This is a genomic window from Pedobacter sp. MC2016-14, assembly GCF_020991475.1.
Lineage (GTDB): Bacteria > Bacteroidota > Bacteroidia > Sphingobacteriales > Sphingobacteriaceae > Pedobacter.
Genome location: NZ_JAJMPA010000001.1, coordinates 230,686 through 288,356, shown reverse-complemented (window position 1 = coordinate 288,356; position 57,671 = coordinate 230,686). Strand labels below are relative to the sequence as shown.

56 protein-coding genes (2 of these 56 only partly in view) are annotated in these 57,671 nt (G+C 41.1%); 17 read left to right on the top strand and 39 right to left on the bottom strand.

What is annotated here, in order from left to right:
• The 6 genes from gcvT to LPB86_RS01135 form a co-directional block, all read right to left on the bottom strand.
• Nucleotides 1-951, bottom strand: the 5' portion of a protein-coding gene (gene gcvT, locus LPB86_RS01160) for a glycine cleavage system aminomethyltransferase GcvT (RefSeq protein ID WP_230640630.1). Its footprint begins 129 nt before the window's first position; 951 of the gene's 1,080 nt are visible here — the first part of the coding sequence; it begins with the start codon at nt 949-951; the stop codon falls past the left edge of the window.
• Between the two features lie 65 nt (nt 952-1,016).
• Nucleotides 1,017-2,225 (bottom strand): glycosyltransferase family 4 protein, encoded by a 1,209-nt coding sequence (locus tag LPB86_RS01155; protein WP_230640629.1) that lies wholly within the window; start codon nt 2,223-2,225, stop codon nt 1,017-1,019.
• Between the two features lie 14 nt (nt 2,226-2,239).
• Nucleotides 2,240-2,863 (bottom strand): ribonuclease HII, encoded by a 624-nt coding sequence (locus LPB86_RS01150; RefSeq protein WP_230640628.1) that lies wholly within the window; start codon nt 2,861-2,863, stop codon nt 2,240-2,242.
• 52 nt (nt 2,864-2,915) lie between these two features.
• On the bottom strand, nt 2,916-4,010 hold the full coding sequence (locus tag LPB86_RS01145) for an ABC transporter permease (protein WP_230640627.1): 1,095 nt from the start codon (nt 4,008-4,010) through the stop codon (nt 2,916-2,918).
• Nucleotides 4,007-5,143 carry a glycosyltransferase gene (locus LPB86_RS01140; protein ID WP_230640626.1) on the bottom strand — a complete coding sequence of 379 codons (1,137 nt, stop codon included), beginning with the start codon at nt 5,141-5,143 and terminating at the stop codon, nt 4,007-4,009. The genes LPB86_RS01145 and LPB86_RS01140 overlap by 4 nt, the downstream gene beginning before the upstream one ends.
• Nucleotides 5,121-6,098, bottom strand: a complete 978-nt coding sequence (locus tag LPB86_RS01135; RefSeq protein ID WP_230640625.1) for a lysylphosphatidylglycerol synthase domain-containing protein — start codon at nt 6,096-6,098, stop codon at nt 5,121-5,123. The genes LPB86_RS01140 and LPB86_RS01135 overlap by 23 nt, the downstream gene beginning before the upstream one ends.
• Before the next feature lie 43 nt (nt 6,099-6,141).
• Between LPB86_RS01135 and ruvC the strand changes: the two genes are divergently transcribed.
• Nucleotides 6,142-6,705 (top strand): crossover junction endodeoxyribonuclease RuvC, encoded by a 564-nt coding sequence (gene ruvC / locus LPB86_RS01130; protein ID WP_230640624.1) that lies wholly within the window; start codon nt 6,142-6,144, stop codon nt 6,703-6,705.
• A 45-nt stretch (nt 6,706-6,750) separates the two neighbouring features.
• Here the strand turns inward: ruvC and LPB86_RS01125 are convergent, their stop codons facing one another.
• The 12 genes from LPB86_RS01125 to rsmI all read right to left on the bottom strand — a co-directional run bounded on the left by LPB86_RS01125 (nt 6,751) and on the right by rsmI (nt 15,954).
• Nucleotides 6,751-6,933 (bottom strand): hypothetical protein, encoded by a 183-nt coding sequence (locus tag LPB86_RS01125; protein ID WP_230640623.1) that lies wholly within the window; start codon nt 6,931-6,933, stop codon nt 6,751-6,753.
• A gap of 222 nt (nt 6,934-7,155) precedes the next feature.
• Nucleotides 7,156-8,040, bottom strand: a complete 885-nt coding sequence (gene atpG / locus LPB86_RS01120; RefSeq protein WP_230640622.1) for an ATP synthase F1 subunit gamma — start codon at nt 8,038-8,040, stop codon at nt 7,156-7,158.
• Between the two features lie 56 nt (nt 8,041-8,096).
• On the bottom strand, nt 8,097-9,668 hold the full coding sequence (atpA, locus tag LPB86_RS01115) for a F0F1 ATP synthase subunit alpha (protein ID WP_230640621.1): 1,572 nt from the start codon (nt 9,666-9,668) through the stop codon (nt 8,097-8,099).
• A gap of 48 nt (nt 9,669-9,716) precedes the next feature.
• Nucleotides 9,717-10,265, bottom strand: a complete 549-nt coding sequence (atpH, locus tag LPB86_RS01110) for an ATP synthase F1 subunit delta (RefSeq protein ID WP_230640620.1) — start codon at nt 10,263-10,265, stop codon at nt 9,717-9,719.
• A gap of 22 nt (nt 10,266-10,287) precedes the next feature.
• Nucleotides 10,288-10,782, bottom strand: a complete 495-nt coding sequence (gene atpF, locus LPB86_RS01105) for a F0F1 ATP synthase subunit B (protein WP_230640619.1) — start codon at nt 10,780-10,782, stop codon at nt 10,288-10,290.
• An 85-nt stretch (nt 10,783-10,867) separates the two neighbouring features.
• Nucleotides 10,868-11,068, bottom strand: coding sequence for an ATP synthase F0 subunit C (atpE, locus tag LPB86_RS01100; RefSeq protein WP_090555667.1), 201 nt, complete (start codon nt 11,066-11,068; stop codon nt 10,868-10,870).
• A 35-nt stretch (nt 11,069-11,103) separates the two neighbouring features.
• Nucleotides 11,104-12,234: a F0F1 ATP synthase subunit A gene (gene atpB, locus LPB86_RS01095; RefSeq protein ID WP_230640618.1), complete on the bottom strand. Its 1,131-nt coding sequence runs from the start codon at nt 12,232-12,234 to the stop codon at nt 11,104-11,106.
• 14 nt (nt 12,235-12,248) lie between these two features.
• Nucleotides 12,249-12,638, bottom strand: coding sequence for a hypothetical protein (locus LPB86_RS01090; RefSeq protein ID WP_230640617.1), 390 nt, complete (start codon nt 12,636-12,638; stop codon nt 12,249-12,251).
• Nucleotides 12,639-12,687: 49 nt separating this feature from the next.
• The gene (locus tag LPB86_RS01085) at nt 12,688-12,915 is read right to left on the bottom strand and encodes an AtpZ/AtpI family protein (RefSeq protein ID WP_230640616.1); all 228 of its coding nucleotides are present in this window, start codon (nt 12,913-12,915) and stop codon (nt 12,688-12,690) included.
• Between the two features lie 4 nt (nt 12,916-12,919).
• On the bottom strand, nt 12,920-14,566 hold the full coding sequence (gene lnt, locus LPB86_RS01080) for an apolipoprotein N-acyltransferase (RefSeq protein ID WP_230640615.1): 1,647 nt from the start codon (nt 14,564-14,566) through the stop codon (nt 12,920-12,922).
• 13 nt (nt 14,567-14,579) lie between these two features.
• Nucleotides 14,580-15,209 (bottom strand): PH domain-containing protein, encoded by a 630-nt coding sequence (locus LPB86_RS01075; protein WP_230640614.1) that lies wholly within the window; start codon nt 15,207-15,209, stop codon nt 14,580-14,582.
• A 22-nt stretch (nt 15,210-15,231) separates the two neighbouring features.
• Nucleotides 15,232-15,954, bottom strand: coding sequence for a 16S rRNA (cytidine(1402)-2'-O)-methyltransferase (rsmI, locus tag LPB86_RS01070; RefSeq protein ID WP_255695468.1), 723 nt, complete (start codon nt 15,952-15,954; stop codon nt 15,232-15,234).
• A 30-nt stretch (nt 15,955-15,984) separates the two neighbouring features.
• On the opposite strand from rsmI, the gene serS reads away from it, so the two are divergent.
• A complete protein-coding gene (serS, locus tag LPB86_RS01065; protein ID WP_230640613.1) occupies nt 15,985-17,256 on the top strand; it encodes a serine--tRNA ligase in 1,272 nt (423 codons plus the stop codon).
• Between the two features lie 76 nt (nt 17,257-17,332).
• Here serS and LPB86_RS01060 read toward each other — a convergent pair whose 3' ends face one another.
• From LPB86_RS01060 to LPB86_RS01015, 10 genes are all read right to left on the bottom strand, one after another.
• Nucleotides 17,333-17,644 carry a hypothetical protein gene (locus LPB86_RS01060; RefSeq protein ID WP_230640612.1) on the bottom strand — a complete coding sequence of 104 codons (312 nt, stop codon included), beginning with the start codon at nt 17,642-17,644 and terminating at the stop codon, nt 17,333-17,335.
• 135 nt (nt 17,645-17,779) lie between these two features.
• Nucleotides 17,780-18,493 carry an SIMPL domain-containing protein gene (locus tag LPB86_RS01055; protein ID WP_230640611.1) on the bottom strand — a complete coding sequence of 238 codons (714 nt, stop codon included), beginning with the start codon at nt 18,491-18,493 and terminating at the stop codon, nt 17,780-17,782.
• 76 nt (nt 18,494-18,569) lie between these two features.
• The gene (locus LPB86_RS01050) at nt 18,570-19,172 is read right to left on the bottom strand and encodes a lipoprotein signal peptidase (protein WP_230640610.1); all 603 of its coding nucleotides are present in this window, start codon (nt 19,170-19,172) and stop codon (nt 18,570-18,572) included.
• Nucleotides 19,172-19,555, bottom strand: coding sequence for a TraR/DksA C4-type zinc finger protein (locus tag LPB86_RS01045; RefSeq protein ID WP_230640609.1), 384 nt, complete (start codon nt 19,553-19,555; stop codon nt 19,172-19,174). The genes LPB86_RS01050 and LPB86_RS01045 overlap by 1 nt, the downstream gene beginning before the upstream one ends.
• Before the next feature lie 86 nt (nt 19,556-19,641).
• Nucleotides 19,642-23,049 (bottom strand): isoleucine--tRNA ligase, encoded by a 3,408-nt coding sequence (gene ileS / locus LPB86_RS01040; protein ID WP_230640608.1) that lies wholly within the window; start codon nt 23,047-23,049, stop codon nt 19,642-19,644.
• A gap of 130 nt (nt 23,050-23,179) precedes the next feature.
• Nucleotides 23,180-23,815 carry an alpha/beta hydrolase gene (locus LPB86_RS01035; protein ID WP_230640607.1) on the bottom strand — a complete coding sequence of 212 codons (636 nt, stop codon included), beginning with the start codon at nt 23,813-23,815 and terminating at the stop codon, nt 23,180-23,182.
• A gap of 2 nt (nt 23,816-23,817) precedes the next feature.
• Nucleotides 23,818-24,753, bottom strand: a complete 936-nt coding sequence (locus LPB86_RS01030) for a ring-cleaving dioxygenase (RefSeq protein ID WP_230640606.1) — start codon at nt 24,751-24,753, stop codon at nt 23,818-23,820.
• A gap of 305 nt (nt 24,754-25,058) precedes the next feature.
• Nucleotides 25,059-25,913 (bottom strand): hypothetical protein, encoded by an 855-nt coding sequence (locus tag LPB86_RS01025; RefSeq protein ID WP_230640605.1) that lies wholly within the window; start codon nt 25,911-25,913, stop codon nt 25,059-25,061.
• A gap of 345 nt (nt 25,914-26,258) precedes the next feature.
• On the bottom strand, nt 26,259-26,600 hold the full coding sequence (locus LPB86_RS01020; protein ID WP_230640604.1) for a sialate O-acetylesterase: 342 nt from the start codon (nt 26,598-26,600) through the stop codon (nt 26,259-26,261).
• A gap of 31 nt (nt 26,601-26,631) precedes the next feature.
• Nucleotides 26,632-27,057 (bottom strand): hypothetical protein, encoded by a 426-nt coding sequence (locus LPB86_RS01015; protein ID WP_230640603.1) that lies wholly within the window; start codon nt 27,055-27,057, stop codon nt 26,632-26,634.
• Nucleotides 27,058-27,240: 183 nt separating this feature from the next.
• Between LPB86_RS01015 and glmS the strand changes: the two genes are divergently transcribed.
• From glmS to LPB86_RS01000, 3 genes are all read left to right on the top strand, one after another.
• Nucleotides 27,241-29,079, top strand: a complete 1,839-nt coding sequence (glmS, locus tag LPB86_RS01010) for a glutamine--fructose-6-phosphate transaminase (isomerizing) (RefSeq protein WP_230640602.1) — start codon at nt 27,241-27,243, stop codon at nt 29,077-29,079.
• A gap of 86 nt (nt 29,080-29,165) precedes the next feature.
• Entirely contained in the window at nt 29,166-30,620 is a 1,455-nt protein-coding gene (locus LPB86_RS01005; protein WP_230640601.1) for a glycoside hydrolase family 30 beta sandwich domain-containing protein, read from the top strand.
• 61 nt (nt 30,621-30,681) lie between these two features.
• Nucleotides 30,682-33,210, top strand: coding sequence for a hybrid sensor histidine kinase/response regulator (locus LPB86_RS01000; RefSeq protein ID WP_230640600.1), 2,529 nt, complete (start codon nt 30,682-30,684; stop codon nt 33,208-33,210).
• Here the strand turns inward: LPB86_RS01000 and LPB86_RS00995 are convergent.
• The 3 genes from LPB86_RS00995 to dxs form a co-directional block, all read right to left on the bottom strand.
• Nucleotides 33,195-34,526, bottom strand: a complete 1,332-nt coding sequence (locus tag LPB86_RS00995) for a sigma-54 dependent transcriptional regulator (protein ID WP_230640599.1) — start codon at nt 34,524-34,526, stop codon at nt 33,195-33,197. The genes LPB86_RS01000 and LPB86_RS00995 overlap by 16 nt on opposite strands.
• An 89-nt stretch (nt 34,527-34,615) precedes the next feature.
• Nucleotides 34,616-34,924, bottom strand: a complete 309-nt coding sequence (locus tag LPB86_RS00990; protein ID WP_230640598.1) for a hypothetical protein — start codon at nt 34,922-34,924, stop codon at nt 34,616-34,618.
• 179 nt (nt 34,925-35,103) lie between these two features.
• A complete protein-coding gene (gene dxs / locus LPB86_RS00985) occupies nt 35,104-37,032 on the bottom strand; it encodes a 1-deoxy-D-xylulose-5-phosphate synthase (protein WP_230640597.1) in 1,929 nt (642 codons plus the stop codon).
• A gap of 157 nt (nt 37,033-37,189) precedes the next feature.
• Between dxs and glyA the strand changes: the two genes are divergently transcribed.
• Both glyA and LPB86_RS00975 read left to right on the top strand, forming a co-directional pair.
• The gene (gene glyA / locus LPB86_RS00980) at nt 37,190-38,461 is read left to right on the top strand and encodes a serine hydroxymethyltransferase (protein ID WP_230640596.1); all 1,272 of its coding nucleotides are present in this window, start codon (nt 37,190-37,192) and stop codon (nt 38,459-38,461) included.
• Between the two features lie 2 nt (nt 38,462-38,463).
• Nucleotides 38,464-40,893, top strand: coding sequence for a PAS domain-containing protein (locus LPB86_RS00975; protein ID WP_230640595.1), 2,430 nt, complete (start codon nt 38,464-38,466; stop codon nt 40,891-40,893).
• Nucleotides 40,894-41,056: 163 nt separating this feature from the next.
• Here LPB86_RS00975 and LPB86_RS00970 read toward each other — a convergent pair whose 3' ends face one another.
• The 3 genes from LPB86_RS00970 to rluF form a co-directional block, all read right to left on the bottom strand.
• Entirely contained in the window at nt 41,057-41,755 is a 699-nt protein-coding gene (locus LPB86_RS00970; protein ID WP_230640594.1) for a ComF family protein, read from the bottom strand.
• A gap of 40 nt (nt 41,756-41,795) precedes the next feature.
• A complete protein-coding gene (rlmN, locus tag LPB86_RS00965; RefSeq protein ID WP_230640593.1) occupies nt 41,796-42,842 on the bottom strand; it encodes a 23S rRNA (adenine(2503)-C(2))-methyltransferase RlmN in 1,047 nt (348 codons plus the stop codon).
• Between the two features lie 68 nt (nt 42,843-42,910).
• Nucleotides 42,911-43,951 (bottom strand): 23S rRNA pseudouridine(2604) synthase RluF, encoded by a 1,041-nt coding sequence (gene rluF / locus LPB86_RS00960; RefSeq protein ID WP_230640592.1) that lies wholly within the window; start codon nt 43,949-43,951, stop codon nt 42,911-42,913.
• A 142-nt stretch (nt 43,952-44,093) separates the two neighbouring features.
• Between rluF and LPB86_RS00955 the strand changes: the two genes are divergently transcribed.
• The 6 genes from LPB86_RS00955 to LPB86_RS00930 are packed head-to-tail and all read left to right on the top strand — an operon-like array spanning nt 44,094 to nt 48,506.
• Nucleotides 44,094-44,702, top strand: a complete 609-nt coding sequence (locus LPB86_RS00955) for a cupin domain-containing protein (protein WP_230640591.1) — start codon at nt 44,094-44,096, stop codon at nt 44,700-44,702.
• A 12-nt stretch (nt 44,703-44,714) separates the two neighbouring features.
• Entirely contained in the window at nt 44,715-45,890 is a 1,176-nt protein-coding gene (locus tag LPB86_RS00950; protein ID WP_230640590.1) for an amidohydrolase family protein, read from the top strand.
• Between the two features lie 12 nt (nt 45,891-45,902).
• Entirely contained in the window at nt 45,903-46,199 is a 297-nt protein-coding gene (locus tag LPB86_RS00945; protein ID WP_230640589.1) for an acylphosphatase, read from the top strand.
• Between the two features lies 1 nt (nt 46,200).
• Nucleotides 46,201-47,700 (top strand): polysaccharide biosynthesis C-terminal domain-containing protein, encoded by a 1,500-nt coding sequence (locus tag LPB86_RS00940; protein ID WP_230640588.1) that lies wholly within the window; start codon nt 46,201-46,203, stop codon nt 47,698-47,700.
• Nucleotides 47,697-48,128 (top strand): dUTP diphosphatase, encoded by a 432-nt coding sequence (gene dut, locus LPB86_RS00935; RefSeq protein WP_230640587.1) that lies wholly within the window; start codon nt 47,697-47,699, stop codon nt 48,126-48,128. The genes LPB86_RS00940 and dut overlap by 4 nt, the downstream gene beginning before the upstream one ends.
• 12 nt (nt 48,129-48,140) lie before the next feature.
• Nucleotides 48,141-48,506: a lipopolysaccharide assembly protein LapB gene (locus LPB86_RS00930; protein ID WP_230640586.1), complete on the top strand. Its 366-nt coding sequence runs from the start codon at nt 48,141-48,143 to the stop codon at nt 48,504-48,506.
• Here LPB86_RS00930 and LPB86_RS00925 read toward each other — a convergent pair.
• The gene (locus LPB86_RS00925; protein WP_230640585.1) at nt 48,503-49,237 is read right to left on the bottom strand and encodes a glycerophosphodiester phosphodiesterase family protein; all 735 of its coding nucleotides are present in this window, start codon (nt 49,235-49,237) and stop codon (nt 48,503-48,505) included. The genes LPB86_RS00930 and LPB86_RS00925 overlap by 4 nt on opposite strands.
• Before the next feature lie 68 nt (nt 49,238-49,305).
• Nucleotides 49,306-49,938 carry an NAD(P)H-dependent oxidoreductase gene (locus LPB86_RS00920; protein ID WP_230640584.1) on the bottom strand — a complete coding sequence of 211 codons (633 nt, stop codon included), beginning with the start codon at nt 49,936-49,938 and terminating at the stop codon, nt 49,306-49,308.
• Nucleotides 49,939-50,196: 258 nt separating this feature from the next.
• Here LPB86_RS00920 and LPB86_RS00915 point away from each other — a divergent pair, with 258 nt between their 5' ends.
• Both LPB86_RS00915 and LPB86_RS00910 read left to right on the top strand, forming a co-directional pair.
• Nucleotides 50,197-51,411, top strand: coding sequence for an OmpP1/FadL family transporter (locus LPB86_RS00915; RefSeq protein ID WP_230640583.1), 1,215 nt, complete (start codon nt 50,197-50,199; stop codon nt 51,409-51,411).
• Between the two features lie 29 nt (nt 51,412-51,440).
• On the top strand, nt 51,441-52,733 hold the full coding sequence (locus tag LPB86_RS00910) for an SGNH/GDSL hydrolase family protein (protein WP_230640582.1): 1,293 nt from the start codon (nt 51,441-51,443) through the stop codon (nt 52,731-52,733).
• A gap of 103 nt (nt 52,734-52,836) precedes the next feature.
• On the opposite strand, the gene LPB86_RS00905 is transcribed toward LPB86_RS00910, so the two are convergent.
• From LPB86_RS00905 to rsgA, 3 genes are all read right to left on the bottom strand, one after another.
• The gene (locus LPB86_RS00905) at nt 52,837-53,163 is read right to left on the bottom strand and encodes a nucleotide pyrophosphohydrolase (RefSeq protein ID WP_230640581.1); all 327 of its coding nucleotides are present in this window, start codon (nt 53,161-53,163) and stop codon (nt 52,837-52,839) included.
• 69 nt (nt 53,164-53,232) lie between these two features.
• A complete protein-coding gene (gene dtd / locus LPB86_RS00900) occupies nt 53,233-53,685 on the bottom strand; it encodes a D-aminoacyl-tRNA deacylase (RefSeq protein ID WP_230640580.1) in 453 nt (150 codons plus the stop codon).
• 7 nt (nt 53,686-53,692) lie between these two features.
• Nucleotides 53,693-54,613: a ribosome small subunit-dependent GTPase A gene (gene rsgA, locus LPB86_RS00895; RefSeq protein WP_230640579.1), complete on the bottom strand. Its 921-nt coding sequence runs from the start codon at nt 54,611-54,613 to the stop codon at nt 53,693-53,695.
• Nucleotides 54,614-54,965: 352 nt separating this feature from the next.
• Between rsgA and thrA the strand changes: the two genes are divergently transcribed.
• Complete coding sequence (thrA, locus tag LPB86_RS00890) at nt 54,966-57,437, top strand: bifunctional aspartate kinase/homoserine dehydrogenase I (RefSeq protein ID WP_230640578.1); 2,472 nt, start codon at nt 54,966-54,968, stop codon at nt 57,435-57,437.
• A protein-coding gene (locus tag LPB86_RS00885; RefSeq protein WP_230640577.1) for a homoserine kinase crosses the window boundary here: on the top strand, nt 57,434-57,671 show its 5' portion. It continues 698 nt past the right edge of the window; only the first 238 of its 936 coding nucleotides appear in the window; its start codon is at nt 57,434-57,436; the stop codon falls past the right edge of the window. The genes thrA and LPB86_RS00885 overlap by 4 nt, the downstream gene beginning before the upstream one ends.

The window sequence follows — 57,671 nt, the reverse complement described above, 5'->3', positions numbered from 1 at the left end:
TGGCGATTGTGTTCCGGAAGTTACTTTTCCGATTACCGCACCTGTTTCAGTGACAATCTGGTAATCATGACGGGGAATACCACGGTCTATCATTTCGAAACCGATCAGTTTTTTGGTTACACCAGCTTCTTTTTGAGCGAGTAAGGCTTCTGAATTGGTGAATTTTTTACTGAATTTAGTTACCCAGCCTAAACCGGCTTCAATAGGAGAAGTGGTATCGTCGATGTCGTTTCCATAAAGGCAGAAACCCATTTCCAGACGTAGGGTGTCACGCGCAGCCAGTCCGATAGGTTTAATGTTGTATGCTTTTCCTGCCTCGAATATGGCGTTCCAGATGGCATCTACCTGCTCATTTTCGCAGTAAATTTCGAAACCTCCTGCACCGGTGTATCCTGTTGCGGAAACGACAACATTGTCAAATCCGGCAAAGCGGCCTTTTACGAAAGTATAGTACTCCATACCCGCCAGGTCAATCTCGGTTAAGCTTTGTAAAGCATCAGCAGCTTTAGGGCCCTGAATGGCCAGCAATGAAGTTTTATCAGAAATGTTGTGCATTTCTACATCTTCAGTATTGTATTTCTGAATCCAGTTCCAGTCTTTGTCAATGTTCGAGGCATTAACCACCAGCATATAAGTGAGGTCGTTGATTTTATAAACCAGTAAATCATCTACAATGCCACCATCTTCATTCGGCAAACAAGAATACTGAACTTTACCATCGTATAGTTTTGAGGCATCATTGCTGGTTACCCGTTGAATCAGGTCCAAAGCTTTTTCACCTTTCAGGATAAATTCACCCATGTGGCTTACGTCAAATACCCCAACACCGTTTCTTACAGTTGCGTGTTCTATGTTGATGCCTTCATATTGTACGGGCATATTGTATCCTGCAAAGGGAACCATTTTGGCACCCAGTGAAATGTGTTTGTCTGTTAACGCGGTATTTTTCATTATTATGCTGTATTTTGCTCTAAACTGCGCAAAAGTACATAAAAAATACAAGCAGCGGTAGTAGATTAGGACTGTACTTTGCCCAGAGCTTGGTAAATATTGAGCATTTTTTGCGTAATGGTATCTATATTGTAATGTTGCTCTGCTGTCTTGCGCGCCTGTTCACCAATTTCGCGCCAGCGGTTGGGATTAGTGATGCATTGAAGGATAGAACGGTAAAATTCATCTGGGGTATCGGCAATGAGAATATCGCGGCCATGCTGGCAGGCAATACCTTCGGCAGCAGTGGAAGTGGCAATAACACATTTGCGCATGGCCATACCTTCAATAATTTTGACCCTCATGCCACTCCCCGAAAGCAGTGGTACAATCATGATGGCTTTAGAATTTATAAATTCCATAGCATCCAAAACCTCTCCTTCTACCACTACATTATCAGAATCGTAATCAAAAAACTGCTGCTGCATGTTTTTACCGGCAATGTAAAAGCGAAGTTCGCCACTTAGCTTTTCAATATCGGGCCATATTTCATCCAGAAACCATTCCAGCCCTTCTTTATTGGGCCGCCAATCCATAGCACCCAGGTGAAATAAAGTAGGGAAGCTGGTTTTTGAAGCATCAGTTGTGTATTTGTCAAAGTCAAGCGCTACGGGAAATACTTCCAGGTTGGTTTCGCAGCCAAAGCGCACAATACTTTGGCGGTCGGGCTCGCTGATGGCAAAAATCTGGTCAAAGCGGTTAATTTGTTCCGTTTCGTAATCCTTTAACCTGCGTGCAAGAAATTGAAGGTAATAACGGGTTGGTGTGAACCTTTCTGTACTGGCCATCCGTTCCCAAATATCGAATACAATATTATGGGCACGGTAAATCAGTTTGGCCCTGCTGTTTACTTTAACCACATCAAGGTAAGGAACTACAAAAAGCCCCTCAAACTGGATGATGTCAAAGTTATTTTCCCTCAGGATGTTCTCCAGGAGCCGGGCGGCATCGTCAGCATAAAAGCGGGAAACGTTGTAAGACTCGTTGGAAAAAATATTGAACAAAGCGCCCATCACGTTTACTTCCGTATCCAGATTGTAATGGTGAAATTGTATGCTTTCGAAAACCGGATCGTAAATATCTTCAGGATCTATATGGTCTTTATTGGGGTTAATGCTGAACAGGGTAATCTCTACTCCAAGCTTAAGCAGCCCTTTAATGGTGTTATAAACCACTATGGGGTAGCCGCTATTTGGCGGAAAGGGGACTTTATTTGTTAGAAACAGTACTTTCACGACAGGTGAAAATACTAAATTTCTGCTAATCCGTCAATTTTAAGAAATAAGTCGAGCTGGGGATTGCTGACCGAAAAGGTTTTACGGTGGTAGGGGGTAAAGCCATGTGTTAAGGTGGCTGTACGATGCATGATGGTTGGATAGCCTTTGTTTTGTTGCCAGTCGTACATCGGGAATTCTTGGCCTATGGTGCACATGTATTCGTCGCGGTGGGTTTTTGCCAGGATGGAAGCAGCTGCAATGTTAAGGTATTTGCCATCACCTTTAATAACGCATACATGTGGAATGTGTGGATGCGCTTTGAAGCGGTTGCCATCTATGCTGAGGTATTGGGGTTGGATACTGAGTTGTTCTACAGCAAGGTGCATCGCCAGAAAAGAGGCGTTCAGGATATTGATCTTATCGATTTCTACATTATCTACCGCGGCAACTGCCCAGGCAATGGCTTCTTTTTCAATAATGCTGCGTAAGGCCTTGCGTTGGTTATGGCTTAGCTTTTTAGAATCGTTAAGTTCTCCGGCTACAAAATCTTTTGGCAAAATTACTGCGGCTGCGAATACGGGGCCGGCCAAACAACCTCTGCCTGCTTCATCACAACCTGCCTCTAATAGTTCTTGCTGATAACAATTTAGTAACATGTTGCAAAGTTAATTAATCTGGACAGGGATTTAAAGTAAATTCCCTTTGTGATTAAAGGCTTATATTTTGGGATTTTACATCGAAAGCATCCCTAAGGCCAATAGCCAGCAGATTAAAGGCATAAACCGTTAACATAATGGCCAGGCCGGGCAATACGGCAAGGTAAGCTGCATCCATAACAATATAACCGTAATGTTCTTTGATCATGCTGCCCCATCCGGGCATGGGCGGCTGTGCACCGAAACCAAGAAAACTTAAGCCGGTTTCTAATACGATGGCCGATGCAAAATTTGCTGAAGCAACTACCAAAATTGGTCCGGAGATGTTAGGAAGAATGTGTTTGATGATGATCCTGGCGTTGGAAAAACCCAATGCCCTTGCCGCTTCTATATATTCTACCTGCTTTAAAGCCATGACCTGTCCGCGGACCAGCCTGGCTACATCTACCCAGGTAGAGAGGCCTACGGCAATAAATATTTGCCAGAAACCTTTTCCCAGGGCAAAAGAGATGGCAATAACGAGTAGCAAGGAGGGGAGTGACCAGATGACATTCATAAACCAACTGATGAGCGTATCTGTTTTGCCTCCGTAATAGCCGGCTATAGCACCCAGGCTAAGGCCAATAGAAAGGGAAATGAGTACAGCCATAAGCCCAACAGAGAGCGAGACGCGAATGCCCAGCACCAAGCGGCTCAACAGATCTCTGCCATAAATATCAGTACCTAATACATAGGTTTGGGTATAGGTACTGTATGCTGGTTTTAAGGGGTAAGTGGTTTCTTCTGCCTGTTCATCATCACCAATGTATTCCCTTACATAGATTTTACCATTGGCTTCCCTGTAAGAAGTAATGGGGAAGCTTTTGGCATCAGCCTCTTGTCCGTACATTATTTTTTGGAAGATATTTACCCTGGCTACAGAATCGCTTTTGCGGATGGAAAGGAATTTGAAAGTACGGCCGGGTTTTTTGTTGCTCAGTTGCACATGCATGGTATTGGCCATTGGTGTTTGATCTGGAATAATGAGGTAGGCGAATATTCCGGCAAGCATCATGAGCACGATAAAAATTAGTCCGGCAAAGGCGGGTTTATTCCGCTTAAATTTAAACCATATTTTTCTTGCAGGGCTGTGGCTTTGTGCTGTCATCTTACTGATCTGCCTTTCCAGGTGTATTTACCTGAGTTTCCGGCAATGCCAATATAAAGGATATAAATGATATGTAGCACATTTAGCACCGGTAAAAGGACCAGCAGGGAGGTTCTTTTGGCAAATTTAGTGACGGCCGAGAGGAACAAAAACTCTATGGCTATTTTTGCAGTGAGCTGTAGCAGCGCCAGGATAAAAAAATGAGGGTTAAAAAAGCCGGCGAAAAAGTTGACTACAATGCTGAGGTTAAACAACCAGATGAACACGCCAAGTACAATAATAGATTTGTTTTTGTAACGTGTACTTTTTGAAGCCCAGCGTTTGCGCTGCTGAATAAATTCGGCCAGGGTTGGTTTGGCATGCGTATATACAATGGCTTCTTCATTTTTTAAAAAGCCGATGTTTCCGTTGTAACGTGCCGCCATTTTGTGCAGCAGCAACTCGTCGTCGCCGGAGGCCAGGTCGTCAATCCCGGTAAATCCACCCACTTCGTAAAAGGCTGCTTTTTCATAAGCCAGGTTGGCACCATTGCAGGTAGAGGGTTTTTGATTGCCTATGGTAGAAGCACCCAGGCCAATGAGGTATAAAAACTCCAGGGATTGTGCCCTTTCAAAAAAACTTTGCTCTTCAAAATAAGCAACGGGAGAGGAGATCATTTTGTACCTATGCTCTTCGTAATAGCTTACGATGGTTTTTAACCAATGTGGTCCCATTCTGCAGTCGGCATCTGTGGTAATGATAAGGCTGCCTTTGGCCGTGCCTATGGCGGTTTGGATGGCCTTCTTCTTATAAGAGTTTAAAGCCTGGGTTTCATTTAAGGTGATGAGTTTAACGCCTGCTGTGGAAAAGGAGCGTACAATACTGCCGGTGGCATCGCTGGAATGGTCATCTATGAAAATGATTTCGGTAAGCGCAGGATCGTAATCTTGCGCCAGCAGATCTTGTATGGTTTTGCTGATGTTGGCCTCTTCATTTCTTGCGGCGATGATGATGGATACCATGGTGGTATTGTTGCTGGCCATTGGGGTATAGTTGATGAGTTTTCTCCAGCCCCTGATAAAGGTAATGACTACAGTAATGTATAATAAGGTTAAGGCTAATGTAGTAAAATTAGCTGCGGTTAGTATTTCCAAAAAAGTTGAGTTTAAAAACGAAATAAGATCCTAAGATAGCAGGAATAATAATATTTATGAGCCATATGCTGGCTATGCAGGCTACGACTGCGGTATTGTGACTGGTTAAATATTTAAAGAAGTAAAGCGCGGTTACACTCCTGATGCCAATGTCAAATAAATCTAGCGAGGGTAAAGCAGATTGTATAAAAAACAGGATGCATACGGTCATGATGATATCTGCATAGTGTAATCCTGGAATGAGCCAGTAGAACATGACAAAGTATTGAGTGGAAAAAACAAGGTATCGCGCAGCGCAGTAAGAAAGGATATGCAGCAGCTCGGCCTTTTTATAGCGAGCCAATACCTGGTAGAATTTTTTGTACTTGCGGGTAAAACGCATGGAAAGCAGGATACCGTTTAGCCATCTGATGTTGAAGTAGAAGATGATGAAAAACAGGCAAAATATTAAAGAGAGTGCGCAGATGGCCAGCAACAAGCCTTTTTCTAAGGGACTATACTTATACAAAAAGATGCAGAGCGCTATGCTGCCAAATACATTGGTGAGTACCATTTGACCGATATTGCCAACTGCCATGGCTACTACGCCAATAATTCTGCGCTTGGGTGATAGAAAAAACACACGCCCCCCATATTCTCCCAACCTGTTTGGTGTAAAGACTGCCCAGGTTAATCCGCAGAACACGGATTCTATGGCTTTCCAGAGGCTGATCTTTTCAATGCTTTTTAACAGTCGTTTCCACTTTATGGCCTCTATACCCCAATTGACCAACATGAGCAAGCTAACCAGCAATAGGACCAGGGTAATTTGTGTATTGGGAATAGTTTTTAACAACTGTACAAAGCCCTTGAGGTCATTATTGCTGTTGAGCTTATGAAAGATGAACCAGAAGGCCAGCGTAACAATGGCTGTTTTGGTGAAATAAGAGAAGATCTTTTTATAGGCCGATGTCAACTTTTTACTTTTACTGTCTGCAAATATGCTTAATATTGTGTTAATGTTGGTGGAAAAAAAGGAACGGGTGATTATGGGGATAGATCCCGGAACGGCGATAATGGGTTACGGGGTGATATTGGAGCGGGGTAATAAGTTGGAACTGATTAGCATGGGCGTGGTAAAAATGGGGCACCTGGACGATCACTTTCTGAAACTACAACGCATTTTTGAGAAAACAGTAGCCCTTATTGACGAATATAAACCGGACGCCCTGGCCATTGAAGCGCCTTTTTACGGTAAAAATATCCAGGTTATGCTTAAGCTGGGGCGTGCGCAAGGCATTGCAATGGCTGCCGGACTGTCCAGAAACATACCGATAACGGAATATGCGCCCCGAAAAATTAAACAATCTATTACGGGTAATGGAAGTGCGGGAAAAGAGCAGGTGGCGGCAATGCTGCAGCGCTTGCTGAACTTTAAAGAACAGCCGGAATTTTTAGATGCCACAGACGGACTGGCGATTGCGGTTTGCCATTCCTTTCAAAGAATTAGTACGAGTGGTAAAAGTAAGGTGTACTCCGGATGGGAAGCCTTTGCGAAAGACAATACAAAAAGGCTGAAGTAATTTTTGTAGTTGGCATGGTTACCAACTACAATATCTTTAATGGAATTAGGCTTCCAGGATTTTGAATACCGCTTTGCAGCAGATGAAAGCACCTACAAATAGAATGGCCCAGGAAATGATAGATAGGGTGGTGTTATCGCCTGCGAATCTTAAAAAAACACCAATTACACTAACAACTACACCGATTGCAATTAAGGTATAGATACTTGTTTGGTTAGCAGTTTGCATGCTTTTAGTATTATGTTTTGGGGTCTGCTCCATGATTGTTCTCAATAATTTTGGACAAAAATAATATTAATTAGCTTAATTAAAGTACAATTAGCAGATCTTTTTCGCTCATTCTCCATTTAATGGATTTACCGCGTATAGTTTAAACAAAAAAGGCCTGATCTGTGATCAAGCCTTTTTGTATCTTCCATGCAATACCTGCATGAGGGTATTTGTTAAACGTTATCCGTTTAGTGCCGCGGCACCACTTACAATCTCTGTTAACTCTGTAGTAATTGCAGCCTGACGCGCCTGGTTATAAGAAAGTTTTAAGGCTTTCAACAATTCTCCCGCATTTTCAGTTGCTTTATCCATTGAAGTCATCCTTGCACCATGCTCTGAAGCATGTGAATCTAAAACTGCTTTATACAATTGAACCTTGATAGATTTAGGAATCAATTGCTCTACAATTTCTGACTGTGATGGCTCAAGGATATAGTCTACTTTATGCGCGTTTTTAACCTCTGTTACTTCTTCCTGCTTAGGCAATGGCAACAATTGTTCTGTAGTTACAATTTGTACGGCAGCGTTTTTGAAACGGTTGTATACCAGCTCTACACGGTCAAACTCACCTTTAGCAAATCCAGACATAATAGCGTCTGTAATTTTTGTTACATTTTCAAAAGTAAGAGCAGAAAATACTTCGTTGTTGTTGCCAATTACGTTATATCCACGTTTCTCGTAAAAATCCTGAGTCTTTTTACCAATAGCTACAACACTAACATTTCCATTTTTATACTGCTCGCTGTATTTTCCGGAAATCATATTGTTGGTGGCCTTGATTACATTCATGTTAAATGCACCAGCCAAACCACGGTTAGAAGATACGGCAACAATCAATACTTTGTTGGGTTCACGTTCCTGTATATAAGGAGAGGAAGATCCTTCCAAACTTGCAGACAGATTACCTAAAATCTCTTTCAGTTTGGTTGCATAGGGACGCAATTGTACGATTGCATTGGTTGCACGTTTAAGCTTTGCAGCCGAAACCATCTTCATAGCTTTTGTGATTTGCTGTGTAGACTGTACCGATGATATACGAATTCTTACTTCTTTTAAATTAGCCATTTATTTTAGATATAAGATGCGGGTTTGATGCCCGCATCTGTTTTATCAATGTATGATTAGTATTTACCTGACAGTTCTTTCGCTACTTTTTCAAGAGTTGCGGTAGCATCATCCAATTTACCAGCTTTTAAGGCTTGTAAAGCTTCTGGGTGACGCAATTCTAATTGCTGTAAGTATTCTGCTTCAAATTCTCTGATTTTGTTTACAGGAACAGAACGCATTAGGTTTTTAGTACCTGCGTAAATGATTGCAGTTTGTTTTTCTACACTCATTGGAGAGAACTGTCCTTGTTTAAGGATCTCTACGTTACGTGCACCTTTATCCAATACTGATTTTGTTGCAGCATCCAGGTCAGATCCGAATTTAGAGAAAGCCTCTAACTCACGGTATTGAGCCTGGTCTAATTTCAACGTACCAGCTACTTTTTTCATGGATTTAATTTGAGCGTTACCACCCACACGTGATACCGAGATACCTACGTTAATTGCCGGACGAACACCTGAGTTAAACAAGTTTGACTCCAGGAAGATCTGTCCGTCAGTAATTGAAATTACGTTGGTTGGGATATACGCTGAAACGTCACCTGCCTGAGTTTCGATAATTGGCAAAGCTGTTAATGAACCGCCACCTTTTACCAAATGTTTGATAGACTCAGGTAAGTCGTTCATGTTTTTTGCGATGTCATCGTTAGAGTTGATTTTTGCCGCACGCTCTAATAAACGACTGTGCAGGTAAAATACGTCTCCTGGATAAGCCTCACGTCCTGGTGGACGACGAAGTAATAAAGATACCTCACGGTAAGCTACAGCTTGTTTAGACAAATCATCATAAACGATCAATGCCGGGCGACCTGTATCACGGAAGTACTCACCAATTGCAGCACCTGAGAAAGGAGCATAAAACTGTAACGGAGCTGGATCTGCAGCAGAAGCTGAAATGACTACTGTATAAGCCATTGCACCGTTTTCTTCTAAAGTACGTACAACGTTAGCTACAGTACTTGCTTTTTGACCACAAGCTACATATATACACAATACAGGTTTACCTGCATCATAAAATTCTTTTTGGTTGATGATGGTATCGATACAAACGGCACTTTTACCAGTCTGACGGTCACCGATAACCAACTCACGCTGACCACGACCAATTGGGATCATGGCATCGATAGCTTTGATACCAGTTTGTAAAGGCTCAGTTACCGGCTGACGGTAGATTACCCCCGGAGCTCTACGCTCAATCGGCATCTCATAAGTTTCACCTAAAATTGGTCCTTTACCATCGATAGGCTCGCCCATTGTGTTTACCACACGGCCAAGCATACCTTCACCTACTTTAATAGAGGCGATTTTTTTGGTTCTTTTGATGGTATCACCTTCTTTGATATTGTCTGAAGGGCCTAACAAAACCACACCAACATTATCTTCTTCAAGGTTCAATACAATACCTTGTAAACCGCTTTCAAATTCAACGAGCTCACCGGCCTGAACTTTAGTTAAACCATATACACGGGCGATACCATCACCCACTTGTAATACGGTACCAATTTCTTCCAGTTCAGCTTCTGATTTAAAGCCCGACAATTGTTGTCTGATAATTGCCGATACTTCATCTGGTCTTACCTCTACCATAATTTATATTTTCTATTGTAAATCAGTATATATTATCTATTGTTTGGATTAGGCTACACCTTGTGCCAATTCCTGTTTTAGTTTGTTTAATCCTTGCGAGATACTTGCATTGTATTGTTTGTCTCCTACAGTAAGTACGAAACCACCAATTAAATCTGCATTGATCTTTTCTTTGATCAGCACTTCATTTGCACCAAGCGATTTTTTAACAAGGGCAACAATTTCTGCTCTGTTGCTGTCTGTAAGTTCAATTGCCGAGGCTACTTCTGCAGTTACAATACCTTTAAGGATATTGTATTGTTTAACTACAGATTTGGCAGCGCCAAAAATGATTTCAGAGCGGCCTTTGCTTACCATCAGTTTAAGAAAGGCAAGGGTAATTTCATGAACCTTTCCAGAAAAAAGATCCTGAAGGATCGCAGATTTTTTAGCCAAAGGCACAATTGGATTTTTCAATATGGCCTCTAACTCTGAGTTTTGATCAATCAGCTGCGCAATAAAAGCCATATCGGTTTTAATTTGCTCCAGCGCATTCTGCTCAGTAGCCAGGTCGATGATGGATTTAGCGTATCTTGATGCTGCTTTATTTTCTAACATTTCTTATTTGGCTAGAGATCAATTAGTTTAATTCAACGTCTTTCAAAAGGCTGGCAACAAGCTCTTGTTGTTTGCTTTTGTCATCAAGTTGAGTACGTAATACACGTTCCGCGATTTCCAGTGATAAAGCAGAAACCTGACCTTTCAATTCAGATAAGGCTGCTTTTTTCTGGTTTTCAATTTCGATTTTAGCTTTTTCAATCAGTTTAGCACCTTCAGCCTGCGCATGGTGTTTTGCTTCGCTAACGATACTGTCTTTTAATGTTTTTGCCTCTTTCAAAATCAAATCACGTTCAGCACGTGCTTCTTTCATTAAGTCTTCGTTTTGCGCAGCCAAACGTACCATTTCCTGTTTTGCCAGTTCAGCTTTATTTAAAGCTTCATCAATGGTATGCTCACGTTCTTTTATCGCTGCAAGGATTGGTTTCCATGCAAACTTGGTTAAAAGAAACATCAACAATAAAAATGCGATTGTTTGAAAAACAACTAAACCAATTTCAGGGACTAATAATTCCATCTAAGTATATATATTTAAATCTTTTATTTGTTAAACAATAGAATGTACTTTGTAGCAATCCTACAAAGTACATCACTATTTTTAGTTACACTAATGCAACTACTACCGCGAAAAGCGCAACTGCTTCAACGAATGCAGCAGCGATCAACATCGCAGTTTGAATTTTAGAGGCTGCCTCTGGCTGACGAGCAATACCTTCCATAGCAGAGCTACCGATTTTTCCGATACCCATACCAGCGCCGATAGCGGCTAAACCAGCACCAATTGCAGCAATACTTCCTGTAATCATGATTTATATATATTAATTGTTAAAAATTCTAATTAGTGGTGTTCTTCTATCGCCATACCAATAAACAAGGCAGACAGAATGGTAAATATAAAAGCTTGTATAAATGCAACCAGTAGTTCAATTGCACCAATGAATAAGGCAAAAGGTACTGAGGCTAGTGAAACGGCTGTGGAGTTGAATACGAAGATCAATCCAATCAGCGCTAATCCTAAAATGTGACCTGCAGTGATGTTGGCAAACAAACGAATGGCTAATGCAATTGGTTTGGTAAAGATACCGATGATCTCTACCGGAACTAAAACGATGTATAACCACCATGGTACATCTGGTGTAAAGATGTGTTTCCAATAGTATTTGTTACCGTTGAAGTTAATCATCAAAAAGGTGATTGTTGCCAATACAACCGTTACAGAAATGTTTCCGGTTAAGTTGGCGCCTCCTGGTAAAAAAGGGATTAACCCTAACATGTTGTTGAACCAGATAAAGAAGAATACGGTTAACAGGTATGGCATAAAACGTTCGTATTTATGACCAAGATTTGGAATGGCGATATCGTCACGTACAAACATGATGATTGGTTCCATCCAGGATTGCAAACCTTTTGGAGATTTGCCGGCTCTTTTTTTGTAGCCGCTGGCTACTTTAAGGAATACGGCAAGAATCACGATTACCGACAGTAATAAAGTACATACGTTTTTGGTCATCGAGAAATCTAAAGGGCGGGCATTATTTACATGATGCTCTGCACCTGCATCCACATATTGTCCATGCTCATTAGCAGTTTCAGAAGCGTAATAGATTTTTTCGTGCATTTTAACAAAACGCTGTCCGCCTTTTTCAACTACAATTTTAGCTTCATCATCATGATGAAAGTCATTTGCGTTAAAAACAACAAGTCCGTTGTTGGTATACAGCATTATAGGCAGACCAATATAGTAATCTCCGATAACGTGCCAGCTGTGCGAATCTGCGATATGGTGCAGGGCAAACTTACCTAGGTTAAACTTTTTCTCTGCTTCTGGTTCAGCATGAGCGGCAGCAGTTGTTTTCAATGTGTCTTCCTGTGCATATAACACGGGTGTTACAAAGAAAAGCGCTAAAAAAAGCGTAAAAGCAACGATTAGCCTATTAACATTAAATTCAAAAACGTGGTTACAATCCATTTACTGGCAGATTTTTACTGGTTATTTTGGAGGCGCAAGTTACGTAACAGCGCGAATATTTCAAAGAAGCTGAACAATAAATATAAAGAAAAAAAGTTGAGGGCAAAAACGACTCCCTTTTCCTTACTGTTTATGCTGTAAATCAGCACAAAAGCCAAAGAAAATATCATCTTCAGTACAATTGACCCCATAATTGCCATTACTCCCGCTTCAGCGTTCATTTTAATGCCAAAATAGGCAGTAACGTAGGCAATGTAAGTGATGCCTCCGAGGAAGCAGAAGATTAACCAGAACTTGTTTACGAGTAACGTAACGTCTGGAAATACTTGCGGAAGCGCAAAGGCAATGCCGGCAAGGACAATGGCATAAGCAAAGTAATAAAGGGTAAATTTGGGGATACTCAAAACTCTTTTTTTGTCAAAAGTAAGTAATTTAAATAGATGGTGCTAGCAATTATTTTTTACTATTGAGTTGTCGAACGACCTGATATAGCGAGGCAATCACGCCTATAAGTCCCAGCAAGGCTGTAAAAATCAGCTTTTCGCTGCCCCTGTATTCGTCTATTTTATAGCCTGCGAAAGTGAAAATACCTATGGTAGCCAGCATTTGAAATCCTGTAGCTGAATAACGGATGTAGGAGTGGATTGGCTTTTTGGGTGACTTTTCTGGTTGCTCTTCCATTTTCTTAGATTTTCTTTTTTCTTAACCAGGTGTGATAAGGAATAACAAGGGCCAGCAGGAGCGCAAAAACACTCAGTAATTGTGCCAGGATATCGCCACTTTTAACGTAAAAGGTAAGCTGATCATTTAAATTCAGGTCGGCTTTAAGGGCATTGCGGGTCCACCATTTACTCTCCTGTACGATGTCTCCTTTTTGATTGATGAATGCAGAGATACCGGTATTGGCAGAGCGTACAATCCAGCGTCTGGTTTCTATTGCCCGGAGTTTAGCATACAGCAGGTGCTGGTCTTTGCCTGAAGTATTTCCCCACCAACCATCGTTGGTGATGATGGCTATAAACTGAGCGCCATCTTTAACCGCCTGACCAATCCAGCTGCCCCATAACGATTCATAACATATTACAGGCGCTACGCCTGTGCCGCTTTGTGCGTAAAATACGCCGGGATGATCCTGCCATCCCCAGCCGGAGGCGGTGCCCCCCAAGCCTTCAAAGACTGGTGCAAGAAAGGAGAACACTTTAGGGAAAGGCATTTTTTCTACGCCGGGAACCAATTTAGATTTGTGGTAAAATTGCACATTAGAAGAGTTTTCTACTTGCATGGCCGAATTGTAATTGTCGTACCACATGCCGCTATTGATGTCTTGCTTTGCCGTCAGCGTTTTTTTGTCGCTGTACTTCTTAATGCTTTCTACACCTGTAATTAAGGTTCCGTTTTTATATTTGTTTAAAAATTGCTGCAAATAGGCATAATCCCGGCTTGTGCGAACCTGGTCTTCATCGGTATAATCCGTAAGGGCTGTTTCTGGCCATATAAAGTATTCTGTATTGGTTTGCGCGACTGAATCTGATAAATGGGTAAGAATTTCAAGCTGAGTTTGAGCGGAAATGTAGCCATATTTACCATACGGATCTATGTTTGGTTGTACCGCGACTACGTTAACCGGCATTTGCTTTTCTGTGTACTGGTTATATTTAACCAATGAAGCTATGGCTGGGAAAATTAGCACCATGAGCCAGATGGCCAGCGGACGGAACTTTAAATAGCCGGTATAAGATTTTGATGTTAGCGTTTTATAGGCTTCAAATGCCAGAATGTTGCTGACTAAAATCCAGACAGATCCTCCATATACACCTGTATAATCATACCACTGCGCCAGTTGGTGCAAACCAGAAAGGCCATTGCCCAGTGTCATCCATGGAAAAGCGAGGTCCCAGCTCTGGTGCAGGTATTCCATAGACACGTAAAAGCTAACCAAGGCAAGCCAGGTGATTTTTCTGTTTGCAACAACCCGCTGTAAACGATAGTGTAACCAGAAAGCAAAAGTCATCAGTAAAGCGCCCAAGCCATATGGAATTAAAGAAACCAGGAGGGAGATAACGGTACTGATGGCACCTGTGCTAAAGGAATTGATGGCATTAAATACCCAGTAAATGCTCGCCGTGTTCCAAACAAAAAATGACAGGCCTGCTGTAAGAAATACCTTTTTGCCAGTTTTAGGGCCACCTTCTTTCATCAGCCGGTCTAAGGCAATGAGCAAAGGAACCAGGCCAATGAACAACAGCGGGGCAGCAAAAGTATGTGGTGGCCAGGCCAGCCACATTAAGAATGAGCTGCCCAAAGCCAGCAGGTAAGTTTGCTTAATTTTCATTTAAATCCGGCAATTATAAACTATCCAGAATGTCCGCTTTTTTAGCTTCGTATTCTTCCAGGGTAATGAGTTGTTTGTCAAACAAGGTTTTTAGTTTCCTTAATTTAAGGGTAGTTTCATCTTCGGTATCTTCAACAGCAGGTTTACTAACTGGCGCTACAGGTTCAAGGATGGTTTCAGCCGGTTGTGCATTTACCGTTACGGGAGAAGGAGCCGGCCTCCTGTCTTCGATTTCACTTTGTCTCTGCTCTTCTTTAAATTTCTCCAGTTGCTCGTAGGCTGCCTGATATAGTTTTCTGGCTTGCACCTTGGGGATAAACTCCGTAATGATATTTTCTCCGTACTGTGGAACACAAATAAATTTAGAGCCAAACAATTCTTCTTTAGAAGAGATTTCCTTGATGCTTTTCCAGGAGATGTCTTTAAAATTCATGGTGATGCCAAAATTGGCGGGTTCACAGTAAAAAATCCTTTTGTTACTTACAGCAATGCAATCAGGAAGCAAGTTTACCGCAGGTTTTTTTTGAACAGCGAGGTAAATCAATTCTTCATTGGTGGTTAGCATATCGTTCAATTTGCCCAGTACCTTTTCAACGGTTTTTGGATCTTGTTCGTCGCTTAAAAATCTATCTATTAAATTCATGTTGTGTTAAGTTAAGTGTGCGTTATATGTCTTTAGCGTTCTTTTTATTTTTCTTTATTTCTTCGGCGCCGGCAATACAAATTACAAATTCTCCTTTTAATATATTGTTTTCGAAATGTGATTTTATTTCTTCTATAGTGCCACGCACTGTTTCTTCATACATTTTGGTAAGCTCTCTACTTACCGATGCTTGTCGCTCTGCACCAAAATAGGCGATAAACTCCGTTAATGTTTTCAGCAGGCGGTGCGGACTTTCATATAAAATAATCGTGCGTTCTTCTTCTGCCAATTTCTTCATGCGGGTTTGTCTGCCTTTTTTAACCGGTAAAAATCCTTCAAATACAAAAGCATCGCAAGGCAGGCCGGAATTCACTAAAGCAGGTACAAAAGCAGTTGCACCGGGCAGGCATTCTACCGCAAGGTCTTCTTTGAGTACTTCACGTACCAGAAAGAACCCGGGATCTGAAATGGCTGGTGTGCCGGCATCAGAAATCAGGGCTACATTTTTTCCTTCTTTTAAAAACTTAATGATTTCAGCAGTGGCTTTGTGTTCATTGTGCTGGTGGTGGGAGTAGGCTTTTTTATCGATGCCAAAGTGTTTCAGCAAAGGGGCACTGGTCCGGGTGTCTTCGGCCAGAATGATGTCTGCTTCTTTTAAGACACGGATTGCCCTGAAGGTCATGTCTTCTAAATTGCCAATAGGGGTAGGTACCAGAAATAGTTTGCCCTCCGTGTTATTCTCCAAAACTTGTTATCTTTGTTAAAAAATAAAATAATGCTGCAAGTTAACTATATCCGTGAAAATAGAGAGAAAGTTTTAGAGCGCTTAAGTGTGCGTAATTTTAAACAGCCAGAACTGGTTGATGAAATCATCAGGTTTGATGAAGAACGCAGACAAACTCAAAATTCGCTGGATAACCTTTCTGCTATCGCAAATGCCAACGCCAAACAAGTTGGAGAGTTGATGAGAGCGGGTAAAAAAGAAGAAGCTGAGCTGATTAAAGCGCAGACTACATCCAATAAAGAAGAGATTAAAGCCTTGTCTGAGCAGCTGGCTTTGGCAGAGCAAAATGTATACAATGCTTTGGTGCAATTACCTAATTTACCAGGTGCACAGGTGCCTGCAGGAAGTACTCCGGAAGAAAATGAGGTGGTATCCTTACATGGTGAACCCGCTCAACTTCATGAAAATGCTTTGCCGCATTGGGAACTGGCTTCAAAATATGACATCATTGACTTTGAACTCGGCACCAAAATTACCGGAGCTGGTTTTCCGGTGTATAAAGGTAAAGGCGCAAGATTACAGCGCGCGCTGATTAACTTTTTTCTGGACAGGGCTACAGAAGCAGGCTATAAGGAAATGCAAGTGCCTTTGATGGTTAATGAGGCTTCTGGTTTTGGAACGGGACAGCTTCCTGATAAAGAGGGACAGATGTACCATTCTACCATAGATAACCTATACCTGATTCCGACCGCCGAAGTTCCGGTAACCAATTTGTATAGGGACGTCATTTTAAAGGAAGATGAACTACCGGTTAAAAATACAGCTTATACCCCGTGTTTCCGTCGTGAAGCAGGTTCATACGGCGCTCACGTGCGTGGTTTAAACCGCTTACACCAGTTTGATAAGGTAGAATTGGTACAGGTAGTGCATCCTGAAAAATCTTATGAGATTTTGGAAGAGATGAGTACCTATGTGCAATCTTTGTTAAGTGATTTGGGTTTACACTTCCGTGTATTGCGCCTGTGTGGTGGCGATATGGGCTTTGTAGCGGCCATGACTTACGATATGGAAGTTTGGAGTGCGGCTCAACAGCGTTGGTTGGAAGTATCTTCTGTATCTAATTTTGAAGCCTACCAAAGTAACCGTTTAAAATTAAGGTACAAAGGTGCTACTGGTAAAACCCAGTTGGCGCATACTTTAAATGGTAGTGCATTGGCTTTGCCTCGTATTGTAGCTGCCATCTTAGAGAACTATCAAACTGCGGAAGGCATTAAATTGCCTGAAGTATTGGTAAAATATACTGGTTTTGATACTATTGATTAAGAGGTTCTGATGACCTTGTATTAACAAAAAAAGCTTCCTTTGGGGAAGCTTTTTTTGTTAAATATATAGTGTTTGACTACAAGATCAAGATCAACACTAAGATGATGATGATGATTGCACCAACAGAAAGATAAACGCCACCACCAGTTGCATTGGCTTCTGCTTTTAACTCTCTTAATTCTTTACGTAATTCTTTTTTCTCGGCTCTGGTCATGTTAGACCTGTCCATGTGTCTGATTTCTTCAACACGATTGGTAATGCGCTCTAATTTTACTTTTTGCTCAGCTGTTAACTCTACTTTGTCTTTAACCTTATCTGCAGCGGAAACATTATTTGCACTGATAGCCATTGTCAGGATCAACGCGAAGGAGTAAATTAATTTTTTCATTGTGTTATGAATTTAGGGTTATAAATAAGCCAACATAGCTTCAGTTCTTTATAAACAAAAAACCTACCAAAGCAAGTTTGATAGGTTTTTAAAGGGTATTTCGTTAAAAACTGTCCAGTCTACTGGTCAGTTGGATTATATTCCTTTGATTTCAAAAACTACATTCATAACGTAATTCAGTTTGATTTTTTTAAAATCAATTTCTGCCGCTGGTGCCATATCAGCAGATTCTGCTGCTTTAGACATGTACATCACATTACTGCGGTACATAGGCTGTGGAAACTGCTCGTTGTTTACTTCCTGGATGTCAATGGCACTGCCTAATTTATCACCCAATGCTTCTACCAGATAAGCTGCTTTAGCTTTGGCTGCTTGCAGGGCTTTAATTTTAAGCTCTTTTTTTAAGCCTTCAATTTTAGAATAATCATAGCTTTCGATATTGGTGTAAGCAATACCTTTCGCATCAACGGCATCTATAATTGCATTCCATTTATTTAAGTCCGTTACCTTTAAGCGGTATTGTTTGCTGGCCAGGTAATCCGGGTTTTTCTTTTTCTCGGCTACAGCGGTGTAACTCGATAAGTTGGTAATGGAAAGGTTCTCTTTAGCAATGCCCGCTGATTGTACGGCATTAAAGAGCTGGTTTTCCAGATCGGTGATTTCAACTTTCTTTTTACTATTGCCGTCTTTAAGGTATTCTTTTAAAGAGATACTGATGTATATGATATCGGGCATCACTTCAGTTTCGGCGCTTCCGCTTACACTGATTTTTTTACGTAAATCAACTTGTTGGGCCTGGGCACTTATGCTCAATAAGGCAGCAATGGCCAAAATAAATAACTTTTTCATATTAATTTTCTTATGTGTTACCTGTAGATGGAATTATCATGCCAATTCCATAAGCGGGTAGCCTATAAATTTTAAATTAATCTTCAACAATCTCATTATTAGGTCCAATTTCTTCTTTAACCTCTTCCTTGAAGTATGTTTTCTGGAAAATCAGGATCACAATTACACCGACTGAGATGGCTGCATCGGCAATGTTGAACACCGGTCTGAAGAAGACATAATCTTCGCCTCCCCAAATGGGTACCCATGCCGGGAAAATACCTTCCAGGATCGGAAAGTAAAACATATCTACCACACGTCCGTGGAACAAGCCAGCGTATTTATAGATGACACCGTAAAACACAGAATCTATAATGTTGCCTAGTGCACCTGAAAAAATAAGGGCAACGTTTAAAATCAGGCCCCTGTGGTGTTTTCCTTTAATCAGGTAATGTAATCCATAACCAATTCCGGCAACTGCAATAATCCTGAAGAGCGATAGAAACAGTTTTCCAAATTCACCGCCAAACTCCATTCCGAAAGCCATACCATTGTTTTCAGTGAAATGGATAATGAACCAGTTACCGATAATTTTAAATTCCTGACCAATGTACATATTGGTTTTGATCCAGGTTTTTAAAGCCTGGTCTGCCAGCAATACTAAAAAAATGACCAATAAGGGTTTAGTGTAGCCCTTCATTATGCCTGCTTCAATTTAGCTTCCATGCTTAAAGTAGCATGAGGAACAGCGCGTAAACGTTCTTTAGGAATCAGTTTTCCGGTTTCGCGGCAAACACCATAAGTTTTATTTTCAATACGTACCATTGCAGCTTCCAGGTTTTCAATAAACTTTTTCTGACGTGCGGCCAACTGGTTCAATTGTTCTTTTTCTAATGTTGCAGAACCATCTTCCAATGTTTTGTACGTACCTGAAGTGTCTTCAGTACCGTTAGAATTAGGGCTGCTTAAAGAGTTTGTTAAGTCTAAAAATTCTTCTCTCGCCATGCGAAGTTTCTCCTGGATCAGGTCTTTAAATTCCTGGAGCTCGCTGTCAGAATACCTTGTTTTTGTCGATTTTTCCATTTGTCTAATTTGTTTTTATTGGTAATGGATCTGTCATGATTTATCCTTCAGTTGTAGTTTGAAAAATCATGACGGTTCCACAGTAATTATTGTTGTGCAATCAAAATTTGTAGTTCAACATCGTCGATTACTATTTTGTTTCCTTTATCTAAGTTATCTGCCATTAGTACGTCTTCTGCCAAAATTTCTGCGCAAATGTAGGCTTTATTCTGTGTTACGGCATTGTTAATCAAATTATCCTTTTGTAAAGTAACTGTGATGCGGTCTGTAACCTCAAAACCCAATTCTTTCCTTAAGTTCTGAATCCGGTTTACCAACTCTCGGGACAATCCTTCCTGTTTCAATTCTTCGGTAATGGTGATGTCTAAAGCAACAGTTAAGTTACCCAGGTTGGTTACCTGCCATCCGGGGATGTCTTCGGCAATAATCTCCAGGTCTGTACTTTGGATGGTGTAGGTGGTAACACCAGCAGCACCGTTTACGGTTAGTTCTGTCTCGCCCTTGTTTTCCAGTTCTGCTATTTTCGCAGGTTCCAGATTGGTGATGGCATCGGCAACGAGCTTCATGTCTTTTCCAACCCTTGCGCCCAGCATTTTAAAATTAGGCTTGATCTTTTTCTTGATGAAACCTTCTGTATCGGTTATATATTCGATATTCTTGATGTTGGTTTCAGAAAGGATCAGTTCTTTCACCAATTCAACTTTCTCAGAGAATTTAGGATCCAGCACCGGGACTAAAATCTTGGCCAGTGGCTGACGAACATTGATACTTGATTTTTTGCGCAGCGACAATACCATTGAAGAGATATTTTGTGCCAGCTGCATGCGCTCGTTCAATTCGTTGTCAATTAGTGCCACATCGCCTGCTTTCCATAAACTTAAGTGTACGGACTGCTCTGCACCTTTTTTATTTACAGTGAGGTTTTGGTACAGCCAATCTGAAAAGAAAGGAGCAATAGGTGCCATCAACTGGGCAATACTGGTTAAGCAGGTGTATAGAGTTTCGTAAGCTGCTTTTTTATCCGCAGTCATTTCACCTTTCCAGAAACGGCGGCGGGATAGGCGGATGTACCAGTTACTTAAATGTTCATCCACAAAAGCCTGAACAGCACGCGACGCTTTTGTAGGCTCATAGGCATTGTAGCTTTCGTCTACCTCATTGATCAGATTTTGCAGTAAAGAAAGAATCCAGCGGTCCAGTTCACTTCTTTCGGAAACAGGTGTTTCATTGTCTTCGTCAATTTCGAATTTATCGATATTGGCATATAAAGCAAAGAATGCGTAGGTATTGTACAAGGTGCCAAAGAACTTGCGTTTTACTTCAGCAATTCCTTCCGAATCGAACTTTAGGTTGTCCCATGGGTTGGCATTTGAGATCATGTACCAGCGGGTTGCATCCGGTCCATATTCTTCAATGGTTAAAAACGGATCTACCGCGTTGCCCAAACGTTTAGACATTTTTTGTCCGTTTTTGTCCAGTACCAATCCGTTAGAAACCACATTTTTGTAAGCCACTTTATCAAAGACAAGCGTACCAATGGCGTGCAGGGTATAAAACCATCCACGGGTCTGATCTACTCCTTCGGCGATAAAATCTGCCGGAAAGTCCTTGTTCTCCTCAATTTTATCTTTGTTTTCAAAAGGGTAATGCCATTGTGCATAAGGCATTGCACCAGAATCAAACCATACGTCAATTAAATCGCTCTCACGTTTCATCGGCTTTCCCGAAGGAGAAACCAATATTAATTCGTCTACTACGTTTTTATGTAAGTCAATCAGGTCATAATTCTCATCAGACATGTTGCTGATTTCAAATCCACTAAACGGATTTTCTTTCTGAAAACCTGCTGCGATCGATTTTTCTATGGCCTGGTAAAGTTCTTCTACGGAACCAATGATGATTTCTTCTTTTTTATCTTCTGTTCTCCAGATAGGTAAAGGAATACCCCAATATCTTGAACGTGAAAGGTTCCAGTCGTTGGCATTTTTAAGCCAGTTTCCAAAACGACCTTCACCGGTAGATTTAGGCTTCCAATTGATGGTTTCGTTCAGGTCAAACATCCTGTCCTTAACGTCAGTTACCTTGATAAACCATGAATCCAGTGGGTAGTACAACAAAGGCTCGTCAGTTCTCCAGCTGTGTGGGTAACTGTGTACATATTTCTCCACCTTAAATGCTTTATTCTCTTCTTTTAAGCGAATGGCGATTTCTACATCAACTGATTTCTCAGGTGCTTCGCCAGCATTGTAGTATTCATTTTTTACGTATTTTCCGGCAAAATCACCCATGTGTGAAGTGAATTTACCTTGCAAATCTACCAAAGGAACAGGGATGCCGTTTTCGTCCAACACCAACATTGGAGGAACTTCAGGTTTTGCTTCTTTAGCCACCTTAGCATCATCAGCACCAAAAGTTGGTGCGGTATGTACTATTCCGGTACCATCTTCCGTGGTTACAAAGTCACCCGCAATGACACGGAAAGCATTTTCCGGATTTTGGTAAGGCAGTGTATAGGGTAAAAGTTGTTCGTATTTAATTTCTACCAGGTCTGCGCCTTTAAATTCTGCTACGATCTGGTAAGGGATTTGTTTGTCGTTTTCTTTGAAATTGCTGAAATCTTCTGCCTTGCTACTGGCAAAAAAGCCTTTGCCAAATTGCTTGCCAACCAGGTTTTTAGCGAGGACTACATTAACCGGCAAAAATGTATAAGCGTTGAAAGTTTTAACCAGTACATATTCTATTTTCGGCCCAACGGTAAGGGCAGTGTTGGATGAAAGTGTCCAGGGGGTGGTGGTCCATGCCAGAAAATGAATGTCACCAAAACCTTGCAAAAATGCAGGCAGTGTTTCTGGCAATGTTTTAAACTGAGCAACAATGGTGGTATCGGTTACATTGCGGTAAGCACCAGGCTGGTTTACTTCGTGAGAACTCAAGCCTGTTCCAGCTTTTGGAGAATAGGGCTGAATAGTATATCCTTTATAGAGTAAGCCTTTGTCGTAAATCTGTTTTAACAACCACCAAACCGATTCCATGTATTTCGGTTTGTAGGTAACATAGGGATCATCCATATCTACCCAATAACCCATTTTTTCGGTTAGGTCGTTCCATACGCCGGTGTAGCGCATTACGGTTCTTTTACAGGCGTTGTTGTATTCTTCTATAGAAATGGTTTTTCCAATGTCTTCTTTGGTGATGCCAAGTTCTTTTTCTGTTCCAAGTTCCACAGGCAGGCCATGTGTATCCCAACCGGCTTTGCGTTTTACCTGGAAACCTTTAAGGGTTTTATAGCGACAAAAAATATCTTTAATGGCACGTGCCATTACGTGGTGAATGCCGGGGAGTCCGTTTGCTGAAGGCGGGCCTTCAAAAAAAACAAATGGTTGCTGACCTTCACGGGTAGAAATGCTTTTTTCAAAGATGTTTTCTGCCTTCCAAAATTCTAGTATTTCGTCTCCTATTTTAGCTAATTCTAAATTTTTAAATTCCCTATACATCAATCTAATATCCTCAAAATTTAAGGATGCAAAGTTAAGGTTTTAGAATGAAAAATAGAAATGTATTGAATGGGCGGTAAAGGCGGTAGGGCTTATCCAAACCTCCCGCGTCCGGGAGGTTAAATTTGTGTTAGGCAGCTGTAGATTTGTGTATAAGCGCCTTAGCCAGTTCAATTTCTTCCAATTGAATGGTATGTTGTCTGCCTTTATATACTTTTAACGTAACATCTGCTGTCATGCCTTGTAAAATCGCTACACTTTCATTTACCCGGCTTAGTGGCACATGAGCGTCAGGATCTCCGGTCGTAATCAGCACTGGAGTGTTATTGAAATCTCCGGAGTAGTTTATGGTTTCTAAAACCTGGCCAATTAAACCACCCGTAAAAGCAATTACGCCACCATATTGCTTTGCATTGCGGGTAACATATTCCAGCGCAAGACAAGCTCCCTGGGAAAAGCCAAGGAAATAAATCTGGTTTGCAGGAATTCCCTGTCCGATAATTTCGTTTACAAGATTTCCAATCACCGTTAATGAGGTGTCTAAAGCAGGCTGGTTGCTGGCAACAGGAGCGATAAAGCTATTGGGATACCAGCTATAGTTAGCTGCTTGTGGTGCAAATAGCGCGGTATCATTAAGATCCAGATGTTTGCCGAGGCTTAGAATGTCCCCGGCTGTTGAACCCCTGCCATGAAGCATGACGATTGCTTTTTTAGCTTCAGCTGCAGGCGTACCTGCAGTCTGAATATTTTGAGCTTGTGTATTCATGATTAAGTTAAACTTGGTAAATTGATTTCAATAGCCGCTCTATTGCTCTCATATTGAGCAGGCAATTTTAAATTTGTACCCAATTCCGATACGCTTTCATCTACAGAAAAGCCTGGGTTGTCAGTTGCAATTTCAAAAAGTACACCACCTGGTTCACGGAAATACAAAGAATAGAAATAATTACGGTCAATTTTCTGCGTAATGTTCAATCCTTTGGCCGCAATCAAATCATGGTATTCCATTAGTGTTTGTTCATCTTTAACACGGAAAGCCACATGGTGTACTGAACCACCGGCAACATGCCCAACACCTTCGCCCGGCGTTTCAACAAGGTCAATTAAATTGCCGTTTCCTACGGTATCCGTTGCAAAACGGTAACGGTTTACATGTTGTTCCTGCAAGCTGTATCCCAAAATATCTGTCAGCACATCTGCTGTTGCCTGTATTTTATTGGCTGCAATGGTTACATTGTGAAATCCCCTGGTTGCATTTGCAGCCGTAATTTCAGGAGTTTCCCAAGGTGTACGGTTGTCAGCATTTTTACCTACAATCAATTCAAATTTCAATCCATCAGGATCAAGAAAGGTCAAATATTGTTCGCCAAATTTTTCTGCCGTTTTATTGTAAATGATGTTGTTGTCTTCAAATCTTTTCAACCAGAAATCCAAACTGTTTTCAGGTACAGAATAGCCGATCTCACTAACTTGTCTTGTTCCTCTTCTACCCGGAGCAATGCCTTCCCATGGAAAAAAGGTCAGGATGGTTCCAGGTGTGCCCACCTCGTCACCATAATATAAATGATAGGTGTTTGGGTCATCAAAATTTACCGTTTTTTTGATCAACCTCAATCCAAGAACCCTTGTATAAAAATCGTGATTTTTTTTTGCGTTACCTGCAATAGCAGTGATGTGGTGCAGGCCTAAAATTTTATTTTCCATTGTCTTCTATGTTTTAATTTGTTCAGTAAGTTTTACTGTTATTAGCTTTTCTTTGTTGATTCAAATTTACGGCGAAGCTTTGGGCTGGAAATTGATGTAAGGTAAGAAACGTTAATTAGTGGTTTTTTTTAGCGTAGACCAGTTTTGTGGTGTTGTTTGCCATTATGTATGCAAGGAGGTAATATGTATACGTGCCACAGCAATTTCTACAAAAGCTGCAACAGTATAAAGTTCTGGCTGCAAAATCACCTAAATAAAAAAGTTGATTGCAGTTGCCTTTTAGTATCTTTCAATTCAGTTGTGCATTAAAGTCTTTTTATTTCATCAACTGCAAGGCCTGTAATTTTAGAAATAAGATCAAAAGATAAATTTTCTGATTTCATTCCTTTCGCTGTTTCAAGCTTACCTTTTAACTCACCTGCAAGCTTGCCCTTTCTTTCTCCCCTGATGTAGAGAATGTCTCTTTCAATTTCAAATATTGGTCCTAGTTCCATATCTTCTTTTATGATTTCTTCAAAATTACGTAATTCCAATAGTACCCGCAGCTGCTTGCGGCATTTGCCTTTAGCCAGTTCCCCGAGATCCTGGGCCTCAATATCATCCAAAATTTTCTCCAGCAATAATTTAGGATCATCCCCATTAAAATTGCCTAACAAAGCGAGCATACGCTGCTCCAAACGATCAGAACTTAAAAAAACTTTGTAATCAATTGTGGAGAGCGGGATCATATTAAACCAGAAATGCATGTAGGCCGTATCAATTCTGGTTGGCATTACAGGTTCAGCTGAACCAATATAAATCAGAAACTGCAGCACAGGTAATTTATATTTTCTTTGCAGCATAATGGCATATTCAGCCATGCGCAGAGCTATCTCGCTGTCATTACCCCGTTGGTATTCCACATGCAGAATAAAGATATTTCCATTTGCATCTATTACCTTTTTAAGCAGGTCTACTTTACGCTCTTTAGTGTGCTGAAGGTTATCGGGGATTTCTTCAATCGTATGGACATGCAGATGAAGTACATCCTTAATAAGGCCTGGCAATGTCATTTCCATATTTTCCCTGAATACTTTATCAAACTGGGCTTTCTGGTTAACATTATAAGTCTCGTAACCTTCTTCTAAAATTAAGGAATGATCTTCTTCAATAATCAACATATGATTATAAATTAATTCGTAACCAAAGGTAAATCACCGAGACGCTATTAGTCGTATGTTTTCAGGAATATCCGTAAGTTTTTAAATACTACGGCTAGCACGCGTTTAAATAGCCAATACCGTCGTTTTTACTTTTAACATGATACTTTTATTTGCATTAGCGAATGATGAGGATAAATTTTCTATAATCCTGCCACAACATCTATAGTTAGACTGTTGCACTTGAAATTGCGATAGCCGACATGCCCATTATTTTAAGATTTTTTGCAACCGCAAGCGTTTTTCATTTGCTGCGTCTGGTAAATCTACCTCAGGTATTTTTTCTGCACTAGGGGAATATGCGTTCTAAAGTGCAGTAAAAGGAACTTTTGCGGGTAACTTAGCCAATTCATTATTGATGAGTTTATAATTGCTTCGGTAGGTGCCAAGTTCTCCTGCAACAAAAGGTAATGTTGGATGATTGGTTTCCTTACGTAAACGTGCAATCAGCTCCACTAGCTTTTCCAGATACACGTTTGCATTATTTTGTCTGCTGTCAGATTCGCCTTGCAGCCAAAGGGTGCCACTAATAGGATCGGTTTTCATAGCCGCTTTAATGCGTACCAAAGCATCGTCGTACGGATGAGTATCAGTTGCCTGGTCACCTTTATATGTTATTGGTAATTTCTTCAGTTTTAATTTCTGCACAAGAATTATTGGTTGTTTAGAAATCAAATACTTAAACCAAATTTGGTTTTTTCCAGAAAGAAAGCAGCAATACCGTGAGGTAAGATCCATTGATGAACAGATGTGGCAGCAATTTATTGTCAACCGGCAAAGCCACCAGCATAATGACCAGAGAAATCAATACCAGTGCCGCATAAATTAAGGCGGCAACTTTGCGCTGCGGGGCATAGGTGACAAACTGTGTAATGACATAGAGCACTATGAGCCAGCATAAAACATAGGTTGAATACCAAAACAAATCTCCGCCAGACAGATTAGACCAAAAACTGGCAGGTGCCGACAAAAATGTCGATAACTGCGATAGCATAGATCTTACCAGGAGCAGGTAGGTAAAAACATAAAACAGATAGAAGCCGATGATCATAAGGATCCAGCGAAAAATGGTTGCGGTTGTGGTTGTAGGTTTGGTTTGTTGCATGATTTTTTTTCCCTTTTTAAAGTCATACAGGTTCAAGCGACAAATTAGAAAAAAAATCTAGTACATTAGTATATATTGTCATTTTTTTTTGCTCGGATTGTTCCTGATTAATTTACTAGTTTTGCATCTTCCCCCCATTTACTTTTTAACTTCGGGGGATTTTATATCAACTACCGAATTAATATGTGTGGAATTGTAGGTTATATTGGTTATAGGGAAGCTTGGCCAATTGTGTTAAAAGGCTTAAAAAGACTGGAATACCGTGGGTACGACAGTGCAGGTATTGCATTAATTAACGATGCTGGTTTAAATATTTACAAGAAAGCAGGTAAAGTACTTGAACTGGAGAATTTTGCTGAAGGCAAAAATATCTCCGGAACAATTGGCATGGGCCATACCCGTTGGGCTACCCACGGGGCACCATCAGACAGGAACTCTCATCCGCATACCTCTAATGACGGCCGATTATCAATTATCCACAATGGAATCATTGAAAATTATGCTACCCTAAAAGAGGAATTAAGCAGTAGGGGCCATATATTCAACAGTGATACCGATACCGAAGTATTGATACACCTGATTGAAGAAATTTATAAAGCAGATAATGTTGATTTACTGGAAGCGGTTCGCTTAGCCTTGCAGGAAGTTAGTGGTGCATATGCCATTGTTGTGATGGATGAAGAGCAGCCCGATCAACTAATTGCGGCCCGTAAAGGTAGTCCGATGGTAATTGGTGTAGGTGAGGGTGAATATTTTATCGCATCTGATGCTACACCTATTATAGAGTATACTAAAAACGTAATCTATTTGAACGACAATGAAATTGCTTTTGTTAAACGCAATGAATTGTTGATTAAACGATTGGATAATGTGGTGCAAACGCCATACATTCAGGAGCTGGAGCTTAAGCTTGAAGCACTGGAAAAAGGCGGCTACGAGCATTTTATGTTGAAGGAGATATTTGAGCAAACGCGTTCTATCAGAGATTGCTTAAGAGGTCGTATTTATCCTAATGAAGGACGGGTACAGCTCGGTGGCATCAAAGAATATGCAGATAAGCTTAAAAATATTGACCGGATTATTATTGTAGCTTGTGGTACTTCATGGCATGCCGGCCTTGTGGGTGAATATTTAATTGAAGAATATGCGCGGATTCCTGTAGAGGTAGAATATGCTTCTGAATTCAGGTATCGTAACCCCATCATTACCGAGAAGGATGTGGTTATAGCAATTTCTCAATCTGGAGAAACTGCGGATACTATGGCGGCTATTGAAATGGCGAAGGAACGTGGTGCCACGATATTTGGCGTATGTAATGTGGTAGGTGCATCTATCCCGCGCCTTACCCATGCTGGTGTTTATACCCATGCAGGCCCGGAAATTGGAGTGGCCTCTACAAAGGCATTTACTGCGCAGGTAACTGTACTTACGCTCATGGCATTTTATATGGCACAGCAGAAAGGTACGCTTACCCAGACCAAACTCGTTGAACTGCTGACTGAACTAGATAATATTCCCGATAAAATTCATAAAGCTCTGCAATCTAATGATGTGGTTCAAGAGATTGCCCATAAGTTTAAAGATTCGAGAAACTGCCTTTTCTTAGGTCGTGGTAGTGGTTTCCCGGTAGCGCTTGAGGGTGCATTGAAATTGAAAGAAATCTCTTATATCCATGCCGAAGGTTATCCTGCCGCAGAAATGAAACACGGACCTATTGCACTGATTGATGAAGAAATGCCAGTTGTAGTTATTGCAACTAAAAACTCTTCGTACGAAAAGGTCATCAGCAATATCCAGGAAGTAAAAGCAAGAAAAGGAATTGTACTTGCAATAGTTACTGAAGGTGATACGGAAGTGCGTGGCATGGTAGATTATTGCATTGAGATACCAGATTCCAGTGAAGCATTTTTACCATTATTGGCCACTATCCCTTTGCAGTTGTTGTCTTACCATATTGCCTTATTAAGAGGCTGTAACGTAGATCAGCCAAGAAACCTGGCAAAGTCTGTAACAGTGGAATAACAATTATTTTACTTTTAGCTGTCGGTTTTTTTAACAGATTGAGCTAAGTTTGAAACCAGCACTAATCATGCCCTAATCAATAAGCAATGAAAAGAATTCTTTTAATGGCTTTGTTGGTTTCAAATGCAGCACTATCGCAGGCACAGAAACCGACGGCTAAACCTTTTGTTATTTCTGGTAAAACAGTAACGGTATACACTACAGCAGCTCAAACTCAACTCCGGATCTCGGAAACTGAAAAACTCAACTTTACTACTTTTAAGCAGCCGCTGGAAACTGATGTCTGCGTATTTGTGGATCCTACGCATACCTTTCAGACCTTTATGGGCATAGGAGCGGCAATTACCGATGCATCAGCAGAGACGTTTGCGAAATTGCCTAAAGCGGCACAACAAGAATTACTTACTGGCTATTACGATCAAAATAGAGGGATCGGTTATACGCTATTGCGTACTTCCATTGCCAGCAGTGATTTTTCAAGCGAAAGTTACGGCTATGTAGCTGAAGGCGACGTGGCGCTAAAAACCTTCAATGTAAAGCACGACGAGAAATACCGTATTCCTATGATTAAGCAGGCCATTGCTGCCGCAGGTGGTAAACTGCCATTGTTTGTGAGTCCATGGAGTCCGCCGGCATGGATGAAAGACAACAATAATTTATTGCTGGGTGGTAAATTAAAGCCCGAATTTAGACAGAGCTGGGCCAATCATTATGTGAAATTTATTAAGACATATGAAGCGATGGGTATGCCTATCTGGGGTTTAACGGTTCAAAATGAGCCAATGGCCAAACAGAAATGGGAATCTTGTATCTGGACGGCGGAGGAGGAAAGGGATTTTATTAAAAACTTTTTAGGGCCAACTTTGGCTAATGGAGGCCTGGGCGGCAAGAAACTGATTGCCTGGGACCATAACCGTGACCAGATTTTTCAGCGGGCGAGTACGATTTTAAATGATCCTGCAGCAGCTAAATATGTATGGGGAATTGGTTTTCACTGGTATGAAACCTGGACTGGTAGTGGAATGCAATTTGATAACCTGAAAAGGGTATCGGAGGCTTTCCCTGATAAAAGCCTGATTTTTACCGAGGGTTGTGAGGAGAAGTACGACCGTAGCCGTTTGGGCGACTGGTCTCTGGGTGAAAAGTACGGATATTCAATGATCAATGATTTTAATAGTGGTACTGTTGCCTGGACCGACTGGAATATTTTGCTTGATGAAAACGGAGGACCTAACCATGTGGGTAATTTCTGTTTTGCTCCGGTACATGCTGACTTAAAATCGGGTAAACTGATGTATACCAATGCGTATTATTACATTGGCCAGTTTTCTAAATTTGTTCGACCGGGTGCGAAAAGAATTTCCAGTGCTTCGAGTAGAGATGCGCTGTTAACTACATCATTTTTAAATACAGACGGATCTGTTGCGGTGGTTGTGATGAATAAAACGGATCAGCCTTTGCCATACTCGCTTTGGATTGCGGGTAAGGCAGCGGCTACAACCAGTATGCCTCATTCGATTACCACCTTGCTGATAAAATAGTTAGTGCGGTAAATAAAAAATTGGCACCATTATTATCTTTATTCCTGGTAAAAAGCGGTAGATGGTAAAAGGAGCACAGCAAAAGTTTATACAGGCCATAAAGGGCAAAGTCATTATGGCTTTACTTTTGGCTTGTTTTGCTTTATTTATGGCCTGGGCCGTCAGCAGAATTGCATTTAAAGAGATGCTGGCTACCGTCGATAACATTTCTGCACCCAATGAAAGGCTCCGAATAGTAAGTTCGCTGTCCAGGAAGATCTCTGGAATGGATCAGCTTCAAAAAACACAGGCCAGCAGGGCACCTGGTAATTATACTAAAGTTTTTCAGGAATCTAAGCAGCTTAGACTGGCCCTGGATACTTTGGGCTTCCTTTATCAGGAAGATACAGTGCAGCTTGGGCGTATAGCGTCCATCAGGCATTTGCTGACGCTCCGTGACCAGCAATTTGTGAATTATTTGAAGGAAAGGGAAAAACTGGTGAACAACAGGGCTTTCTCTGAGCAGGTGCGTAAGCTTAATGACCTGACCAGCAGAAAAAGCAACCCGTCTGACAGCACTGTGGTGACTTCGATTAAGAAAACATCTACTACCACTATTTTCCCCACAGAAGAGGAACAGAAGCCAAGAGGCTTTTTTAGCAAGCTATTTGGGAGGAAGAAATCTGCGGCAGAGCAGCCTTACAAAATCATCAACGAAGAAAATATCAAGAGAGATACCATCGCACTTTCTGCAGAAGGAAAAATTGTACGTGATCTGGAGGCTTCTTTAAAAAATATAGAGAAGGAACAACGACTCAAAAGTGCCCGGTTTATGGTCAAGGAAGCGGAATTGGCCGAGGCGAATGGCTTGCTGATTAACCAAATGCTTAACATATTGCGGAAAGTGGAAAGTGAGGCCGTGGCGCAAATTGAATTGAATAGTTTGCAGGCCAAAAGTGTAGTGAGCACTGGAATAAACAGAATCAGTATCATCATGCTGGTGTTCTTCTTTTTAATGGTCATTTTGCTGTATTTGATTTTAACGGACATTACCCGCAGTAACCGATATAGAAAGGAGTTGGAGCTGGCAAGGGACGAGGCGGAATATCATGGAAAAGCTAAACAACGTTTCCTTTCTAACATGAGTCATGAAATACGAACGCCTTTACAATCCATTATTGGCTATTCGGAAATGATCAGACAGCAGGAGCATCCGCAGCATAAAGATCTTGATGCGATACACCATAGTGCAGAACACTTGCTGCAGATTGTGAATGAAGTACTGGACTATAACAGGATTGTTTCTGGTAAATTCACTTTTTCTAATCAGGTGTTTAGCATGCCTGCACTGTTAGAAGAGGTTGTGGCGGTAATGCGTCCGCAAGCAGCGCAAAAGGTTGGTTCTTCAGCTAGTACGGTGCCAGCCTTACAGCTTAAAACAGATTTGCAGCTTCAGGGCATAGCTCAGGTAGAAGGTGATCCTTTTCGTTTAAAACAAATTTTGTTTAACCTGTTGGGGAATGCCATTAAGTTTACCAAAGAAGGGGAAGTGGTATTAGCTGCCCTTTATAAAAAACAGGGTAGTCAGTTACATTTTACCTTTAGGGTGAGTGATACAGGAATTGGTTTTAGTGAAGAGGATGCCCAGCATATTTTTAATGAATTTGAACAGGCAGAAAATCCGGATAAGAACCTGATGAACCAGGCTGGTACGGGATTGGGGTTGACCATTGTAAAATCTCTGGTAGAACAACAAGGGGGAAGGATTTATGTAAGCAGTAAAGTTGGTGCCGGAAGTGTTTTTACGGTTTACCTCACGTTTAACCAGGTAAGTGCTGATGCGGGAAGTATAGTTAAATATCAGCCAGGCATAGCCTTAACTTCATCAAAGGTTTGGATAGTAGATGATGACCAATTGATCCTTGATCTTTGCAGCATTATTTTCGAGAAAAACGACATCAGCTACACAAGTTTCAATAGTCCTTTAGCTTTGTTAAATGCCAAATGGGATCCTGATGTTAAATTTATCCTGATGGATATCCGTATGCCGGAAATGTCCGGGATTGAACTTTGCAAAATCCTGCGGAAGAAATCAGGTCCTGAGCTGGGTATTTATGCGATAACGGCTCAAGTACTACCGGAAGAACGTGCTTATTTGTTGGATCAGGGTTTTGATGGCTTAATCATGAAGCCGTTTAGGGAGCATGAAATACTGTCTATATTTAAGGAAGAGGAAGTATTGGTTGTTCCCGAGGTTGCAAATGATGGTGTGGAATTTGATCCTTCTGGCTTGGAAAAGATGACTTTTGGTGACCGGGAAGCTTTGCAAAAGATTTTAGACCGATTTGCCTTGGACAGTGCTGCTGATGCAGAGGAGTTGCTGGCATGTCTTGAGCATCCTAATCCGGGCCACACGGTTTTGCTGCTACACAGGTTGGCAGGGCGGATTGCGCAGATGGGTGCGAGGCAGCTGGCTGCAGGTTTTAGGAAAATGGAAATAGAAATGGGTGGTATGGATAAACCAGGTTTAGCACAGGTTCAGGAAATTAAATCCCTTCTAGGCCAACTTAAAACCTTATTACATCAGGTAGCAGATTATTCAATTTCGTAGCGCTCCATTTTACTATAGAGTGTTTTACGGTCTATATTTAGCAATTTTGCCGCTTTAGATTTATTGTATTTTACCTTCAATAAGGTTTCCAGGATCAGCGCCTTCTCGTTTACTTCGTTAATTGCTTTGAGGTCAGATCCACTGGGTTTTGGCGATTGGTGAATGGCAATAATCATTTCATCTGGTAGCGAACTTGCTTCGGCTGTTGTTCCTGGGCTAAGCAGCACCATTCGCTTAATTACATTTTTCAACTCGCGCAGGTTGCCCGGCCAGTCGTACTGCATTAAAATTCCTTTCGCTTCATCGCTAAGTTGCTGCACATTCCTGTCAAGTTCGGTATTGGAAATTTTAATGAAGTGGGTTATGAAAAGCTCCAGGTCTTTACCGCGGTCGCGCAATGCGGGAAGCTGTATTTTAAATTCGTTAATTCTATGATACAGGTCTTCCCTGAAATTGCCCTGGGATACACTGTTAATGAGGTCATCATTAGTAGCTGCAATAATCCTTACATCTACAGCAATGTTCTGAGTGCTGCCAATTGGTTGTATAACCCTTTCCTGTAAGGCACGAAGCAGTTTTACCTGTACTTCGTAACTGAGGTTGCCGATTTCATCTAAAAATAGCGTACCACCATTAGCGGCTTCAAATTGTCCGCGTTTATCAGTTAATGCCCCGGTAAAGGCACCTTTAGCATGTCCAAACAATTCACTTGCAGCAAGCTCTTTAGAAAGTGCACCGCAGTCAATGGCTACAAAGGGCTTGTTGCTGCGTTTACTCTGCTGATGCAGGGTCCGTGCTGCATATTCTTTTCCTGTTCCGCTTTCACCCTGAATAATTACAGACATATCTGTAGGTGCCACGAGTGAAAGGTGCTCGTATAATTTATCTGCGGTGGTACTGTTCCCTTTGATGGTATCTGCAGGAAGTACGGATTTGCCGGATTTCTCGGTTGATGGTTTTACCTCCAGCGCATTATTGATGATCATTAACAGTTCATCGGGATTAACTGGTTTGGTAATGTAATCTACTGCACCAAGCTGGATAGATTTTACGGCTGTACGCACATCATTAAAGCTGGTCATGATGATTAAAGGCATAGCCAGTCCTTTTTCCCGGCAATAAGAAAGTACATCGAGTCCGGTGCCATCGGGCAGACGGTAATCTACCAGTAGCAAGTCAAACTTTTGGTTTTCTAAGATTTTAACGCTTTTTTTTACCTCATTTACAGCAATGGGGCTGTGGCCGTATTTGGTCAAAAAACCTTCTAATAACTGAGAGAAAGTCAGGTCATCTTCAATAATTAGTATTTTTGCCATAGGTACTGTTAAGGTGATAAGTAGCAAAAATACAAAAGCCGGAGTAAATCCGGCTTTCATAAAGGTATTTAAATTGTTATTATGGGCTATTATTTTACAACACCATCTTTACCGATGTTTAAAGAAGCAGTTTCTTCGCCTTTTTTAACATCAATTTGATACCACTCAGTTTTGTCTGCAGCAGTAACTAAAAATGCTGCGGTAGGAATCCATTCTTTATACTTGTCTGATGACAAAGTAGCTTTAACTGGTTCTGGAAGTTCCTCTAATTTAACAGGAGTTTTAACGGTGCTATCTTGTTGAGCGATGATGGTAACCGGAGTTTTTACTTCGTTTGCATTTACTGCTGTTAATCCTGCGAATGCTAAAAATGCTGCTGATAAAATGAACTTTTTCATAACTTACTTATTTTTTAATTTAATAATTTGATTTTCTTGTGTTATGCCAGGTAAGGTTACATAATGGTGCCAAAACAAATTATAAATTGTAAGTTATTGGTTGTAAGTTGGGTAGGAATGTTGGCTGGAAATATAAGTGTAGACAAACTCCACAGCTTGTGGAGTTTGTCCTGTTGCAGCTAGGAAGCTACGGTGGCTGTAGTCCTGCCTACAGCTATTTTTTTAACGGTTGTGATGATGGCCGCAGTATCGTAACCGCACAGGGCCCATAACTCTGCCTGCTCGCCATGTTCCACTACTTCATCTGGCATACCCAGACGTATTACTTTGGAATTGTATTGGTGATCGGCCATAAACTCCAGTACGGCAGAACCCATGCCTCCCTGTAAACAACCATCCTCTACGGTAATTACTGTACCATATCTTTTAAATACGTCGTGCAGCAATGCTTCGTCCAATGGTTTTACAAAACGCATATCGTAATGTGCAGGATGAATTCCTTCACTGTTCAGCTCTTTGCAGGCTTCTACAGCAAAATTCCCAACATGGCCAATGGTTAGGATGGCTACGTCTTCACCATCACATATTTTTCGTCCTTTACCTTTTTCCAATGCTTTAAAAGGACGCTTCCAGTCTACCATCATTCCGTTTCCTCTTGGATAACGGATAGAGAAAGGCCCTGCGTTCTCCAGTTGAGCAGTGTACATTAGATTTCTTAATTCCTCTTCATTCATAGGTGCGGCAACCGTCATGTTGGGGATGCAGCGCATATAGGCAAGGTCGTAAGCACCATGATGAGTAGCACCATCTGCGCCGGAAACACCGGCACGATCCAGGCAAAATACCACATTCAGGTTTTGTATGGCTACGTCATGAATAACCTGATCGTAAGCCCTTTGCATAAAACTGGAATAGATATTACAAAAAGGTACTAATCCCTGAGTTGCCAGTCCCGCAGAAAACGTAACGGCGTGCTGTTCCGCAATGCCGACATCAAATGCACGATCAGGCATAGCCTTCATCATGATGTTCATAGATGATCCGGAAGGCATAGCAGGTGTAATGCCCGTAATTTTTTTATTTGCTTCGGCAAGTTCAACCAGTGTATGGCCAAAAACATCCTGATATTTTGGTGGCTGTGGTTTTTCGGGAACAGACTTTTTAATTTCCCCGGTAATTTTATCAAAAAGACCAGGCGCATGCCATTTGGTTTGTTCCTTTTCAGCCAGTGCAAAACCTTTACCCTTAACGGTAACGCAGTGCAGTAATTTTGGGCCAGGTATGGCAGATAAATCCTTAATGATGGCTGCCAGGTTTTTTACATCGTGACCATCTACCGGACCGAAATACCTAAAATTTAAGGCCTCAAAAAAGTTGCTTTGTTTTAAAAGACTTCCTTTTATGCTTTTTTCAATCTTCTTTACAAACTTGTGGGCATTTGGCCCAAGTTCAGATAGTTTAATCAGTACATTAGAAATGTCATCTCTGAACCTGTTGTAAGATTTTGAAGTGGTAATGCTGGTTAAGTATTCTTTAAGCGCGCCTACATTAGGGTCAATCGACATGCAGTTGTCGTTCAGGATTACCAAAAGATTGGAGTTTTCAATTCCTGCATGGTTAAGCCCTTCAAAAGCCAGTCCCGCGGTCATAGCTCCATCGCCAATTACAGCAACATGCTGGCGGTCCTTTTCGCCTTTATAGTGAGAGGCTACAGCCATGCCCAGTGCGGCAGAAATAGAGGTAGAAGAGTGACCTACGCCGAAAGTATCGTATTCGCTTTCACTGATTTTCGGAAAACCACTAATTCCATGAAGGATGCGGTTGGTATGGAAGGCAGATTTTCTACCGGTTAAGATTTTATGTCCATAAGCCTGATGACCTACATCCCAAACCAGTTTATCATAGGGTGTATTTAGCGTATAGTGTAAAGCAACTGTAAGTTCAACAACACCGAGGCTGGCGCCAAAATGCCCGCCATTAACACTCACTACATCAATGATATGCTGGCGGAGCTCCTGGCAAATCTGTTCCAGATCTTCTTCTTTATACTGCTTTAAATCAGCAGGATAATTAATGTTTGGTAATAATGGACCTTTAATGTCTTCCATGTAGGTATTAATAGAATGGGAGGTACAAAGTACGGTAATTTGTTTAATATATTAGGTAATGTTAATATAAAATGAAGGATGTTAGGTGATTTTACAAATTTATACTGTGCTGTTTATATGGAAAATCCTTAGTTTTACAAAAAATCTAGTACGATAAATGAAACGTGATACATTAATTTTTGATTTGATTGACAGGGAATTGGACCGTCAGGAAAATGGCCTTGAGCTGATTGCTTCGGAAAACTTTGTGAGTAAACAGGTAATGGAGGCTGCAGGTTCAATTGTGACGAATAAATATGCTGAAGGCTTGCCAGGTAAGCGTTATTATGGCGGTTGTGAGGTAGTGGATGAAATAGAATCTATTGCGATAGACCGTGCAAAACAATTGTTTGGTGCTGCCTGGGTAAATGTACAACCACATTCTGGCGCACAAGCGAATGCGGCTGTTTTGTTAGCTGTTTTACAAGCTGGCGATAAAATTTTAGGCTTCGACTTATCTCATGGTGGGCATTTAACTCATGGTTCTCCGGTTAACTTTTCTGGTAAATTGTATCAGCCGTTCTTTTACGGTGTAAAAAAAGAAGATGGATTAATTGATTATGCTAAACTGGAAGAGGTAGCACTTGCTGAGCGTCCTAAGCTAATTATTTGTGGTGCATCTGCTTATTCAAGAGAGTGGGATTATGCTTTTATCCGTAGTGTTGCCGATAAAATTGGTGCATTGGTATTGGCAGATATTTCGCATCCAGCAGGGATGATTGCACGCGGTTTGTTAAACGACCCGCTTCCACATTGCCATATTGTAACCACTACTACCCATAAAACTTTACGTGGTCCACGTGGTGGAATGATCATGATGGGACAGGATTTTGAAAATCCTTTTGGTTTAAAAACACCTAAAGGTGAAACTAAAATGATGTCAGCTGTTTTAGATATGGCAGTTTTTCCAGGTACACAGGGTGGACCGCTGGAGCACATCATTGCTGCTAAAGCCATCGCTTTTGGTGAGGCATTGAGCGATGAGTATCTTGTTTATATTAAACAGGTTAAAGCGAATGCACAGGCTATGGCAAAAGCATTTGTTGCTAAAGGCTATGGTATTATTTCTGGTGGTACAGATAACCATATGATGCTGATTGACCTTAGAAACAAAAATATCACTGGTAAACTTGCCGAAAATGCATTGGAGAAAGCTGATATTACCGTAAATAAAAATATGGTTCCTTTTGATGACAAATCTCCTTTTGTAACTTCCGGCATCCGTGTTGGGACTGCAGCTATAACTACCAGGGGCTTAAAAGAAGAGCATATGGAACAAATTGTAGGCCTGATTGATCAGGTCATTACAAATGCTGAAAATGAAGAAAATTTAAAAGCGGTAAAGGCTAGCGTTATTGCGCTAACACAAAAATTCCCTTTATATAAATAAAATTGAATAGGGCAGCAGGGGAAGCTACAGGTGATAATAATGAGCATGATCGTATTCAGGCCTTACATGGATATGATATTTTGGATACCCTTCCGGAGAATGACTTTGATAACCTGTCTAAACTCGCTGCCCTAATTTGTAACACCCCAGGTGCTCATATCATTCTGATAGATGAGGAACGGGCATGGTTAAAATCTGTTGTTGGTCCCGCCGCTACTGTACGTGAAATCCCACGGGCTACAGTTACCTTTTGTGAATATTCTTTAAAAGGCGAAGGAGTTTTTGAAGTACAGGATACCTTGCTTGATGAACGTTTTTCCAGTCTAAGTACAGTTGTCTCTTATCCTTTTGTCCGTTTTTATGCTGGTGCCCCCATCGTTGATGATAATGGCTTTAAACTGGGTGTAATTTGTGTGTATGGAGCGGAACCGCAAATCTTAACTGCTGCACAAAAGGAAGGGTTGCAGACCGTGGCTATGGAGGTGATGACCCATATTTCGCTGAAGAAAACCGTGCTTGATCTTAAGGCTAAGTCAAAACGTTTTGAGGAAATGTCTTTTGTTGCCAGTAAGGTAAATAATGCCATTGTAATTAATGATGCCAACAATAGGGTAACCTGGGTAAACGCTGCTTTTGAAAAGATTACAGGCTTTACGCTGGATGACTTAGCGGGTAAGCGCCTGGGAGACTTGATTACTGGTCCGGACACGGATCTTGATTTGCTGGAAAAAGCCCGTGAGCAGATCAATTCAAACCAGTCATTTACGGTAGATTTGCTTGCTTATCGTAAAGACAAGAAGCCGATCTGGTTGTCAATTTATAATACCATGATTTTAGATGACGACGGTAATACAGAGGCTGAAGTAGAAATCATATTGGACATTACGGCCAAAAAACAGAACGAGGAACAACTACAAATACTATCGCTGGTAGCAAGTAAAACGAACAACGGGGTTAATATTTGCGATAGGGACGGTTATACTACCTGGGTAAATCAATCTCTGGAACTACTTACAGGTTATTCTTTTGAGGAGCTGCAAGGTAAACAGATAGGAGATCTGCTTTCTGCCAATGATGCCGGTTTACAGCTGGCGTTGGAATCCCGTAAAAAAAGTCTCAATAAGCAATCTTTCAGTATTGAGGTGGAGGTGGTTAAAAAGGATGGTACTCCGCTTTGGTTATCGGTAACCAATACGCCAATTGTAAATGATAAAGGGCAGGTAGAAAGACAAATTGATTTAATTGTTGATATTACTGAGCGTAAGCAGGTAGAACGGGAGATGCTGGAGGCCAAGGAACAGGCGCTGCAGCTGAGCGAGGCTAAGGAGATGTTTCTTTCTGTAATGAGCCATGAGATAAGAACGCCATTGAATGCGGTGCTGGGCATGACTTACCTTTTGCTGGATAACGATCCTAAGCCTTCGCAGATAGATGATTTGAATATTCTGAAGTTTTCCAGCGAAAACTTACTCAGTATTATCAATGATATACTTGATTTTACAAAGATTGAAACTGGTAACCTGGTATTGGAAAGCAGGGCTTTCGATTTGAAGACGCTTGCAAATGATATCATTACTTCTTTACAGGTCAATGTAAAGAAGAATAGCAATGTGTTGCGCCTTAAGCTAGATGAGCGCTTGCCAGATCAGGTTGTGGGCGACAGGACACGCCTTTATCAAATTCTAATGAACTTATTGGGCAATGCGATTAAGTTTACAGAGAATGGTAAGATAGAGCTCCACATTAGGCTGGAAGAGGAAAGTGCTGAACATGTAGCGCTGTATTTTGAAGTGAGCGATACGGGAATTGGAATTCCGGAAGATAAACTGTCTTACGTATTTGAAAGTTTTACGCAGGCAAAAACAGATATTTCCAGGCAATATGGGGGTACAGGCTTAGGGCTGGCGATTACTAAAAAACTGCTGAAATTGTACCAATCTGAGATTAATGTGCAAAGCGAAGAAGGGAAGGGCAGTGTTTTTTCTTTCGTTATCGCCTTCAAAAAAACCGATGTGTTAGCGGCGCATAATCAGTTAGCGGAGCAACCTGATGCTTTTTTAGGTAAACGCATTCTTGTTGTTGATGACAATGAGATCAATATATTGATTGCGAAAAGGATTTTAGGCAAATGGGGCCTGATTACGGAATCCGCGGCTACAGGCTATGAGGCTATCAACAAAATAAAAACGGAACAATACGATTTGGTATTTATGGATATCAAAATGCCAGGGATTGACGGCTTTGAGGCTACTATGATTATTCGTGAATTAAGCGGAAGCTATTTTAAGTCTTTGCCCGTTATTGCCTTAACGGCCTCTACGCTACATAGTGATGAGCATAAATTTAAGGAAGCCGGCATGAACGGACATATCCTGAAGCCTTTTCATCCGGAGGAAATCAAAAAGCAACTGCTGGAATATCTAAAGGCTTAAAAAGTAAAGGGCCGATATTTCAATGAAGAAATATCAGCCCTTACCATCTAAATTAACGCTCTCGGAATTATAAACGCTTTTAATGTGCTTATTGTTGTTGCATAATCTGTGTTTTTCTAACTTTTATTTTAACGCGCTGTTTCTTAGTTGATTAATTTTTGGGTTATTTTGTAAATGCCATTGTAGCAATACTAATCTTTTGCGGGTTTAACTTTAGCAATTCCAGGCAGCAGGCTTCGAGGGTAGCTCCAGTGGTCATTACATCATCTACCAATAAGATATGCTGATCTAGAAGTGTTCCGGAATGAGTTATCTTAAATACCGTTTGCATGTTTTGAAAACGTTTATACCGTCCTTTGTTAGTCTGACTGGAAGTATGGGAGGTTCTGATCAGGACTGTTGTGCATACCGGTGCTTGTATGATTTCTGCAATGCCATCTGCTATATATTTGGATTGGTTGTAACCCCTTTTGCGTTCCTTTTTTGGGTGCAAGGGTACAGGAATGATCATTGTAATATTTTCATATGTTGCAGAGGTTAACAGGCGCGTGCCAATCATACGCCCTAGTTTAAGGCCAACTGAAGTTTGATCTTTGTATTTTAGATGGTGGATAAGTCGCTGAACCTTTGTCTCCTGCCCAAATAAGAGTAATGCCATTGCAGCGTTGACAGGTACGCGCCCCCAGAATTGTCTGGCTACCGGATTTTCTGCATATTGATGAAAATCTGTGTAGGGTAAATCATTGAGGCAATGGATGCAGATCAGGTCTTCACCTTTGTACAGTAAAGTTCCGCAGGCATTGCATAGACTTGGAAATAATAAGTTCAGCAGTTCGCCGCTTAGACGTTTTAGTATTTGCATATCCTAATCTGTTCTTTTTTAACAGAAATAGGAAATTTTTCTATGCCTCTTTAACGGCTAACTGTCCGCATGCAGCATCGATGTCTTTTCCGCGACTTCTTCTGATGTTGGTATTTACCCCCTGGCTTTTCAGGTAATTGGAAAAGGCGTCAATCTTATCACCTTCTGCATTGATAAAATCTGCAAACTGGATAGGATTGTATTCAATCAGGTTTACTTTGCAAGGCACATGTTTACAAAACTTAGCAAGTTCCATAGCATCTTCAATCTCGTCATTGAAATTGTTAAAAACAATGTACTCGTAGGTAATCGGGTTTTTGGTTTTAGCGAAATAATACTTTAAAGCTTCAGCCAAAGATTTTAAGGAATTTGCCTCATTGATAGGCATAATTTCATTCCTTTTGGTGTCATTGGCGGCATGGAGGGAAAGTGCCAGATTAAATTTGGCGCCATCATCTCCAAGTTTTTTAATCATTTTAGCAATGCCGGCAGTAGATACAGTAATTCTTTTATAAGACATGTTTAGACCGTCTGGTGCCGTAATCCGCTCAATAGACTTCATCACATTGGCATAGTTAAGCAGAGGTTCGCCCATACCCATGTATACAATGTTGGTTAAGGGGGTGTTGTAGTTTTGCTTTGCCTGCTGATCTATTAAAACAACCTGGTCATAAATTTCATCTGCATTGAGGTTTCGTTTACGGTCCATATATCCTGTAGCGCAAAATTTGCAGGTAAGGCTGCAACCCACCTGTGAACTTACACAGGCCGTCATCCGCTCTTCCATAGGGATTAGCACCCCTTCTACAATGTTGCCATCGTATAACCTGAATGCACTTTTAATGGTATGGTCATTACTAAACTGTGAATTGCTAACTGCTACAACGTTGATGGCGTAGTTTTCATCCAGTTTCTTTCTAAGTTCTTTGGAAAGGTTGCTCATTTCCTCAAAAGAGCGAGCGGATTTTTCCCAAAGCCATTGATAAACTTGTTTAGCGCGGTAGGCAGGCTCGTTCATGCCTGTAAAGTGCTGTTGTAACAACGCCAGGTCAAGCGAACGAATGTCTGTTTTTTTAATAGCTTGCATTGCCTGCAAAGTTACCTAAAAAAATAACAGTTAATTTAAATTTTGTAAAGGATTGCTAATTAGTGACTTTAGCGCTTAGGGCTTTTTGTTTTTGCTGCAGGTACACCTGATCTTCCCTTGCTGGGTTTTACAGCCCTTCTGCTTGGTCCACCACTTTTGTTCCAGTCGTTACCAGGCGTAGCTGCGTTTCTAGAAGAACCTGCAGATTTGGGCGCAGATTTTCCTTTACCACCAGCCGGCCGTTCTGCCCTGCTTACAGATATGTTTTTTACTGGTTTTTTACCAGGACGGGCAGAGGAACGTTTGGGGGTGACATTAGTGAGCAGTTCTTCTTCTTCGGAAAGGCCCTTTGCTTTTTTATTGACACGTTTGGCTGGGGCAACAGCTTCTGAGCTGGAGTTCGCAATTCTTTTAAAGATGTCTTCCTGCTCTTCGGCAGTTAGTTCTCTCCATTCGCCAACAGGAATGCCCTTTAGGTTTACATTCATGATACGGGTACGCTCCAGCTTGGTTACTTCAAAGCCAAAATGCTCACACATCCTTCTGATTTGCCTGTTTAAGCCCTGGATTAGTGTGATTTTAAAAACAAATGTACTTTCTTTAGCTACTTTGCATTTTTTGGTCATTACGCCCAGTACAGGTACACCCTTGCTCATGCCGGTGATAAACTGCTCTGTTATGGGCTTATTTACCGTAACTACATATTCTTTTTCGTGGTTATTACCGGCACGAAGTATTTTATTAACCAGGTCTCCGTTGTTGGTGAGGAAAATAAGTCCTTGAGAATCTTTGTCAAGACGGCCGATCGGGAATACCCTTTCGCTATGGTTTACATAATCTACAATGTTACTTTTTACACCAGCTTCAGTGGTACTGGTAATTCCGGAAGGTTTGTTAAAAGCAATGATGATTGAATTTTCAACTTCCTTAGGTTCTATAGTTTGTCCATTTACGGAAACAAGATCTCCAAAAAAAACTTTGTCGCCTACTTTTGCTTTTCTTCCGTTGATCAATACACTTCCCTGCTCAATATATCTGTCTGCGGCTCTTCTGGAGCACAAACCGCTTTCACTAATGTATTTATTTAATCTTGTAGTCGAATCAGACATCGTAAGGTATTAAGTTATTTTTCCACAAAGATACAAAATTAAGCTAAAGCAAGTTCTTTAGATTTGGCCGGATAAATAGAATTGACTAATTTTATAGAAAAAAAACTAACAAAAGGTAAAATAGACCTGTTAATGTATTGTCATGGATTGGAAAGAATTGATCTTTTCTGGGTTACTTGAATTGTATGCGCTCGGCGATGCGACTGCTGAGCAATGCATAATGATTGAAGAAGTCATGGCTGTACATAACGAGGTGCGTATTGAACTCAATGAAATTGAGCTTGCTTTGGAAAATTATGCCCTCGGCCATAGCATAGAACCAGATCCCATCGCTAAACCTTTTTTGCTGGCCACGTTGGATTACATGGACAGGATGAAGGCAGGCGAAGCGTTTTCAGTTGCGCCGGAGTTGCAGGCGACTGCGAGAGCAGAAGATTACAGGCAGTGGTTAGAAAGGGAAGATATGGTTATGCCTGTTGAGATTGATAATATCTATGCTAAAATCATCAGCCATAGCCCATCCTTACTTTCGGCAATTGTTTGGATTAAGGAAATGGCCCCTCAGGAAGTACATGATCATGAGTTTGAAAAATTTCTTATCCTGGAAGGTAGTTGTGATATTTATGTCGAAAATGATGTCTTTCCATTGCTTCCGGGCGATTATTTTGCCATACCTTTGCATAAAAAACACCATGTTATGGTTACCTCAAACATCCCCTGCAAGGTTATTTTACAACGGGTTGCCGCTTAACTATTAGCTTAAATGAAATTTATATCTGCACCAATGGTTTACCCTGTAAACCAGCCAGCGCTTCCATTTGGCGTTCTAAAAGTGACCAATGATGGCACTATTAAAGAAGTTTTAACTTCTGAGGAAGCGTTAAAAAGGAAAATCAAAAATATAGTTCTTTATGATGGCGTGCTGGTGCCGGGCATGGTAAATACGCATTGTCATATAGAACTGTCGCACCTTAAGAATGCTATACCAGAGAAAACAGGTCTGGTGGGCTTTATCACAGCGGTAATGACCTTGCCCAAGGCTACGGAGGACAGAAAGATTGAGGCCATGTTTGCTGCAGAACGCGAAATGTATGAAAATGGCATTGTGGCCGTTGGTGACATTTCTAACCTGGTGATCTCTTATATTTTGAAAGAGCGCAGCAAGTTGCTGTATTACCACACTTTTATTGAAGTACTGGGTCTTAATCCCGATGCTGCAAAAACACTTTTTGAGAACTATAAAGCTTATCAGCCATATTTTAAGTCTTCAAAAACAAGTTTAACACCCCATGCTGCTTATTCTGTATCGAAGGAGTTGTTTGAATTGATTGAAGAGTACGCCGATCAGCGGGGCGATATTTTGTCTATGCACAATCAGGAATCTGAAGATGAGAATGCTTATTTTGAAAATAGAGCCTCCGCTTTCTCACAGTTTTATGAAAGGATGGGGATTAATCCTGAAACGCGCAAAATGCAGGGAAAAAGCTCGTTGAAGACTGTGTTGCCTTGGTTGTCACCTTTTCAGAAAACATTGTTGGTTCACAATACCTTTACTTCAGCGGCAGATGTGGCATTTGCGGTAGCCAGACATCCATCGCTGTACTGGTGTCTTTGTCCAAATGCAAATCTCTATATTGAAGATCGTTTGCCTGATGTTGAGATGCTGCGGGATGCAGGCTTGCGCATTACCCTGGGAACGGATAGTCTGGCAAGTAATCACCAGTTGAGTATTTTGGAAGAAATGAAGACTTTGCAGGAACATAAGGCGATTGGTTTTGACGATTTATTGAAGTGGGCCACCATAAATGGCGCAGAATTTCTGGGTATTGAGGGACGTTACGGGAGCTTTGAGGTTGGGAAAAGGCCCGGAATAAATCTTGTAGAACATATGGCAGATGGGATTATAACGGATAAGGTCACAATTAAAAAACTATTTTAATAAATTTGCCACATGACAGCAGCAGGCGATAAACCGAAAGTACATGTTACCATTACCCTTACAGGCAAAGTGCAGGGGGTGGGTTTTAGAGAGACGACTAAATATATTGCCGACCATATTGGCATTAAGGGATTTGTTAAGAATTTGCCTAACGGGGATGTTTACATGGAAGCTGAAGCTGAAGAGTGGCAGTTGGATGCATTTATAGACTGGTGTAATGAAGGACCGGATAGGGCCAAGGTTGCAACCTGTGCCGCTGTTACCAGCGAATTGCTTAAAAACTTCACTGATTTTGTGATTAAGAAATAGGATGTCTGTTTTAAAAAAGTTTCTCGGCCAAACCGCTATTTACGGGTTAAGCACCGTACTATCAAGGTTGTTTAACTTTATCCTTACACCGCTTTTTACACGGGTATACCCTTCTTCCGTATACGGTATATTTAATAAAATGTATGCCTGGTCATCTTTAATTAATGCCATTCTTGCTTTTGGAATGGAAAGCACATATTTCAGGTATTTAAGTAAGTTTGAAGATAAAAAGAGAGAGGTTTACAACAACTCATTTTTGTGCATCGCGCTGATTTCTTCTTTGTTTCTATTGACCGGGCTGGTGTTTGCCAATTCAATTGCTGGTTATCTGGCCCGGGATGTGGCCCAGTTGGATGACTACAGGAACTACGTACGCTTTTTTGTCTGGATTTTATTTGTAGATGCCATCTGTGTGATCCCCTTTGCTAAGCTTAGGGCTGATGAAAAAGCCATGCGTTACAGTCTGGTTAAGTTTATGAATATCGGTTGCTTTGTTGGTTTTAATTTGGTTTTTATCCTGGTTATTCCGGCGGTAATTAAACACAACTGGGCGTTGGCAGACTGGCTTAATTCCTGGTATAGAAATACCTGGGTGGGTTATGTGTTTATTTCTAATTTAATAGCCAGTGTGGTGACCTTGCTGCTTTTACTGCCAGAATTATTAAAGATTGAATTGAAGTTTGATAAGGAGCTTTTCTCCAAAATGTTTTCCTATTCATGGCCAATACTGGTTGCCAATTTATCTTTTATTGTCAATGAAAATCTGGATAAGATTGTATTGGGGCAACTGTTGCCAGAGCAAGTGGCGGATACTGCGGTAGGGGTTTATGGTGCGGTATGTAAAATAGCCATTTTTATGAGCATTTTTATTACGGCGTTTAGGTTGGGGGCAGAGCCCTTCTTTTTTAGTCATGCCAAAAATGCCAACGCCAAACAAACCTATGCGGTAATTTTGCAGTATTTTGTTGTGGCACTTGCAGTGCTGTTTGTAGCACTTATAGCCAATATAGAATTGCTAAAGTATTTTATTAGTCGTGATAAAGCACATGTTGCAGAATATTGGGTTGGTTTGCCAGCTGTGCCCTATTTGTTGTTTGGGTATGTTTGCCTGGGTATTTACATGAACCTTTCTATTTGGTACCGCCTTTCAGATCAAACCCGCTACGGCTTATATATTTCTCTTGTAGGCGCGGCAATTACAGTGGTGCTTAATTTTGTGCTTATTCCCAGGTACAGTTACATGGGCTCTGCGTGGGTTTCTATGCTTGCGTATTTTGTAATGATGGTGATTTCTTACGTGCTTGGACAGAAATACTATCCCATTCCTTACAATCTGAAAAGAATTTTAGCTTACTTATCGGTATCGGCTGTATTGGTGATTTTGTCATTTTGGGTGTTCCATAGAAATATTTACATTGGAAACCTGATGCTGATAGCCTTTGTAGGTGGTATTGCATACTTTGAGAAAGATCAATTGAAAACTTTATTATTTAAGAAATGAAAATAAATATCATTAACCATTCTGGTCATGCACTACCTCAATATGAAACTGCACATGCAGCGGGAATGGATTTGCGTGCTTTTACGGCAGAAGAAATTATCTTAAAGCCTTTACAAAGACTCCTGGTGCCTACTGGTTTGCATATAGAACTTCCAGTTGGTTATGAAGCGCAAATCCGCCCACGTAGCGGCCTGGCCTATAAACATGGAATTAGTATTGTAAATTCTCCGGGCACTATAGATGCTGATTACCGTGGAGAGATTAAAGTATTGCTGGTCAATCTTTCTGATACTGATTTTGTGATTAATAACGGTGACCGGATTGCGCAAATGGTGATTGCCAAACATGAAACCATAAGCTGGGAAAGTGTGGAGCAACTTAGCGATACAGCACGAGGTGAAGGTGGATACGGACATACCGGGAAATAGTTATTTTTAAATATGAGATTAGTCGCTTTAATGATATTGTTGCTTAGTAGCTTGCTGGTGTGCGCGCAACGCCCACAACCCCGGCCTGACAGCCTTAAAATTAAAGCGCTTTTTTTTGCCGGGCTCCGGGAAAAAATGAATGAAAACTACGAGAAGGCGAACGATACTTTCTTGGAAATAGTTGCACTGGACTCTTCGTATGCTGCGGTGTATTACGAGATTGCATTGGTAAATTACCGCCAAAATAAGCTGCTAGCATCAGAAGTAGCCATTAAAAAAGCCGTCGCTCTGGATGCGGTTAACTTGTGGTATCAAAGATTGCTTGCGGAAATTAACAGGCGTAAAGTGCCATGGGGAACGCCAAGGTCTTTTCCTTAGTGGTCTTTGTACTTTAGTTTTTGAAGCAGCTTCTCGGGCTCATTGGTGGTAATAAAATCGATATTTTCAGCAATCATCCAATCCATTACCTTTTCATCATCTACAGTCCAGGAATTGATGCTGAGGTTTTCTGCCCTCGCCATCTTAATCCAGTCCGGGTTTTGCTGGAGAACTTCAAACTCATAGTCTAAACCGTCTAAGTGGGCGGCGGCAAGTTCTAAGGGATTCTTATCGCCATTTAAATAAGCTACATGGGCGCCTGGTGCGTTCTTTTTGATTTCCAGACAGGCAAGGTAATCAAAGCAAATGTAATCTGTAATGGCTTCTGCTTTTAACGTCTGTACAAGTTCAAGTACTTTAAGTGCTGCCTTTATACTGCGCTGGTTGTTTATATTAGAAGGCTTAATTTCCAGGATCAGCCGTGTTTCTTGTTGCTTTAGTCCTTCTCTTAAATATTCTTCAAGTAGGGGAAGAGGTTCCCCATTGCTGAGTTTTATTTGTCGAAGTTCGGCAGATGTGGTTTTTTCTATCCATAAATTTTCAATTTCTTCATCGTGGTAGACGAAGAGAACATCATCTGAAGAGAGGTGGACATCAAACTCGCAGCCGGCACAACCCATTGTGATTGCGTGTTTTAAGGCTTCAATGGAGTTTTCTGGTGCTCCGGTATTTTTCCATGCACCCCTATGTGCAATTACTTTTGTGTTACTGCTGGTTTTAGATGGAATCATTTAGCTGCTTGAACAAATATTAGTGCATGGCTTTTTGAACACATGCACTAATATAGGATTAGTTCTGCTTATTTGAATTCAATAATGAATTTATCTGAAGGAGTACGTACTTTTTTCAAGTTTACCAACCAATCACCCGCAGGATCACGGTAGCCTAAAGGCAGTAAAGTAACACTACGCAAGCCTCTTTCACTTAAGCCCAAAAGGCTGTCAAGTTCTGCTGGATTAAATCCTTCCATTGGTGTCGCATCTACTTCTAAAAGAGCTGCCTGAGCTATAGCCATTCCAAACCCAATGTATGCTTGTTTAGCCGCATGGTGGAAGTTTTCTTCCTTTGTTTTTGAAGTGTAATTTGCCGTCAGTTGAATCTCGTAATCAGATGGTGTTTCATCTGGTAATCCACGTTCGTGGTTATTATTGGCAAATACGCCTCTTATTCTTTCTTCTGTATAAGTATCCCAGGCGGCAAAGATCAGCAGGTGAGAACAATCTGCAATTTGAGTTTGGCCAAATGCAATAGGTTGGATTTTAGCTTTTAATTCTGGATCCGTTACCACAATTACCCTGAAGGGCTGTAGTCCTGAAGAGGTTGGGGCCAAACGGGCAGCCTCTACTATCTGCTCAACTTTTTGTTGCGGAACTACTGTTCCGTTCATTTTTTTGGTGGCGTAGCGCCAGTTTAATGCTTCTTGAAATTCCATGTGGTATGCTTTATATTTTAATTGTTGTTATAACATCTATTTATTGATCAAAATTAGCTGCTTAATTCCAACTCTGTTGATTTCCTGTTTGTTTTTACTTTTAGATGATGCAGAAGAGGATGGTTAAATATTTTCTTATAAATTTGCTATGCATGCATAAAATAATTAATTTAGCAAAACCAACGCTTGTTATTTGTGTTATTTGACTATGCAAATAAGGAGCGTTTACAAGAAAGTTTCAATAACTCTAACCAAATTATGAAAAGGATTCTACTTCAATTACTCATGGCAGTGCCTGCAATAGGTTTTGCCCAATCATTCCAGGTTAATCTTCAGGGTCACAAACAAATTGCCATGGCAGGTGCAGGTACTGGTGTTGCTTTAGATGAAGCAGCAGTTTTTTTTAACCCGGGTGCGGTTTCATTCTTGAAGCAAAATGTGGTACAGGCTGGTGTAAGTGCCTTGTCTTTAAAGACGGCTTTCAGGGCAACAGGTTCTTCGCTAACAGAATACAATAAAAGTCACATTGCTACCCCTTTACAAGCATACGCTGTATTCGGGTCGCCAGAAAATCGTCTTCGTTTTGGTATTGGTGTATACACACCTTTTGGAGGTGCTATGCACTGGGATGAAAACTGGAGCGGAAAGTATACGGTAACGTCATTGGACTTACAGGCTATTTATATTCAACCTACTTTAAGTTTAAAAATTACAGACCAAATTGGTATTGGTGGGGGATTAGTCTATGCGTTGGGTAAGGTAGATTTGCAACAAGCACTGCCCTTAACGCAAAGCAACGGGCAGGCAGGGTCTGCGCAGTTAAAAGGTGATACGAAGGATTTTGGCTGGAATGCGGGTATTTATATCAATACCATTTCGGGCGTTACTATTGGCGTAACTCACCGTTCTCAGGTTACTGCGAATGTAAAAGACGGTGATGCAATTTTTAAAGGCCCATCATCTTTACAGCCATCTCTGCCTACCAGGTTTACAGCCTCTTTACCGCTACCTGCTACTACTTCAATTGGTTTTGGTTTCTACCCTTCAGAAAAAGTGACCATTGCATTAGATGCAAATTGGGTACATTGGAACAAATACCAGGAGCTTGCTTTTGACTACGACAACAATGCTACAATCCCTGATACACATTCGGCACGTAATTATCATGATGCAGGTGCTTTTCGTTTAGGTTTTCAACACCAAACCACATCTAAGTTTGCACTTCGTGCAGGTGTTGGCTACGCACTTACCCCGGTTGATGATGGTTATGTTACTGCAGAGGTTCCTGACGCAAACCGCTTGTTGCTAAGCGCTGGTCTTGGTTACCAGGCCTCGCAGAAATTTGGTGTAGACCTGTCCTTTCTTTACGAAGATGTGCTGACCAGGAAATCTACGAACATAGAATCAGGCTTAAGTGGGGAGTACAAAACTAAGGCTTACATTCCGGGCATTTCCCTTTCTTACAAGTTTTAGTCAGCATTAGAAACATTAAAAATAAAGTCATGAACTCATATATAGTTAAAAGTATTCTTGCAGTTGCCGTTGTAGCAATGGCTGCATCCTGCAAACCAGAATTTGATACGGTTGCGCCATCTAAAGGTTCAGCCGATTTTACACGTTACATTGCACTTGGCAATTCACTTACTTCTGGGTTTGCTGATGGCGGATTATATCTTGAAGGGCAGCAAAATTCTTTTCCAGGAATGATTGCCGAGCAAATGAAAGCGGTAGGTGGTGGTAGTTTTGCTACGCCTTACTTTTCTGCTGCACAAGCTAATGGTACTGGCTACGCAAAGTTAACTGGTTTTACTGCCACTGGTTCGCCTATCATTACTAAAGAGACCGGCAACCTTGCGGTAACAGGACAAACAACTGTTCCGGGTGTGGGTGCGGTAACTTTGTACGCTAAATATACTGGAGACATCAATAATTACGGTGTACCGGGAGTAAAACTTGTACATGCAAGATATCCAGGGTATGCTGCTGTTAATGGTTTGTACGAGCGCCTGTTGACTGGTGCTTATGGTACCAACAACACTACATATCTGGATTTTGCGACTTCTAAACCATGGACATTTTTTAGCATGTGGTTAGGTAACAATGATATTTTAGGATATGCTAGTGCTGGTGGTGATGGGGCAGCCAACGCGCCAACGCCTAAATCTACTTTTACAACTGAATATAATGCGGTTGTGGCTAAGCTTGTTTCTACCGGGGCTAAAGGTGTTGTAGCAACTATCCCTGATGTGTTGTCTACTCCGTATTTTACAACAGTAACATTAGCTACGCTGAAAGCCGCGGTACCTGCCGCGCCAGCATTTTATATTAAAACGGGAGCAGGTGTTACCAGAGCCGCAACTGCCAACGATTTATTTACATTAACCCTAAGTTCTGATAATGTAATTGGTGGGGCAAGTGCTTTAGGCCCATACGGTTTAGCGCCTACTAATCCTATTGAAAGTAAATATGTTTTGGATCCTGAAGAAGTTGCTGTAGTTAAAGATTACGTAACTGTTTATAACAATACCATACGTACTGTGGCAAATGCTAACGGTTTGGCTTTAGTAGATGCTTACACTATTTTAAACGAATACAGCGCAGGTAAAAAAGTTAATGGGGTATCGGTAAGTGCAGCTTATATTCGTGGTAACTTATTCTCGTTAGATGGGATACATTTAACGCCTATGGGGTATGCAATTGTAGCTAATGAATTTATTAGTGCCATTAATACAAAATATGGTTCCAGTATTTCTACTGTAGACGTGTCTAAATATAGAGGCGTTAAATATCCGTAAAAAAAGGCATTACTGTAAAAAAAGCATATACTATCTGCCTCCTCAAAACTTAAGTCCTTAAAAAGGAATGAGTTTTGCCTATCAGCATACAGTATATGCTTTTTTATTTCAGTTTGGGGTTGTTCTTATGTCTGTCGGCATCCCTTATATTTTTCTTGATCAGGTTTTTCTCCATGGCTTCGGTAAGATCGATGCCAGTTTGATTGGCCAGACAAATGAGTACAAATAGTACGTCTGCCATTTCATCGCCGAGGTCTACTGCTTCATCACTCTTTTTAAAGGATTGTTCACCGTATTTGCGGGACATGATGCGGGCTACTTCCCCCACTTCCTCCATTAAAATAGCTGTATTGGTCAGCTCACTAAAGTAGCGGACCCCTGTAGTGTTGATCCAGGTATCAACTGTTTCCTGTGCTTCTTTTATCGTCATAATTTATTTGTGATCTGATTTTAAAAACTCCCAATCGTTATCGTTTTGGGTATTTGGGGGATAGGAATTTTACTCTTTGTTTTTTGTATCTATGCTAATGGTTACGGGACCATCATTAACAAGGCTTATTTTCATGTCTGCACCAAAAATGCCGGTTTGTATATTTTTGTTAAGCAGCGTACTCAATTGTTTAATCATGGCCTCGTAAAGCGGAATGGCTTTCTCTGGCCTTGCAGCTCTGGTAAAACCTGGTCTGTTGCCTTTTTTTGTAGATGCAAATAGCGTAAACTGGCTGATTAATAAGATATTTCCATCAATGTCTGATAAAGATTTATTCATCAATCCTGTGTCGTCCCCAAAGACCCGCATGTTTGCTATTTTCTGTGCCAGCCATTCTAAATCTTCTATCGTATCTGCATCTTCAATGCCTAATAACACTAAGAAGCCTTCATCAATGGCTCCCGTAGTGGTGTTGTCGACTCTACAGCTTGCTGATGAAACTCTTTGTAAAATTGCCCTCATAAACTAATTAAGCCCTTGTTTCGTTGCCATGGTAAATGCTCAGATAGCTTTCGTACCTGCTGATTTCTATTTCTCCTGCTTCTACAGCTTTAATGACGGCACAGCCGGGTTCGTTTACATGACGACAATTGTTAAACTTACATTGGTTCATCATGTCTCTCATTTCCCTGAAATAGTGGCTTAGTTCTTCCGGACGAATGTCAAATATCCCCAATTCCCGGATGCCGGGTGTATCAATCAGGTAACCGCCAAAAGGCAGGGTATGCATTTCGGCAAAGGTTGTGGTATGTTGACCTTTGTCGCTCGCTTCAGAAACTTCGCCGGTCTTAATGTCTCTTCCGGGAAGTAATACATTGATTAAACTGGATTTTCCTACACCAGAATGGCCGGAAAACAGTGTTGTTTTGTCTTTAAGTAAACCTTCAATTTGAGGGATATTGGTGCCTTTTAAAGCAGAAACGGTATAACATGGGTACCCAATGTTTTCATAGATGTGCTTGTATTCTTCCAAAATCTCCAGGCCCTTTGGGCTAAAAAGATCGAGTTTATTGAAGATTAATACTGCAGGAATACTATAAGCTTCGGCAGTAGCCAGAAAACGGTCTATAAATCCCAGTGAAGTGCGGGGAGAAGCGAGTGTAACTACTAAAAATGCCTGGTCCATATTGGCCGCGATAATCTGAGCCTGTTTGCTCAGGTTAATGGATTTCCGGATAATATAATTCTTCCGGTCCAGTAGTTTATGGATTACGCCCTGATCAGAATTTGGCTCCAGTTCAAATTCTATCTGATCACCTACTGCAATAGGATTTGTGGTTTGGATGCCCTGAATTCTGAATTTACCCTTGATCCGGCAATCATAATCTACGCCATTTTCGGCATGTACCTGATACCAGCTTCCTGTTGATTTAATGACTAGTCCTTGCATATAATGGGGTAAAGATAAGAAGTTGACAGGAGTATTTAATACTTAGTATTTAGACGAGGAACAGCGCATCATACTTAAACCACATGGTTTCTAACTACTAATAGTTGACATCTAATTGTTACAAACTACAAAAAAAATTTGTGATTACGAAAAATATAACTTTACTTTACAGCCAGCACAGTAAGTGTATAAAATACAATGTATAACAACACAATTATTTCCATTATTATTACCACCACCAACGGGATAGCCCGTAGGAAGGTAAGCTAGTGGAAAAATTGAAAGACATAAAAACAACCACAAAAAGCACCTTCCTTTAAACAGGAAGGTGCTTTTTTTTTAACCTGAAACAATGAATATTTTAAAATTTGGAGGTACATCAGTAGGGTCGGTTCAAAGCATCACAGCTTTAATCGATATTGTAAAGCAAGCACAGGCTAAGAATTCTGGAAGCACAGAGGAACCAGAATACCCCGTTATTATCTTGTCGGCTATGGGTGGGGTAACCAACGCTTTACTCTCAATGGCCGAGAATGCGGTAAACGCGGAGCCTTTTAGTGAGGATTTGAAGAAAATTGAAGAAAAACATTTTGAGGTTATCCGTACCTTGTTACCTGCTGCGGCACAAAATCCGGTGCTTACACGTTTAAAAATATATTTTAACGAACTGGAAGATATTTTGCAATCCGTATTAAATCTCCGTGAATTAAGTGCGCAGACCAAAGACTTGATTTTAAGTTATGGTGAGCGGTGCTCTGCCTTTATGGTTAGTCATATTGCCAGACAGCAATTTGCCAATGCTGCATTTGTAGATGCTGCAGAATTGGTAAAAACGGACAGCAATTTTGGCCAGGCGAGGGTAAATACTGAACTTACCAATTTGTTGATCAAAGACTATTATGAAGGTAATAGACAAAATCTATTGTTTGTGCCGGGTTTTATAGCCAGTAACGAGGATGGCCGCATTACTACCCTGGGCAGGGGCGGAAGTGATTATACCGCAGCAATATGGGCCGCAGCTTTGGATGCCGAAGAAATAGAGATATGGACTGACGTTGATGGTATGTTAACTGCAGATCCGCGGATGGTTAAAAAGGCATTCTCTTTAGCAGAGTTGAGTTATACAGAGGCGATGGAGTTATCTTACTTTGGTGCCAAAGTAATTTATCCGCCAACCATGATACCGGCTTTTATGAAACGTATTCCTATCGTGATAAAGAATACTTTCAATACTGCATTCCCGGGAACTTATATCCGTCATGGTGCCCATTCATCAGCTTTGCCTATAAAAGGTATTTCTTCTATTGATGAAATCAGTATCTTAAATCTTTCTGGTAGTGGCATGGTGGGTAAAGCAGGGTTTAGCGGGCGTCTCTTCTCTTTGCTGTCCAGAGAACAAATCAATGTGGTTTTGATTACGCAATCCTCTTCTGAGCACAGCATAACTTTTGCGGTGAAGCCTGCAGATTCATTGAAGGCACTTTCATTGATCAATAAAGAATTTGAGCTTGAACTTCAGGCACGTAAACTGGAATATCCGGAGGTAGAAAACGGCATGTCTATTTTGGCTATCGTAGGTGAAAATATGAAACGCACTCCTGGAATGGCAGGAAGGTTATTCAATGCGCTTGGCCGTAATGGTGTAAATATCCGTGCCATTGCACAAGGATCTTCAGAGTATAATATATCTGTAATCCTTTCTAAAACGGACCTGGCTAAGGCCGTTAATGCTGTTCATGATGCCTTTTATGAAGATCATAAAAAGACTTTACATATATTTTGTCTGGGTACCGGTAATATCGGTAAAACGTTGTTCGCTCAGTTGCAATACCAAATGCCGTTTTTAAGGAAAAACAATGACCTGGAAGTTCAGGTTATGGGAATTAGCAATACCCGCACAATGTTGCTAAACAAAGATGGCATCAGCCTTGAAAACTGGTCAGAGGAATTGGAAAATAATGGTGAACCAGCAGATCTTTCCGTGTTCATCAAGCAAATGAAGGCGATGAACTTGCCTAACTGTGTTTTCGTGGACAACACAGCCAGTCAGAATCCAATCCAGTTTTATCAGGATATATTACAATCCAGTATCTCTGTTGTTACCTGCAACAAAATTGGTAACTCTGCAGATTATGAACAATATGCTGCATTTAAACAGGCTGCCCGTAAGTATGGCGTAGATTTTTACTATGAAACCAATGTGGGTGCCGGACTGCCAATTATAAAAACATTAAAGGATTTGATGCTTAGTGGCGACCGTGTAGCGAGTATTGAGGCAATTTTATCGGGTACTATATCCTATATTTTTAACAATTACAAAGGCGACCGGTTATTTCATGAGGTTGTTAAGGAAGCGCAGGATAAAGGCTATACAGAACCAGATCCTCGCGACGACTTGAATGGTAAAGATTTTATGCGCAAAATGCTGATCCTTGCCCGTGATGCCGGATATGCATTGGAAGCGGAAGATGTGTCTATAGAAAGCATGTTGCCTGCAGCTTGTTTGGCGGCAGCTACGGTTGAAGATTTTTACCAGGAGCTGGAAAACAATACGGCTTATTTTGAAGCGCTAAAAAACACAGCAGCCGCCGCAAATAAGGTGCTTCGCTACATCGGAAAACTGGAAGAAGGAAAGGTTAGTATTACCCTACAGATGGTAGACGACAGTCATCCTTTTTATATGCTGTCTGGTAGTGATAACATCATTTCTTTTACCACAGACCGGTATAAAGATAGGCCATTGGTAATCAAGGGGCCTGGTGCAGGTGCTGAAGTAACAGCGGCTGGTGTATTTGCAGATATAATTAACGTAGGTAAAAAATGAAAGAATCAATAAAAGTTTTTGCACCCGCTACCGTAGCCAATGTAGTTTGTGGTTATGATGTACTGGGTTTTGCGGTTAATGAGCCGGGTGATGAAGTAATTATGCGCTTAACTGGTAAACCGGGTATCCATATCTCTAAAATCACGGGCGACGATGGTCGTTTGCCTTTAGACCCGGCCAAAAATACAGTGAGTGCAAGTGTGCAACATTACTTAAACCACATTGGTAAACCTG

Coding starts and splice junctions, on each gene's coding strand:
- LPB86_RS01150 (WP_230640628.1), bottom strand. CDS start 2,863: ATGTTACTAAATTGTTATCAGCAAGAACTATTAGAGGCAGGTTGTGAT.
- LPB86_RS01145 (WP_230640627.1), bottom strand. CDS start 4,010: ATGACAGCACAAAGCCACAGCCCTGCAAGAAAAATATGGTTTAAATTT.
- ruvC (WP_230640624.1), top strand. CDS start 6,142: ATGTTGGTGGAAAAAAAGGAACGGGTGATTATGGGGATAGATCCCGGA.
- LPB86_RS01125 (WP_230640623.1), bottom strand. CDS start 6,933: ATGCAAACTGCTAACCAAACAAGTATCTATACCTTAATTGCAATCGGT.
- atpG (WP_230640622.1), bottom strand. CDS start 8,040: ATGGCTAATTTAAAAGAAGTAAGAATTCGTATATCATCGGTACAGTCT.
- atpA (WP_230640621.1), bottom strand. CDS start 9,668: ATGGTAGAGGTAAGACCAGATGAAGTATCGGCAATTATCAGACAACAA.
- atpH (WP_230640620.1), bottom strand. CDS start 10,265: ATGTTAGAAAATAAAGCAGCATCAAGATACGCTAAATCCATCATCGAC.
- atpF (WP_230640619.1), bottom strand. CDS start 10,782: ATGGAATTATTAGTCCCTGAAATTGGTTTAGTTGTTTTTCAAACAATC.
- atpB (WP_230640618.1), bottom strand. CDS start 12,234: ATGGATTGTAACCACGTTTTTGAATTTAATGTTAATAGGCTAATCGTT.
- LPB86_RS01085 (WP_230640616.1), bottom strand. CDS start 12,915: ATGGAAGAGCAACCAGAAAAGTCACCCAAAAAGCCAATCCACTCCTAC.
- lnt (WP_230640615.1), bottom strand. CDS start 14,566: ATGAAAATTAAGCAAACTTACCTGCTGGCTTTGGGCAGCTCATTCTTA.
- LPB86_RS01075 (WP_230640614.1), bottom strand. CDS start 15,209: ATGAATTTAATAGATAGATTTTTAAGCGACGAACAAGATCCAAAAACC.
- serS (WP_230640613.1), top strand. CDS start 15,985: ATGCTGCAAGTTAACTATATCCGTGAAAATAGAGAGAAAGTTTTAGAG.
- LPB86_RS01060 (WP_230640612.1), bottom strand. CDS start 17,644: ATGAAAAAATTAATTTACTCCTTCGCGTTGATCCTGACAATGGCTATC.
- LPB86_RS01055 (WP_230640611.1), bottom strand. CDS start 18,493: ATGAAAAAGTTATTTATTTTGGCCATTGCTGCCTTATTGAGCATAAGT.
- LPB86_RS01050 (WP_230640610.1), bottom strand. CDS start 19,172: ATGAAGGGCTACACTAAACCCTTATTGGTCATTTTTTTAGTATTGCTG.
- LPB86_RS01045 (WP_230640609.1), bottom strand. CDS start 19,555: ATGGAAAAATCGACAAAAACAAGGTATTCTGACAGCGAGCTCCAGGAA.
- ileS (WP_230640608.1), bottom strand. CDS start 23,049: ATGTATAGGGAATTTAAAAATTTAGAATTAGCTAAAATAGGAGACGAA.
- LPB86_RS01035 (WP_230640607.1), bottom strand. CDS start 23,815: ATGAATACACAAGCTCAAAATATTCAGACTGCAGGTACGCCTGCAGCT.
- LPB86_RS01030 (WP_230640606.1), bottom strand. CDS start 24,753: ATGGAAAATAAAATTTTAGGCCTGCACCACATCACTGCTATTGCAGGT.
- LPB86_RS01025 (WP_230640605.1), bottom strand. CDS start 25,913: ATGTTGATTATTGAAGAAGATCATTCCTTAATTTTAGAAGAAGGTTAC.
- LPB86_RS01015 (WP_230640603.1), bottom strand. CDS start 27,057: ATGCAACAAACCAAACCTACAACCACAACCGCAACCATTTTTCGCTGG.
- glmS (WP_230640602.1), top strand. CDS start 27,241: ATGTGTGGAATTGTAGGTTATATTGGTTATAGGGAAGCTTGGCCAATT.
- LPB86_RS01005 (WP_230640601.1), top strand. CDS start 29,166: ATGAAAAGAATTCTTTTAATGGCTTTGTTGGTTTCAAATGCAGCACTA.
- LPB86_RS01000 (WP_230640600.1), top strand. CDS start 30,682: ATGGTAAAAGGAGCACAGCAAAAGTTTATACAGGCCATAAAGGGCAAA.
- LPB86_RS00995 (WP_230640599.1), bottom strand. CDS start 34,526: ATGGCAAAAATACTAATTATTGAAGATGACCTGACTTTCTCTCAGTTA.
- LPB86_RS00990 (WP_230640598.1), bottom strand. CDS start 34,924: ATGAAAAAGTTCATTTTATCAGCAGCATTTTTAGCATTCGCAGGATTA.
- dxs (WP_230640597.1), bottom strand. CDS start 37,032: ATGGAAGACATTAAAGGTCCATTATTACCAAACATTAATTATCCTGCT.
- glyA (WP_230640596.1), top strand. CDS start 37,190: ATGAAACGTGATACATTAATTTTTGATTTGATTGACAGGGAATTGGAC.
- LPB86_RS00970 (WP_230640594.1), bottom strand. CDS start 41,755: ATGCAAATACTAAAACGTCTAAGCGGCGAACTGCTGAACTTATTATTT.
- rlmN (WP_230640593.1), bottom strand. CDS start 42,842: ATGCAAGCTATTAAAAAAACAGACATTCGTTCGCTTGACCTGGCGTTG.
- rluF (WP_230640592.1), bottom strand. CDS start 43,951: ATGTCTGATTCGACTACAAGATTAAATAAATACATTAGTGAAAGCGGT.
- LPB86_RS00955 (WP_230640591.1), top strand. CDS start 44,094: ATGGATTGGAAAGAATTGATCTTTTCTGGGTTACTTGAATTGTATGCG.
- LPB86_RS00950 (WP_230640590.1), top strand. CDS start 44,715: ATGAAATTTATATCTGCACCAATGGTTTACCCTGTAAACCAGCCAGCG.
- LPB86_RS00945 (WP_230640589.1), top strand. CDS start 45,903: ATGACAGCAGCAGGCGATAAACCGAAAGTACATGTTACCATTACCCTT.
- LPB86_RS00940 (WP_230640588.1), top strand. CDS start 46,201: ATGTCTGTTTTAAAAAAGTTTCTCGGCCAAACCGCTATTTACGGGTTA.
- dut (WP_230640587.1), top strand. CDS start 47,697: ATGAAAATAAATATCATTAACCATTCTGGTCATGCACTACCTCAATAT.
- LPB86_RS00930 (WP_230640586.1), top strand. CDS start 48,141: ATGAGATTAGTCGCTTTAATGATATTGTTGCTTAGTAGCTTGCTGGTG.
- LPB86_RS00925 (WP_230640585.1), bottom strand. CDS start 49,237: ATGATTCCATCTAAAACCAGCAGTAACACAAAAGTAATTGCACATAGG.
- LPB86_RS00920 (WP_230640584.1), bottom strand. CDS start 49,938: ATGGAATTTCAAGAAGCATTAAACTGGCGCTACGCCACCAAAAAAATG.
- LPB86_RS00915 (WP_230640583.1), top strand. CDS start 50,197: ATGAAAAGGATTCTACTTCAATTACTCATGGCAGTGCCTGCAATAGGT.
- LPB86_RS00910 (WP_230640582.1), top strand. CDS start 51,441: ATGAACTCATATATAGTTAAAAGTATTCTTGCAGTTGCCGTTGTAGCA.
- LPB86_RS00905 (WP_230640581.1), bottom strand. CDS start 53,163: ATGACGATAAAAGAAGCACAGGAAACAGTTGATACCTGGATCAACACT.
- dtd (WP_230640580.1), bottom strand. CDS start 53,685: ATGAGGGCAATTTTACAAAGAGTTTCATCAGCAAGCTGTAGAGTCGAC.
- rsgA (WP_230640579.1), bottom strand. CDS start 54,613: ATGCAAGGACTAGTCATTAAATCAACAGGAAGCTGGTATCAGGTACAT.
- thrA (WP_230640578.1), top strand. CDS start 54,966: ATGAATATTTTAAAATTTGGAGGTACATCAGTAGGGTCGGTTCAAAGC.